The 55,754-nt window shown below is 57.5% G+C and carries 58 protein-coding genes and 3 tRNA genes (2 of these 61 running past the window's edge); 21 read left to right on the top strand and 40 right to left on the bottom strand.

Annotated elements, in window-relative coordinates; all coding sequences use genetic code 11:
* Positions 1-220 carry the 3' portion of a hypothetical protein gene (locus NITLEN_RS17710; protein ID WP_121990973.1) on the top strand. Its footprint begins 467 nt before the window's first position, so the window shows 220 of its 687 coding nt (coding positions 468-687); its start codon lies beyond the left edge, outside the window; it ends in the stop codon at positions 218-220.
* A gap of 111 nt (positions 221-331) precedes the next feature.
* Here NITLEN_RS17710 and NITLEN_RS17705 read toward each other — a convergent pair whose 3' ends face one another.
* Entirely contained in the window at positions 332-1,807 is a 1,476-nt protein-coding gene (locus NITLEN_RS17705; protein ID WP_121990972.1) for a DUF4403 family protein, read from the bottom strand.
* A 316-nt stretch (positions 1,808-2,123) separates the two neighbouring features.
* On the opposite strand from NITLEN_RS17705, the gene NITLEN_RS17700 reads away from it, so the two are divergent.
* Positions 2,124-3,119 (top strand): TonB-dependent receptor, encoded by a 996-nt coding sequence (locus tag NITLEN_RS17700; RefSeq protein ID WP_146216244.1) that lies wholly within the window; start codon positions 2,124-2,126, stop codon positions 3,117-3,119.
* 625 nt (positions 3,120-3,744) lie between these two features.
* Here the strand turns inward: NITLEN_RS17700 and NITLEN_RS17690 are convergent.
* From NITLEN_RS17690 to serS, 6 genes are all read right to left on the bottom strand, one after another.
* A tRNA-Phe gene (locus tag NITLEN_RS17690) sits at positions 3,745-3,820 on the bottom strand.
* A 154-nt stretch (positions 3,821-3,974) separates the two neighbouring features.
* The gene (locus NITLEN_RS18615; protein ID WP_342776550.1) at positions 3,975-4,655 is read right to left on the bottom strand and encodes an FKBP-type peptidyl-prolyl cis-trans isomerase; all 681 of its coding nucleotides are present in this window, start codon (positions 4,653-4,655) and stop codon (positions 3,975-3,977) included.
* A gap of 136 nt (positions 4,656-4,791) precedes the next feature.
* A tRNA-Ser gene (locus NITLEN_RS17680) sits at positions 4,792-4,884 on the bottom strand.
* Positions 4,885-5,388: 504 nt separating this feature from the next.
* Complete coding sequence (locus NITLEN_RS17675; RefSeq protein ID WP_121990969.1) at positions 5,389-5,589, bottom strand: hypothetical protein; 201 nt, start codon at positions 5,587-5,589, stop codon at positions 5,389-5,391.
* A gap of 324 nt (positions 5,590-5,913) precedes the next feature.
* Positions 5,914-6,003: transfer RNA gene (locus tag NITLEN_RS17670), tRNA-Ser, on the bottom strand.
* A gap of 23 nt (positions 6,004-6,026) precedes the next feature.
* Complete coding sequence (gene serS / locus NITLEN_RS17665) at positions 6,027-7,310, bottom strand: serine--tRNA ligase (protein ID WP_121990968.1); 1,284 nt, start codon at positions 7,308-7,310, stop codon at positions 6,027-6,029.
* Positions 7,311-7,450: 140 nt separating this feature from the next.
* On the opposite strand from serS, the gene NITLEN_RS17660 reads away from it, so the two are divergent.
* Complete coding sequence (locus tag NITLEN_RS17660; protein WP_121990967.1) at positions 7,451-8,482, top strand: PA0069 family radical SAM protein; 1,032 nt, start codon at positions 7,451-7,453, stop codon at positions 8,480-8,482.
* Positions 8,479-8,859: a rhodanese-like domain-containing protein gene (locus NITLEN_RS17655; RefSeq protein ID WP_121990966.1), complete on the top strand. Its 381-nt coding sequence runs from the start codon at positions 8,479-8,481 to the stop codon at positions 8,857-8,859. The genes NITLEN_RS17660 and NITLEN_RS17655 overlap by 4 nt, the downstream gene beginning before the upstream one ends.
* A 10-nt stretch (positions 8,860-8,869) precedes the next feature.
* Here NITLEN_RS17655 and NITLEN_RS17650 read toward each other — a convergent pair whose 3' ends face one another.
* From NITLEN_RS17650 to NITLEN_RS17640, 3 genes are all read right to left on the bottom strand, one after another.
* A complete protein-coding gene (locus tag NITLEN_RS17650; protein ID WP_181416978.1) occupies positions 8,870-9,421 on the bottom strand; it encodes an OmpH/Skp family outer membrane protein in 552 nt (183 codons plus the stop codon).
* A 95-nt stretch (positions 9,422-9,516) separates the two neighbouring features.
* A complete protein-coding gene (locus NITLEN_RS17645; RefSeq protein ID WP_181416977.1) occupies positions 9,517-11,091 on the bottom strand; it encodes an HD-GYP domain-containing protein in 1,575 nt (524 codons plus the stop codon).
* Positions 11,084-12,883: a HEAT repeat domain-containing protein gene (locus NITLEN_RS17640; RefSeq protein ID WP_121990963.1), complete on the bottom strand. Its 1,800-nt coding sequence runs from the start codon at positions 12,881-12,883 to the stop codon at positions 11,084-11,086. Before NITLEN_RS17640 ends, NITLEN_RS17645 begins: the two co-directional genes overlap by 8 nt.
* A gap of 129 nt (positions 12,884-13,012) precedes the next feature.
* On the opposite strand from NITLEN_RS17640, the gene NITLEN_RS17635 reads away from it, so the two are divergent.
* Both NITLEN_RS17635 and NITLEN_RS17630 read left to right on the top strand, forming a co-directional pair.
* Complete coding sequence (locus tag NITLEN_RS17635; protein ID WP_146216243.1) at positions 13,013-13,654, top strand: GDSL-type esterase/lipase family protein; 642 nt, start codon at positions 13,013-13,015, stop codon at positions 13,652-13,654.
* A gap of 5 nt (positions 13,655-13,659) precedes the next feature.
* Positions 13,660-13,983: a thioredoxin family protein gene (locus NITLEN_RS17630; RefSeq protein WP_121990961.1), complete on the top strand. Its 324-nt coding sequence runs from the start codon at positions 13,660-13,662 to the stop codon at positions 13,981-13,983.
* A 7-nt stretch (positions 13,984-13,990) separates the two neighbouring features.
* On the opposite strand, the gene zwf is transcribed toward NITLEN_RS17630, so the two are convergent.
* The 5 genes from zwf to ltaE form a co-directional block, all read right to left on the bottom strand.
* A complete protein-coding gene (zwf, locus tag NITLEN_RS17625; RefSeq protein WP_181416976.1) occupies positions 13,991-15,535 on the bottom strand; it encodes a glucose-6-phosphate dehydrogenase in 1,545 nt (514 codons plus the stop codon).
* 28 nt (positions 15,536-15,563) lie between these two features.
* Positions 15,564-16,457, bottom strand: coding sequence for a phosphogluconate dehydrogenase (NAD(+)-dependent, decarboxylating) (gnd, locus tag NITLEN_RS17620; protein WP_121990960.1), 894 nt, complete (start codon positions 16,455-16,457; stop codon positions 15,564-15,566).
* 143 nt (positions 16,458-16,600) lie between these two features.
* The gene (locus NITLEN_RS17615) at positions 16,601-17,386 is read right to left on the bottom strand and encodes a hypothetical protein (protein ID WP_121990959.1); all 786 of its coding nucleotides are present in this window, start codon (positions 17,384-17,386) and stop codon (positions 16,601-16,603) included.
* On the bottom strand, positions 17,386-17,613 hold the full coding sequence (locus tag NITLEN_RS17610; protein WP_121990958.1) for a hypothetical protein: 228 nt from the start codon (positions 17,611-17,613) through the stop codon (positions 17,386-17,388). Before NITLEN_RS17610 ends, NITLEN_RS17615 begins: the two co-directional genes overlap by 1 nt.
* A gap of 69 nt (positions 17,614-17,682) precedes the next feature.
* Positions 17,683-18,711: a low-specificity L-threonine aldolase gene (gene ltaE / locus NITLEN_RS17605; protein WP_121990957.1), complete on the bottom strand. Its 1,029-nt coding sequence runs from the start codon at positions 18,709-18,711 to the stop codon at positions 17,683-17,685.
* Positions 18,712-18,815: 104 nt separating this feature from the next.
* Here ltaE and NITLEN_RS17600 point away from each other — a divergent pair, with 104 nt between their 5' ends.
* The 7 genes from NITLEN_RS17600 to NITLEN_RS17565 all read left to right on the top strand — a co-directional run bounded on the left by NITLEN_RS17600 (position 18,816) and on the right by NITLEN_RS17565 (position 26,484).
* Positions 18,816-20,093 carry an NTP/NDP exchange transporter gene (locus NITLEN_RS17600; RefSeq protein ID WP_181416975.1) on the top strand — a complete coding sequence of 426 codons (1,278 nt, stop codon included), beginning with the start codon at positions 18,816-18,818 and terminating at the stop codon, positions 20,091-20,093.
* A gap of 79 nt (positions 20,094-20,172) precedes the next feature.
* Positions 20,173-21,540 carry a glutamate-5-semialdehyde dehydrogenase gene (locus tag NITLEN_RS17595; RefSeq protein WP_121990955.1) on the top strand — a complete coding sequence of 456 codons (1,368 nt, stop codon included), beginning with the start codon at positions 20,173-20,175 and terminating at the stop codon, positions 21,538-21,540.
* Positions 21,541-21,697: 157 nt separating this feature from the next.
* Entirely contained in the window at positions 21,698-22,885 is a 1,188-nt protein-coding gene (locus NITLEN_RS17590) for a class I SAM-dependent methyltransferase (protein WP_121990954.1), read from the top strand.
* A gap of 109 nt (positions 22,886-22,994) precedes the next feature.
* Positions 22,995-24,353 carry a DUF3422 family protein gene (locus NITLEN_RS17585; RefSeq protein ID WP_121990953.1) on the top strand — a complete coding sequence of 453 codons (1,359 nt, stop codon included), beginning with the start codon at positions 22,995-22,997 and terminating at the stop codon, positions 24,351-24,353.
* Positions 24,354-24,625: 272 nt separating this feature from the next.
* Positions 24,626-24,877 carry a CsbD family protein gene (locus tag NITLEN_RS17580; protein ID WP_121990952.1) on the top strand — a complete coding sequence of 84 codons (252 nt, stop codon included), beginning with the start codon at positions 24,626-24,628 and terminating at the stop codon, positions 24,875-24,877.
* Positions 24,878-24,944: 67 nt separating this feature from the next.
* Entirely contained in the window at positions 24,945-25,289 is a 345-nt protein-coding gene (locus tag NITLEN_RS17575; RefSeq protein ID WP_121990951.1) for a hypothetical protein, read from the top strand.
* Between the two features lie 403 nt (positions 25,290-25,692).
* Positions 25,693-26,484, top strand: a complete 792-nt coding sequence (locus tag NITLEN_RS17565) for an SAM-dependent methyltransferase (protein ID WP_121990949.1) — start codon at positions 25,693-25,695, stop codon at positions 26,482-26,484.
* Between the two features lie 35 nt (positions 26,485-26,519).
* Here NITLEN_RS17565 and NITLEN_RS17560 read toward each other — a convergent pair whose 3' ends face one another.
* From NITLEN_RS17560 to NITLEN_RS17530, 9 genes are all read right to left on the bottom strand, one after another.
* Entirely contained in the window at positions 26,520-27,377 is an 858-nt protein-coding gene (locus NITLEN_RS17560) for an acyl-CoA desaturase (protein ID WP_121990948.1), read from the bottom strand.
* Between the two features lie 65 nt (positions 27,378-27,442).
* The gene (locus tag NITLEN_RS17555) at positions 27,443-27,760 is read right to left on the bottom strand and encodes an RNA recognition motif domain-containing protein (protein ID WP_121990947.1); all 318 of its coding nucleotides are present in this window, start codon (positions 27,758-27,760) and stop codon (positions 27,443-27,445) included.
* Positions 27,761-28,052: 292 nt separating this feature from the next.
* A complete protein-coding gene (locus NITLEN_RS17550) occupies positions 28,053-28,307 on the bottom strand; it encodes a hypothetical protein (RefSeq protein ID WP_146216242.1) in 255 nt (84 codons plus the stop codon).
* A 53-nt stretch (positions 28,308-28,360) separates the two neighbouring features.
* Entirely contained in the window at positions 28,361-28,702 is a 342-nt protein-coding gene (locus tag NITLEN_RS17545; RefSeq protein ID WP_121990945.1) for a hypothetical protein, read from the bottom strand.
* Between the two features lie 245 nt (positions 28,703-28,947).
* Positions 28,948-29,112: a hypothetical protein gene (locus tag NITLEN_RS18275; protein ID WP_181416974.1), complete on the bottom strand. Its 165-nt coding sequence runs from the start codon at positions 29,110-29,112 to the stop codon at positions 28,948-28,950.
* A gap of 53 nt (positions 29,113-29,165) precedes the next feature.
* Entirely contained in the window at positions 29,166-29,459 is a 294-nt protein-coding gene (locus NITLEN_RS17540; protein WP_121990944.1) for a hypothetical protein, read from the bottom strand.
* A 245-nt stretch (positions 29,460-29,704) separates the two neighbouring features.
* Complete coding sequence (locus tag NITLEN_RS18610) at positions 29,705-29,833, bottom strand: hypothetical protein (RefSeq protein ID WP_281267850.1); 129 nt, start codon at positions 29,831-29,833, stop codon at positions 29,705-29,707.
* A gap of 38 nt (positions 29,834-29,871) precedes the next feature.
* Positions 29,872-30,153 carry a hypothetical protein gene (locus NITLEN_RS17535; RefSeq protein ID WP_121990943.1) on the bottom strand — a complete coding sequence of 94 codons (282 nt, stop codon included), beginning with the start codon at positions 30,151-30,153 and terminating at the stop codon, positions 29,872-29,874.
* 302 nt (positions 30,154-30,455) lie between these two features.
* On the bottom strand, positions 30,456-31,367 hold the full coding sequence (locus tag NITLEN_RS17530) for an acyl-CoA desaturase (protein ID WP_245924567.1): 912 nt from the start codon (positions 31,365-31,367) through the stop codon (positions 30,456-30,458).
* A 284-nt stretch (positions 31,368-31,651) separates the two neighbouring features.
* On the opposite strand from NITLEN_RS17530, the gene NITLEN_RS17525 reads away from it, so the two are divergent.
* Positions 31,652-32,929, top strand: a complete 1,278-nt coding sequence (locus NITLEN_RS17525; protein WP_245924565.1) for a DEAD/DEAH box helicase — start codon at positions 31,652-31,654, stop codon at positions 32,927-32,929.
* Between the two features lie 16 nt (positions 32,930-32,945).
* Positions 32,946-33,326: a hypothetical protein gene (locus tag NITLEN_RS17520; protein WP_245924564.1), complete on the top strand. Its 381-nt coding sequence runs from the start codon at positions 32,946-32,948 to the stop codon at positions 33,324-33,326.
* Between the two features lie 43 nt (positions 33,327-33,369).
* Here NITLEN_RS17520 and NITLEN_RS18270 read toward each other — a convergent pair whose 3' ends face one another.
* The 3 genes from NITLEN_RS18270 to NITLEN_RS17505 all read right to left on the bottom strand — a co-directional run bounded on the left by NITLEN_RS18270 (position 33,370) and on the right by NITLEN_RS17505 (position 35,817).
* Entirely contained in the window at positions 33,370-33,534 is a 165-nt protein-coding gene (locus tag NITLEN_RS18270; protein WP_181416973.1) for a hypothetical protein, read from the bottom strand.
* 235 nt (positions 33,535-33,769) lie between these two features.
* Positions 33,770-34,486, bottom strand: a complete 717-nt coding sequence (locus tag NITLEN_RS17510; RefSeq protein ID WP_121990941.1) for an OmpA family protein — start codon at positions 34,484-34,486, stop codon at positions 33,770-33,772.
* 41 nt (positions 34,487-34,527) lie between these two features.
* Positions 34,528-35,817, bottom strand: a complete 1,290-nt coding sequence (locus NITLEN_RS17505) for a hypothetical protein (RefSeq protein ID WP_146216241.1) — start codon at positions 35,815-35,817, stop codon at positions 34,528-34,530.
* Positions 35,818-36,066: 249 nt separating this feature from the next.
* Between NITLEN_RS17505 and NITLEN_RS17500 the strand changes: the two genes are divergently transcribed.
* Together NITLEN_RS17500 and NITLEN_RS17495 are read left to right on the top strand one after the other, a co-directional pair.
* Positions 36,067-36,447 carry a PilZ domain-containing protein gene (locus NITLEN_RS17500; RefSeq protein WP_121990939.1) on the top strand — a complete coding sequence of 127 codons (381 nt, stop codon included), beginning with the start codon at positions 36,067-36,069 and terminating at the stop codon, positions 36,445-36,447.
* Positions 36,448-36,459: 12 nt separating this feature from the next.
* The gene (locus NITLEN_RS17495; RefSeq protein ID WP_281267849.1) at positions 36,460-36,879 is read left to right on the top strand and encodes a PilZ domain-containing protein; all 420 of its coding nucleotides are present in this window, start codon (positions 36,460-36,462) and stop codon (positions 36,877-36,879) included.
* Positions 36,880-36,956: 77 nt separating this feature from the next.
* Here NITLEN_RS17495 and NITLEN_RS17490 read toward each other — a convergent pair whose 3' ends face one another.
* The 7 genes from NITLEN_RS17490 to NITLEN_RS17460 all read right to left on the bottom strand — a co-directional run bounded on the left by NITLEN_RS17490 (position 36,957) and on the right by NITLEN_RS17460 (position 46,887).
* The gene (locus tag NITLEN_RS17490; protein ID WP_181416972.1) at positions 36,957-38,165 is read right to left on the bottom strand and encodes a murein transglycosylase domain-containing protein; all 1,209 of its coding nucleotides are present in this window, start codon (positions 38,163-38,165) and stop codon (positions 36,957-36,959) included.
* 141 nt (positions 38,166-38,306) lie between these two features.
* Positions 38,307-40,637, bottom strand: a complete 2,331-nt coding sequence (locus NITLEN_RS17485; protein ID WP_121990936.1) for a GspE/PulE family protein — start codon at positions 40,635-40,637, stop codon at positions 38,307-38,309.
* A gap of 185 nt (positions 40,638-40,822) precedes the next feature.
* Positions 40,823-42,547, bottom strand: coding sequence for a proline--tRNA ligase (locus tag NITLEN_RS17480; RefSeq protein WP_121990935.1), 1,725 nt, complete (start codon positions 42,545-42,547; stop codon positions 40,823-40,825).
* A gap of 6 nt (positions 42,548-42,553) precedes the next feature.
* Positions 42,554-43,945 carry an RIP metalloprotease RseP gene (gene rseP, locus NITLEN_RS17475; RefSeq protein ID WP_121990934.1) on the bottom strand — a complete coding sequence of 464 codons (1,392 nt, stop codon included), beginning with the start codon at positions 43,943-43,945 and terminating at the stop codon, positions 42,554-42,556.
* 81 nt (positions 43,946-44,026) lie between these two features.
* Positions 44,027-45,187, bottom strand: coding sequence for a 1-deoxy-D-xylulose-5-phosphate reductoisomerase (locus NITLEN_RS17470; protein WP_121990933.1), 1,161 nt, complete (start codon positions 45,185-45,187; stop codon positions 44,027-44,029).
* Positions 45,188-45,198: 11 nt separating this feature from the next.
* The gene (locus NITLEN_RS17465; protein ID WP_121990932.1) at positions 45,199-46,092 is read right to left on the bottom strand and encodes a phosphatidate cytidylyltransferase; all 894 of its coding nucleotides are present in this window, start codon (positions 46,090-46,092) and stop codon (positions 45,199-45,201) included.
* A 6-nt stretch (positions 46,093-46,098) separates the two neighbouring features.
* Positions 46,099-46,887 (bottom strand): undecaprenyl pyrophosphate synthase, encoded by a 789-nt coding sequence (locus NITLEN_RS17460; RefSeq protein ID WP_121990931.1) that lies wholly within the window; start codon positions 46,885-46,887, stop codon positions 46,099-46,101.
* A gap of 198 nt (positions 46,888-47,085) precedes the next feature.
* On the opposite strand from NITLEN_RS17460, the gene tldD reads away from it, so the two are divergent.
* Genes tldD through NITLEN_RS17440 form a run of 4 tightly spaced genes read left to right on the top strand, consistent with a single transcriptional unit; the run spans position 47,086 to position 50,985 of the window.
* Entirely contained in the window at positions 47,086-48,516 is a 1,431-nt protein-coding gene (gene tldD / locus NITLEN_RS17455) for a metalloprotease TldD (RefSeq protein ID WP_121990930.1), read from the top strand.
* A gap of 1 nt (position 48,517) precedes the next feature.
* A complete protein-coding gene (locus NITLEN_RS17450) occupies positions 48,518-49,885 on the top strand; it encodes a TldD/PmbA family protein (RefSeq protein WP_121990929.1) in 1,368 nt (455 codons plus the stop codon).
* A gap of 22 nt (positions 49,886-49,907) precedes the next feature.
* Positions 49,908-50,465, top strand: coding sequence for a YbhB/YbcL family Raf kinase inhibitor-like protein (locus NITLEN_RS17445; RefSeq protein ID WP_121990928.1), 558 nt, complete (start codon positions 49,908-49,910; stop codon positions 50,463-50,465).
* A 52-nt stretch (positions 50,466-50,517) separates the two neighbouring features.
* The gene (locus NITLEN_RS17440) at positions 50,518-50,985 is read left to right on the top strand and encodes a hypothetical protein (RefSeq protein WP_121990927.1); all 468 of its coding nucleotides are present in this window, start codon (positions 50,518-50,520) and stop codon (positions 50,983-50,985) included.
* A 44-nt stretch (positions 50,986-51,029) separates the two neighbouring features.
* Here the strand turns inward: NITLEN_RS17440 and NITLEN_RS17435 are convergent, their stop codons facing one another.
* From NITLEN_RS17435 to NITLEN_RS17415, 6 genes are all read right to left on the bottom strand, one after another.
* Complete coding sequence (locus NITLEN_RS17435; RefSeq protein WP_121990926.1) at positions 51,030-51,680, bottom strand: uracil-DNA glycosylase; 651 nt, start codon at positions 51,678-51,680, stop codon at positions 51,030-51,032.
* A gap of 116 nt (positions 51,681-51,796) precedes the next feature.
* Positions 51,797-52,111, bottom strand: a complete 315-nt coding sequence (locus NITLEN_RS17950) for a hypothetical protein (protein WP_146216240.1) — start codon at positions 52,109-52,111, stop codon at positions 51,797-51,799.
* Between the two features lie 33 nt (positions 52,112-52,144).
* Positions 52,145-53,449, bottom strand: coding sequence for an FAD-dependent oxidoreductase (locus tag NITLEN_RS17430; protein ID WP_121990925.1), 1,305 nt, complete (start codon positions 53,447-53,449; stop codon positions 52,145-52,147).
* A complete protein-coding gene (gene hpnD / locus NITLEN_RS17425) occupies positions 53,446-54,306 on the bottom strand; it encodes a presqualene diphosphate synthase HpnD (protein ID WP_121990924.1) in 861 nt (286 codons plus the stop codon). Before hpnD ends, NITLEN_RS17430 begins: the two co-directional genes overlap by 4 nt.
* A complete protein-coding gene (locus NITLEN_RS17420; protein WP_121990923.1) occupies positions 54,303-55,238 on the bottom strand; it encodes a cobalamin-binding protein in 936 nt (311 codons plus the stop codon). The genes hpnD and NITLEN_RS17420 overlap by 4 nt, the downstream gene beginning before the upstream one ends.
* 13 nt (positions 55,239-55,251) lie before the next feature.
* A protein-coding gene (locus tag NITLEN_RS17415; RefSeq protein ID WP_121990922.1) for an HAD family hydrolase crosses the window boundary here: on the bottom strand, positions 55,252-55,754 show its 3' portion. It continues 196 nt past the right edge of the window; the window shows 503 of its 699 coding nt (coding positions 197-699); its start codon lies off the right edge, out of view — the gene reads right to left on this strand; its stop codon occupies positions 55,252-55,254.

Raw genomic sequence — 55,754 nt, 5'->3', positions numbered from 1 at the left:
TGGTTACCATCTCCTCAAGACCAGGATCAGCACGCTCCGATTGTGGCTCAGGGTGTGGGATGCGCAGGCCGGAGAGTTTCTCTGGGAGGGCGCAGGAGAGATGACCGTTGCCACTGAACTTCTCAATGAAAGCACGAGCGTTTCTCTTCACGAGGTGGCCAGGAAGCTCTGGAAACAGATGATTGAGCAAGATTTACTGGGTGGAAAGACCGGCTCCTGATCGTTTTCGAAAGAGACCGATCTTTGATGCAAGCCGGCGGGCTGCAACCGGTTCTTCGTGGCTACCGATTGGAAGACGGCGCGCTCACATTCGGGCTGATGGGCCGGCCGATCATTGAATGGTCAGATTGAGTGTGCCATCCAGGACGAACTGCACTTCTATCCCGCCTGGGACGGGGTAGATGCCGCGAGGATCCAACCTCGTCACGGTGCCTTCAAGCCAAATGCCTGGAGCCAGTTCACGGTTCATCTGTCGCTGAATCAGTGAGCGGAGCCCCGCCATGCGGCCTGCCACGTCAATCTTCATGTTAGGCAGTATTTTCTCCAGGATGATATTGTGTGCGGCGAGATTGGTGAATCGTGCTAGCAGGTTGGACGTATCTATCGTGAAATTAAACTCACTCAGTTCCAGGGTCTGCCCGTCTGGAGTGAGAGAGGGTTTGCCCTGAAGATAGAGCGTGCCATTCACTCCTCCGGTCACCGTAACCTCGATGATGAGGTTGTTGCCGCTCCCGTAGGTCCGGATGCCGGTAATCGTGATTCTGGAACCGACCAGCGGAATAATTTCCTGGCCCACGATCTCCTCCGCCAGCCGTGCACTTAACTCCTCGTAGGGAACGAGCATCGGCATGGCCAGATGAAAGCCTTCCGGCGCGGCGGCTCCGATGTGGAGGGGGGGCAGGGGATTGTTGTCGACCTGCGGCTTGGGACCTACGACGATCATCGGATCAAAGCCCAGGCTGATGGTGGTGTGGATCGATTGGTCGCCATCCAGGGTTAATAGACCGGGCCGTGGGTTTTGAGGATGGTACATCAGCCAGGTGCCGGATCTGAGTTCCATCGGCTCCTGAAGTTTCTCCCAGACGATCTGGGCTCGTTTTTTCGCCTCGACTTGCGTGAGGAAGGCCTGATCGATGGCTGAGGCCAGAGACGGCAGCCGTTGAGTGATCCACTCGTCGACCAACTCGGTCACATCAAGGTCGATCGGCTTCAAGCTGCAGGGTTCTCCGAATTGCGGGCGGCCAAACTGTGTGGTGGTGGAGATGAGCCAGTCCTCGCTCCATCGAACGTCCGACGCGGCATCCAGTTTCATGTGCAGATTTGCGTTCTCTCCATACCCGCATTCTGCGATCCTCGCGCGTCCGTTCGGATCTTTCAGCCGCACTCGAACACGATATTGCGCATCGGGAAATTCGGTAATGAGCCGACCGCCTGTTATTTTGAAACGTACCGGCCCTCTCCAGAGATAGTATTGATAGTCGAAGGGAACCCCGTTGAGCTGCCGCTTTCCCAAGATCCATTCCTGCTCATGCTCATGGTGGACGGCAATCGATGATTCCACCGCCTCCCTCATTTCCCGGAGGGTCTTCCCGACTTTCAGATTGACGACGGAGGGCTCGAGTGTCGGGGGTGGGGGCGGCGGCAAGAGCACATCGGTCGGTTTCGGAATGATGATATCGGAGCTGGCCTGGAGCAGGGGCGAGCTCACCAACCAGGTCAGCAGGAAAACAGCTGGAATTCCGGCCCATAACATGCCGCCGACTGTACGAACCAGGTAAGTCTTTGCCTGTGATCGATGCTGCATCATTCCCCCCTCTCAATCATGGCGGTTCGGCCGCAGGGTACTGCCGTGTGCCCGGTTTAGGCAGGACGCGTATCTGTGCGGAATGATTTACGTGAGCGATGATACGCGACAGCGTATCCCATGTATATGCCGCGGCTACGGGATGATGCCGGGACGTTCCTCACGATGGGCCCGGCTGCATAACGCATCTTCGAGAAGTGGGACGTGCGATTTCTGGGAGTAAAGGCTTGCGGGTCCTTTCTCTCTTGACGCGTTGCAGATCTTCTCTCTATTCTCCGGCACTCATCATTCCTTGTTCGATGGGGCAAAGGGGGAGTGTTTGCGACTCAGACTATTGGGGGCAGCCACCGTGTTGGTGTTGTCGGCGGTTTGTCCGGCGATGGCGGAGTGGTCCGTAACCACGGGCGGTAATCTGTTCTACACCGACGATGCTGCGCTGTTTTCAGCCACGCGCCGTTTGAATATACACGGCGATCCCACGCAGCCTGCGTTGGACACGGCACTAACAGGCAAGGGGTCGGATATGGTGTTCGACCCGGACTTCCGCGTGACCAAATCCTTCACCTCTTCCTTAGGACGGAGCGATCTTTCCGTCAAGGGACAGGGGTTCATTTATGCCGTCAATCCGCGATTCAATCAAGCCAGTGTCGGTCTGGAGATGCTTCAGGCTTTTTCGCCGGATACGAAAGTCCGGCTTCGCTACTACACCATGCCGGATATGTTGCTTGGGGACAATGAGGAGCGGCGTAGCGGGACATTGTCTCTGAAGGAGGAGCGTCTGACCTCACACATCGGATCCGTCCGGTTGGAGCAGCGTCTTTCCGAGGACTGGGAAGTCCGGATCCTGGGCCGCGTCGGAGCGCGCCTCTACAACGACGCGTTCGCGCAACGGGATACGACGTTCTGGACGGTCGGCCCCCACGTAGTCTGGCGTCTCGTGGAAGGCGTGAAGGTGTTACTTGGTTACCACTTCGAGCGCGGCCTCGCCGAAGGCAGAAAACAGCCACAGTTTAAGGATGACGTGTCGTATATCAACCACTATGCGACCGCGGGGGTGGAAGCGGAGTTGACGGAACGTCTTTCTTTTGAGACGGGGGTTCACTTTGAACGGAACAATTGGACGAGCGGCATTGCGGGGGATAAACGAAATGGCGGGCACGAGAGCGTCTTTCAGGGTGAGGTGACGTTTCTCTACCGGTTGACGGAACAGACGGGGTTAACGCTCGGTTTTCAGCGATCGCACCGCCGTCAGAGTTTCGAGCAGGAGATCGCCCATAACACCAATGTGAATGTGGGAGCCAATTATCGGTTCTGAGATCGGGTACGAGTCTCCTGCATCAGCACGGGGTTTCATCCGGGTAGGACGTCATTGGTTTTCAGCGAGGCCGTCTATGCGTCAGCTGGAATCCCGGTCTGAGGATCTGATTTTTTCGCTAGCCTATGGGGATCCGTGGTTTCGCGTTCAACGGGCGATCGGCCTCATTCCCTCCGAGGGACCAGGTATTGTCCGGCGGTCTCTCGTGCTTGCGTTGGTCATGTGGCTTCCGATTGCCATCTGGGTCCTGATCTGGCGGCGCGCATTTCCCAGAGAGAGCGAATCGCCCGTGCTTCGACACGTCAGGGTCTACGTGGGCTGTCTTGTCTCCATTCCTTTGTTTGTCGTCGTTGACATAGCGGGCCATCTTCTTCCTCAGCGGCTCATGGCGTATTTCGTCAGCTGCAATCTGGTTGACGCAATGCCATGTCGGCTATGGCGTCGTTCAGGCACTAAAAGGGGAGCCCATTCCTGGATCAGCCAGGCTCTATATTCACAACTGGGATAGTCGATTGAGAGATGAGGTGATGCGGCTGGAGAGCTTTACTCAGGCTGTGCTGAGCGGTGAAAAAGTTGTTGAGGTGCCACCTTCTCTATGGAGAACGATCTCTACGTCTGCGGAATGTGGTGCCGAGGGACAGAATCGAACTGTCGACACCAGCCTTTTCAGGGCTGTGCTCTACCAACTGAGCTACCTCGGCATGGCACGGGGACTCACTTCCGGAAAGTGGTGGACGATACCGCAGAAGCCGTGATTGGGTCAAGGCCAATTGAATGTATCGTGCAATCTTTTCGCAAAGATGAAGAGGCGGGGACACATCGTCTGTGTCACCGCCCCTGGGGAACTGTCAGCCGTTATTTCGCGGCGACGATTTCGAGTAATTCCACTTCAAAGACGAGCGTGGCACCGGGCTTGATGGCGGGTGGTGAGCCACGGTCTCCGTAGGCCAGATTCGCCGGGCATACCAGGCGGCTCTTGCCGCCGACCTTGATTTGTTGCACGCCTTCAGTCCAGCACTTGATCACTTGGCTCAAGGGAAATGTGGCTGGCTCACCGCGTTTCACGGAACTGTCGAAGACGGTGCCATCGAGCAGTGTGCCATGATAATGCACCTTGACGGTGTCAGTTGGTTTTGGCGTAGCACCGGTTCCAGGCTTGATAGGGGTGATGACGATTCCGGATTCCGTCTTTGTGGAGCCTTTTTCGGCTGCAGCTTTCGTGAGATAGGCTGTGCCGGCTTTCTTCTCCGCGTCCGCGACCACGGCCGCCCGGGCTTGCTGGAGCTGCTGGATTTTTGGGCCGAATGTTTGGAGGTCCGCCTTCGGCGTGCGCTTCAACGCGCCATCGGTGAGGCCGGACTTGACGAAATCCAATTCCGATTCGGACAGCGCGAAGGTGCCAAGCGATTGGCTGATTGCCAGTCCGAGGGCATACAACGTTTTTTGGTCGTCATTGGTCGGCTCTCCCGATGCGGCAAACGCCGATGGGCTGGCCAAGAGGGCAATGGCTGCGGCAATTACTGCGAACATGCGCATGAGTCATCCTTTCTTGATGGTGGCGATGAGAACCGTCGATTGATCTTACCTTACGATATGAAGGTGCTTCGCACAACTGGAAAGAATTGAGCGAGGGGTGCTGTGCCGATGGGTTCGGTCGACGACCGGCGTTGGATGGCGGAGAGGGAGGGATTTGAACCCTCGGTAAGGATATTCTCCCTACGACGGTTTAGCAAACCGTTGCCTTCGGCCACTCGGCCACCTCTCCACGACCAGTTGCATAGGGGTCTGTCCGCAGGCGGGCAGAGTCGTCAGCGCAGTTACGTCGCTCACGAGCGGGCTGATATTACCTCAGCCGGTGCAAGAGGTACAAGTGAAAGGTCTTTGTTGCCTGGTTAAAAGTTTAGCCAGGTCATGCGGCGTTCCTGGTGTCCCATTGAAGGCTTTGGATGTGACGTCTGGATCTGGCGAGAAGTGTGAAGGCTGTCGAGTAGAGGTGTCGCACCAGGGGAGTGGTTTTAGCTGAGTGTATGGGGACCGTGGCGATGGCAGGTGCCGCTCCATTCTGTGCGAGGGATGTCGACTCATCTGAGATAGAGGAGAGAGAGGCTGTGTAGCGAAGCTCGATGGTGCTTGGCCGAACGACTCCGCTCAGCGCAAGCAAGTGCAGGGCTTTTTTCTTTTGAGCGCGTGTTTGCCGGTAGTGAGTCCATCGTGTCAATGGCATGGATCTATTCTCCTGTGGTCGTAAGCTGCGGTGATGTCCAGTGTCCTACATCCAAAGTACTTTGCCGAAATCTTTATCGAGCCCTCTGGGGTGATGGCACTGGGTACATCGCGCAAAGAGTGTCCCGTCTTCCGGAGTCAGCGATGAGCGAAGGATGATTTGGTAGGTGTGTCCTCCGCAGGACGCGCAGGCTTTTCCTCGGATCTCTCGGCGAATGGCTCCGACCTTGCCGACTTGTTTCTGCATGTGCTCCCTCCTTGTCTCGGACATTCCTCATGTCGTATCCGCTGCGCACAGGTGATGTCAGGATAGGCGAGACTGTGTGGACTGGAAATACCGTAGAGGTAGGAGTGCACTAACCGAAAGTGGGAGGACCTTCTAGGAAGCTGTTGTGCAAAATTACGTGGCGCAGCAGGTCGAAAGTTTGTAGATATATTAGTAGCTTAAGACGTGAGTGTGAATGGTATAGGTGTGATTTTTGGCGGGGTGAGTATTGCCATCATGGGCTGAATGGATGGAGTGCAAGGGAGATCTGAATGGAGGTGAGGTTGTGACTATCTGAGAGATTTATGGCGGAGGGGGCGAGATTTGAACTCGCGGATAGGTTGCCCCATCTCCAGTTTTCAAGACTGGCACGTTCGGCCGCTCCGTCACCCCTCCGAGCCGTAAGAAGATATGTGGCACTACTTTCTGATGCAGTCAAGCCCTCCCATATAGGGGCGGAGCGGTGCGGGGACGACAATGCTCCCATCCGCTTGCTGGTAGTTCTCCAAAATCGCGAGCAGCGTTCGGCCCACGGCGAGGCCCGATCCGTTCAAGGTATGGACGAACTCTGTCTTGGAGTCCTTCTTCGCGCCTTTTGTGCGGTACCGGATGTTGGCGCGACGGGCCTGAAATGCCTCAAAGTTGCTACAGGAGGAGATTTCACGGAAGTGCTGTTGCGAGGGGAGCCAGACTTCGATGTCGTACGTTTTGGTGGCTGAAAACCCCATATCTCCGGCGCAGAGCGTCATGACGCGATAGGGTAATCCTAATCCCTGCAAGATGCTCTCTGCGTGACCGGTGAGGCGTTCGAGTTCGGCCTGTGACTGGTCAGGGGGGCAAAATGAGACGAGTTCGACTTTATTGAACTGATGGAGCCTGATCAAGCCGCGGGTATCTTTCCCATAAGACCCGGCTTCGCGGCGGAAGCAAGGCGTATAGGCGGTATAGCGGATCGGCAATATTTCTTCGTCCAGCAATTCATCTCGGTGGAGATTTGTAAGCGGCACTTCGGCTGTAGGAATCAGGAAATAATCTTCGTCCTTCAGACGGAACAGATCCTCTTCAAACTTAGGCAGTTGGCCTGTGCCGGTCATGGTTGCGCGATTGACCAGCAGGGGAGGAAGCACTTCCCGGTATCCGTACTGCGTCGTATGGCGGTCCAGCATGTAGTTGATAAGCGCGCGTTCCAACTGGGCTCCGGCCCCGGTCATCACGACAAAACGGGCGCCGGCGAGCTTGGATGCCCGATCGAAATCGAGAATGCCTAAGGCTTCACCGAGTTCCCAATGGGGTTTCGCCGGAAAGTCGAAGGAGGGATGGGTGCCCCATTGACGGATTTCGACATTATCCGAGGCATCGTGTCCCGGGGGGACTGATTCATGCGGCACATTCGGAATGCGCAAATTCAGATCGGTAAGGGACTCTTCTACGCCGCGCAGCGTGCCTTCAATCTCACGAATGCGATCCCCAACCTGCTTCATGGCGGCCACCGCGCTGTCTGCCGGTTCCTTGGCCCGTTTCAACCGGGCGACCTCGTCAGAGCCTTTTTTGAGATCATTGCGGAGCAGTTCCACCTGCATGGTCAGATTGCGACGCTCCTCGATCAGCTGCTTCATGGTGTCCCAAGGGACATCGGTCCCCCGGCGGCCGAGGCGTTCGCGGATTGAGTCGAGATGGTCCCGCAGTTGACGTAAATCGTACACGTGGTACTCCTCAGAAAGTTTGAGGAATCTAGCATCGGGGTTAGGTAGAGTCAACGAAACGCGTGCTACCGGGTGAGAGGTCGCCGTCGGGTGAATTTACGTCGATTGACAATCGCCATTCGTGTCGCCACGATGATGTGATGCGCACGGTATCGAATCCTCCCAATCCATTTGAATCGTCCCATCGCGAATTGCTGGAGCCTGCTTCCACGGCAAGAGTGGAGATCTTTCACGATGCGAGCCGGGAAATTCTGAGTCGCAATGACAGCCCTGATCTGCCCTTTCGCTGGAGTGTCAATCCCTATCGTGGCTGTTTCCATGGCTGTGCCTATTGCTATGCGCGTCCGTCACACGAGTATTGGGGGTTCGGAGCCGGAACCGATTTCGAGTCCAAACTGGTGGTGAAGGAGGATGCGGCGGCTTTGTTGCGTCAGGCCTTTGAGCGTCGATCCTGGAAGGGGGAGCTGGTCGTATTTTCCGGGAATACCGATTGCTATCAACCGCTGGAAGCCTCATACGGGCTGACGCGTGCCTGTTTAGAAGTCTGTGCGGACTATCGGAATCCGGTGGGAATCATTACGAAGGGTGCATTGGTGCTCCGTGATTTGGACGTGTTAACAAGGCTGCGTCAGAAAGCCTGGACACGGGTCTACTTCAGCATTCCGTTTGCCGATGATGCCGTGGCCAGAAAGATGGAGCCGCAGGCGCCGTCGGTCGGCAAACGATTTGAAATCATGAAGGCTCTCGCTGAGGCGGGGATCTCGACTGGTATTTCGATTGCTCCGGTCATTCCTGGACTCAACGATGAGGCGATTCCTGAGTTGTTGGAGCGGGCGCGGGCTGCCGGCGCATGTGCGGCGACGTTCAGCTTGTTAAGGCTCTCCGGTAGCGTTGAGCCCGTTTTTTTGGAACGAATCAAAGAAGCATTCCCGGATCGGGTCGCGAAAATCACTAATCGACTTCGTGAGGTACGAGGGGGCCGGCTCTCCGAATCAGCGTTCTTTGATCGGCACCATGGAACGGGAACCTATTGGCAGATGATCGAGCAGTTATTCGAGATGACTAGGCGTCGGGCCGGTTTTGCCTGCGATCGGGAGGACGCGATTCCCGATACTTTCAGGCGGCCTAGCGGAGCGCAGACCACATTGTTTGACCAGGAGGAGGAAGGATGAAGCACAATCCAGGGTTTCTGAACCTCGTGAACCAGGCCAAAGCGCGCGTCAAGGAATGTACGGTGGCCGATGTGCGGAACCGCCTGGCACGCGGCGAAAGGTTTCACTTCATCGACGTACGGGAAGACTATGAGTTTGCGAAGGATCACGCCAAAGGGGCGTCTCATGTGGGCAAGGGAGTGATCGAGCGCGATATCGAAACGATGATTCCTGAGAAACAGACCCCGATTGTGTTGTATTGCGGAGGCGGATTTCGCTCGGTCCTGGCGGCGGATGCGCTGCAACAGATGGGGTATACGAACGTGATTTCGATGGATGGGGGTATTACGGCGTGGAGAGAGGCCGGCTATCCGCTTGAGGCAGGACAGCCGGCCTAGTCCGTGAGCGCTACTTATTCGTGCGGTCGAATTCTTTGATGACCTGGTCCGTCAGTTCAACCGTGTCTTTATTATAGATCACGATTTTCACTGTCTGTTCGCTCCCGCGGTCGACCACAATGGAGAAGCCTCCCTTCTCGGCCACGGTTTGTGTGGCTGAGGCGATGCGCTTCATATAGTCGTCGACGAGCTCTTTCTGCTTGCCCTGAAGCTCCTGATTAAATTCCTGCGCGCGCTTTTGATAGTCTTGGATTCTTGCCCGGAACTGCGTTTCTTTGTCTTTCTTCTCTGCCTCGCTCAACTTGGCGAGCTGGTCCTTGAGCTGCTTTTCGTAGTTCCGCAATTCTTCTTCATCGCGAGAGAGCAGCTTCTGCCTCGTGCTGACGTATTCCTTGAGTCCTTCGAGGGCTTTCTTGCCGGCTTTCGACTTCTCCAAGACCATCTGCGGGTCGACCACGCCCATCTTGAAGGCGTCGGCAGCCTGCACGGTCGTCGAGAGCGAGCCCAGCAGCAGAGAGAAGAAGGCGGAAGCAACAAGCGTCTGGACGACGGGGATGCGCATATGAACACTCCTTAGGCTAAGCATGAAACGGATGTGTGGGTAAGCGTCTGTCAGAATAACGAGGCGCTGAGGGCCTGTCAAGACAGCGCGGGGGGCTAGACGAAATAGCGGCTGGTGTCGAATTGATGTTCCGTATTGTCGATGAGGCGCACGATGCTGTGCCGGTAGTCGCCGGAGATATCTTTGACGGTGAGGTCCAATTCCGGACCGCTATCCATCAGGTTCCCTTCGGGATCGGCAATCACTTTCACCAGCGGTCGTTCGGCATCGGCTCGCTCGACCGCAGGTCTGAGGACAACGGCCAGCTCGTCGGTATTCAGCATGACGAGGCTGCCAATGGGTACGATGCCGACGCAGTTCACGAACAGCTTCAAGAGCGTTGCGTCAAAACTTTTCCCGGATTTGCCGAACATGATGTTCAGCACCTTGGAAGGTGACATCGGTTCTCGCCGGTAGACGCGTGAGGAGGTCATCGCATCGTAGCAGTCGGCAATCATCAGGATGCGGCCGGTGAGCGACAGTTTCCAGGGTGTTTTTAACTTGGGATAGCCGGAGTAATCGAGATTCATGTGATGTTCGAACGAGGCGGCGGCCATGCGGGCTGGGAGGTTGGTAATTCCGCGCAACTCCGCGAGGCTCAGCACGCCTTCAGTCGGATGATTCCGCATCGCGACCCATTCTTCGTCGGAAAACTCGCCGGGCTTATTCAGCACTTCAAGGGGGATCGTCGATTTGCCCATATCGTGAAACAGCGCGGCCAGTCCGAGATCCGCCAGTGCAACCTTGGGATAGCCGGTGCGGTTGGCCAAGGCAATGGAGAGCAGGGAGACGTTAACCGAGTGATTGTGGGTGTATTGATCGTGGCACCGCAGGGTGGTCAATCCCAAGAGAGTCGCCTCGTCCTGCATCATCAGGTCCACGATGTTCTGGATCGCTCGCTTGGCCTGCTTGAAATTGACTGTGCCGCCATCGCGCACAGATTTCTCGAGCCCTCCAACGGCGCTGGCAGCTTTGGCGTAGGCATTCTTGGACTGGATCTTATGTTGGACCTTCGTATCCGTGCTGGTTTCTCCAGGCTTCCCCGAGTCAGATCCGGCACTCAAATCCTCGTGGAGCTCCAGCTCGCGAGGGTCCTCCAAGTCGATGCCGTTGACGTCGCGCGTTTTCAGTTCTTGCCGGAAGTCGTCCACGGATTTTGTGGCGGGATCCATGCTGACGAAGAGGTAGGCGAATTCTCGAAGGTCTTTCGAGGTCACGACGGATCCGAATGTCAGGCCGCCAATTTTCCACTTGTTCAGTGAGTCGATGATGCTGCCGATGACCGCCATCTGTTGGGCGTTGACCTTCAGATGACTTTCGCCGAGGAACAGGAAATCGTTTTGCAACCGTAAGGTGACGGGCTGATCGTGGGCCAGCGTCTGAATCAGCGTCAGCATGGTCTCAACCGGCTTATCCAGCGCGGCGTTAGCTCGGCCGTGAATCTTTGAGGTTTTGATGAGCGTGTTGAGTTGAGTAATCAGCTGGAAGCCCAGCATCACGAGTTGCTGATCGAGAATGTCGCCGGCCTCGGAGCCGTGGCCGATTTTTTGCGACAGGGATTTCTCGTGAGTCAGCAGCGGCTGCGTCTGGTCGTCTTTAGCGGTGGGCTGAGCGAGCTTGAAATCACTCACGGGCGTCCTCATGTAGCGCGGGTGGAGGCGTGCTGGTCTTGGACTGCTTCTGCAGTTGTGTGAGCGCCATGGTGCAGGCCTGGCGGACCGCGGCGCTTCCCTTGTTCTTGCCGAGCTCTAACGTCGCGATCGCGGCAGGGGTCGCCAGTTTTCCCAGGGCTTCTGCCGCCAGGACGGCGCATTCTTCTTTTTTCTTTCTGTTGGTCCAGGCCCATTCCATGAAGAGACTTTCCCAGTAGGGAATGGCGGCATCTCCGCAGGTGGCGCGGATCGCTTGATACAGTCCGCGTTTTTCGCTCAACGAGCGTTCCAGAAATGTGTCGCCGGAGAGCATCGGGGTCCACTGCGGAAACGGAGCGGTATAGCGTCCGGTAGCCAACAGCTTCAATGCGGCGATACGGACGGAGTCTTCGGTATCGGACAGGCAGAGAATGAGCCGAGCGCCATTGCCGGTGGGCGTGAGGAGCCCGAATACTCGAATCGCTTCCTTGCGGACCTGCGCATCCGGATAGCGCACGAGCTTTTCAACCGCTTCGGCGAAGACCGGATTATTCCACTTGGCGACGATGGCGAGCAGGTTTCTGACATACACCGGTCGTCGGTCGGTGAGGCCGCGAATCAACGGCTCGGGATGGTCTTGGGCTAAGGTGTGGAGCGTTTCCGCCACAATCGCCTGGTGGGTCGGGTGTTCGAGATTCGCCATCAGTGAGCAGAGGAGAGAGACGGCATCCGGTCCCATCAAGAGGAGTACGGTAGAGAGGCCTTCGGTGTCGGGGTTCGGAGTCCGGTTCAGATATGCCTCGATAGCTTTGATGTGTTCCGGTTTGCCGAGGCCGGTCAGGAGGGTGGCCAGCTGCTGCTTATGATCTTCGGCAATATCCGGACGAACGGCCTCTGTTTCGTGGAGGATGCTGAGGACGGATTCAAGCACGGCCCATTTCCCCGCGTGAAACAGCGCCGTAATGACGTGGCTCCAGAGGGAGAAGAGTTTTGTCAGCAGGGCCGGCGATTGCTCCGATGCCAGAATCGCGGTGAGGACATCGAGAATGTAGGTCGTACTGTCCTGCTGGCTCTCCATCTCGATTTCTTTGGCGAGCGCCACCAGCTCTTCCTCCGTGACCTCATAGCCGACCAAGCCGGACTGGAATCGCGCTTTTTGCTGGGCCGCGGTCTGGGTGTCACTGCTCTCAGATTGTGCGTGGTGCTTCTTGCGTTCTTGATCGAGCAGTTCCCGGAGGGTTGAATCTGACGTTGTAAGAGGGTTTAGCTTGAGGAAGGCGTCCGATCCTCCGGATGCTTTGGCAATTTCTTCTGCCGTAACCAGCGTCAGCGCCGGCATGTTTTTTTGCCAGAGGCGAGTCACGATGTCGTCGTCGTTCTCCTGGTCCTGGCTTGCCCAGAGGGCCTCGAGGAAAAATGACAGATCTTCCTGAGTCAAATCTTGATGCAGCACGAGTTCGCGAATGCCGTCGGCGTAGAGCTTGAACGCGAGGTTTTCACTGCCTCCCTCTTTCTCGGCCTGATAAACGACTTCGTCTTTACAGAGCAGCTCGGCGCGGGTGACGAGAAACGTGAGTTTGGCGTAGGTGCTGAGGTGGCTGGAAAGTTCCTCAAAGAGCTGTTGGGAGAATTTCATCGCCACCGGATTGGTGGCCCCATAGGTGCGATTGGATTTGGCAGTCTTATCGAGAAGCTTCAGGACGCGCTTGACTGAGGCGATTTCAGGATCTTCAGTTCCCTTCGCCGCTACCGCCGCTGCCATCATCTCTTGTGCGGTCTTGAGATCAGACATAGTGATACACCTATCGGGAGGTCGAAAATTCGTCAAGGGAATGAGTATTCTTGACTAGCTGAACTCACGAAGGCTGATGTGAGCATCGGGCTTGTCAGCTCCCCAGACGGTCGGTACAATCGCGGCATCATGCATTCACGATCGCCTGTTCACATCGTCTGTTTCGGCGACAGCCTGACCGCTGGGTTTCAGTCGCCGACCAGAGAGAATCCTCAAGGGAGTTCCACCCCCTATGGCGAATCACTTCAAGAGAGCGTCGGATCGGCCGGCCGGGTTTCCATCAGCGGTATCTGCGGGGAGCTCACCGGGGAAATGGTCCTGCGATTCCGAAAGGATGTCCTCGCGCATGAACCCCGCTTTGTCGTGATCCTGGGAGGCACCAATGATCTAGGGTGGAACGGGCCGACGCATGAAATCATGCGTAATCTGGTGAAGATGTACGAGCAGACGCTGGCTGCCGGAGTCGTGCCGGTGCCTGTGACGGTGCCGTCTTTACGAGTCGAGGATGCAGGCAACAGCCGGGAAGGGATGGCGTGGGTGGCTGAGCATCTAGCGCGGCGGTTTGAGCTGAACGGTCTGATTCTCGACTATGCTCGAACGAAACATCTCACCGCCGTCGATCTCTTTGCAGCCACCGCTGAACCCGAGACCAACTTGTTGGCCCGTGAGTATTCCAACGACGGATTGCACCTCACCACAGCGGGCTATCGCCTCTTTGCCGATCTGGTCTATCGGCAAGTTCTCCAACCTGTCTTGTCGAAGTCATCGTAGCTCCGATGTCATCACGCCTCCAACCGGTGACCGACGTGGATTTCGACAGGATTGTCGAACGCGCCACGGTTCCGGTGCTCATCGAGTTTTGGAAGCCGGGATGCGGCCATTGCAAAAGTCTGATGCACGAACTGGAGCAGGTGCAGGGGGAACTCGGAGCGGAGGTCCTCGTCCTGACTATGAATGTCGATGAGAATTTCCAGATTCCGGCTGAGTTGGAGATCTTCTCGCTCCCGGCCTTGGCGCTGTACCGGGACGGTTCCTTCGAGCGATTCATCGGCGGGCTGGGGAGGAAGGAAGAAATCCTGAGACAGCTTCAGCTTGGTTGAGAAGGGGCTACAACGTCCGCCAGGACCGGCCGTCGTTTTGAATGAGGCGGTCGGCTTCGACCGGACCCCATGTGCCGGCTTGATATTCAGGAAGCCACCGTTGACCGGACTGCTGCCAGCCTTCGAGGATCTGGGTGATCCAGGCCCAGGAGGCTTCGACCGCATCGCGGCGCATGAAGCGTGACGCATCGCCTACCATCACGTCCAAGAGCAAGCGCTCGTAGGCTTCCGGCGACGGCCTGCCGAACACTTCTCCATATTTGAAATTCATTTCGACTGGGTGGGTTTGTGCCCTGGTACCCGGCACTCGCGAGACAATTCTGAGCGACAAGCCTTCTTCCGGCTGGATGCGGAGCGTCAGCACGTTCGGGGCTTGTGGTGATTGGCCGTTGGCATTGAAGAGAATTTGCGGAATGTCCTTGAACTGCACCGCGATTTCACTCGCGCGGAGCGGCAGCGCTTTCCCGGTGCGCAGATAAAACGGCACGCCGGACCAGCGCCAGTTTTCGACGAAGCATTTCACGGCGACATAGGTCTCCGTGGTGGACGTGGGGTCCACGCCTTTTTCTCGTCGATAGCCCGGCATGGGTTCGCCGTGGGCGGTCCCTTCGGTGTATTGCGCGCGCACCGTAAATTTTTCGACATCCTTGCCGATGATCGGGCGCAAGCAGCGGAGCACTTCCATCTTGGCGTTGCGGACGACATCCGGGTCGAGCGAGTAAGGCGGCTCCATCGCCACCAGGCAGAGCAGCTGGAGCATGTGATTCTGGACCATGTCGCGCAATGCGCCGGCCTCTTCATAGTAGGACGATCGGCTGCCGACCCCTTCCGCTTCACTGACCGTAATCTGTACATGGTCGATGTACTTGTGGTTCCAGATGGGCTCGAAAATGCTGTTGGCAAACCGCACGACCATCAGATTTTGGACGGTTTCTTTGCCCAGGTAATGATCGATCCGGAAGATCTGCGACTCGTCGAACACGCGTCCGGTGACGGTGTTGATCGCCTGGGCCGATGTCAAATCTCGCCCAACCGGTTTCTCCACAATGATCCTGGCATAGGGCGCGTGCCCGTTGTCTTTGATTGCCACGCCGGAACTGGAGAGTCCTTCGCATACCGGCGTGAAGGAGCTGGGAGGGATGCTGAGATAGAAAATGCGGTTGCCCGGCAACTGAAATGTGCGCTCGAGTTCCTCGGCGCGGGCTTTCAGCCGCACGTAGGTAGTCGGATCGTCATTCTCTCCGGCCATGTAGAAGAGATGATTGGCAAAGGCATTCCACGTTTCGTCGATCAACGCTTGGCGGGAATGTTTCACTACACCGTCCCGCAAGGTCGCGCGGAATTCTTCGTCGCTCATCGGTCTCCGTCCGAGACCCAACACGACGTAGTTTGACGGCATCAATCCGTCCAGCAGCAGGTTGTAGAGTGCCGGGATCAACCGGCGCTTGGCGAGGTCGCCCGATCCGCCGAAGATCACCAACGTCGTCGGCTCAACCGGAACCGAGGCTTCCTGCGCCGGGCTGATTTCTATGCGGTCATTCGATAAGGCCATGGTGTGTTCGTTCCGGTAAAGCGCATGGTTATCGGCGGACGGCATGCCCGCCGAACGCGTTGCGGAGTGCGGCGAGCATTTTCTCCGCGAAGGACTGGTCCTGTCTGGATCGGAAGCGCGTGAAGAGGGCCGTGGTGAGCGTAGGAACCGGCACATCTTTTTCAATGGCATCCGCGATCATCCAGCGGCCTTCGCCGGAATCCTGCACGAAACCTTTGAGCTTGTCGAGCTTGGGGTCGTCCTTCAAAGCATCCACCGCCAGTTCCAGCAGCCATGAACGGACCACGCTGCCGTGCATCCAGAGGTCGGCTACGCGGCCAAGATCCAGATTGTACTCACTCTTAGACATCAATTCGAACCCTTCGGCGTAGCCCTGCATCATGCTGTACTCGATGCCGTTATGCACCATTTTTACATAGTGCCCGGCGCCGTGTCCGCCCACATGGGCCCAGCCGTTTTCCGGTGCGAGCGTCGTGAAAATCGGCGTAAGCCGTTTGACCGGAGCATCTTCTCCGCCGATCATGAGGCAGTAGCCGACTTTGAGCCCCCAAATCCCGCCGCTGGTGCCGGCGTCAATGTAGTGGAGTTGCTTCTTCTTGAGATCGGCGGCCCGGCGAACGTCATCGTGAAAACGGGTATTGCCGCCGTCGACAATCGTGTCACCCGGCTGCAGCAGCGCGGCCACGGCTTGCACGGTTTCTTCGGTCGGTGCGCCGGAGGGTACCATGACCCAGACGGTGCGAGGAGCAGCCAGTTTGCCGATCATGTCGGCAAGGGATGATGCTGCAACGCAGCCTTGTCCCTCGGCCTGCTTGACCAGGTCTGCCGAGCGATCGAAGGCGACCACGCGGTGGTTGTCCCGCCGCAACCGGGTGACCATGTTCATGCCCATTTTACCGAGTCCGATAAATCCCAGTTCCATAACGACTCCTTGGCATCCGTCCTGAAAACGGAGGTAAACGGTGAATCGATGAATAACGGGAACGAGAGGGAATCGTTCCCCTGTTGGGTGACCGTGTGATGTTGTCCAACCGCTGAGAATCCTGCTTCGATGATGCGAGAAGCCTAATCGATTCGTGCCGGATTTGGAACATCCTTAAAGAGTAGATCGGCAAATTGCCGTCCAAAGTTGAGTCGGTCCGCAAAATTCGCGGTGAGGAGAAATCTGGCCGCCAGTTCCGCCAACGCTGGTTCGCGGGAGGACATGAAGCGGTGGATGTCGACCGGAGCGGTCAGCCAGAAGCCTCGGATCCGGAAAAATGCCATGGTGGCTTCTTCGAAGAAGAGCGTCAGGAGATAGTGGGCCAAGGCCGGCTTCTCACTCACATCTTGCGCTTTGCCTAATAAGTGGAGGCACTCGGCTTTCAATCGAATCTGTTCGTTCATCGAGGCCGGAGTCGGGCCTTGTCGGAATCGCTGGTTGGCCTTTTCAATCACCTTGGCGCTGATTCCGTCATGATCGAAGAGCAATCGGGCCTTCCGCAGCAACGACGGCAGGCGAGTGGAGTAGGCCAGTTCGTCTTCGATCAGCTTGTGGCCGAAGTAACGAATATCCACGAGCCGCTCGCCGGCCCGCAAAATTTCGTGGCCTTCACGGTCGCCTTTGACGAGGGCAATGAGGTCGATGTCGCTATGGGGAGTGAGGGCGCGTCGCGCACCGGATCCCACCATGAGAATCCCGACCAGGTCGCCTCCCCGGCGGCCTCGGATATGTTTGAGGGCCATCTCGACGCTGTCGTCGAATCCCGGCGGTTCGGGAATTGGTGGTTGCTCGGGCGGTTCTGGGACGTCAAGAAGCTCGGCATTCAGTTCTTCCCTGGTCGGGACCGGGGTAGCGAGGGGACTGTCCATTATGCTCCAGGGACCTGTTGGATGTGTTGCGGCAAGGCGCTAAGCCATTGTTCAAAGGGCTGCTCGGCGTCGACGATGATTTCCAGTTTTCCGTTTTGTAGCCGGCGCACGAGTCCCGGGACCTCCGGGGAGAGCGGGATCTCGACCCATTCCCGGTTGAGCCCGAGCGCGTCGGTGACATCGAGAATGCGGCTGATCTGTTGGAACGACACTACCTGGAGGGTCATTGTGGCTCCTGTTGATCAATGGGGCGCATTGTATGTGTCGTTGAAAGGAGGTGTCAACGGACATGGAGGTCAGTTGAGGACTCGGGCAAAGGCCTCAGTGGCTTCATCGATCTGTTTTGCCGAGATATTCAAATGAGTGACGGCGCGGAAGCTGCGGCCTCCGATTGCGTGGATGAGCACGCCGTGGTCTTTGAGTTGGCTCACGAGGTCAGCCGGAGTCAGGCGAGGATCAGGGACATCGAAGATCACAATATTGGTTTCGACATGTTGCGGCGCGATGCGCACGGCCGGGATCTGTTGCAGCGCCCGCGCCAGTTTCTTGGCATGGTCGTGATCGGTTTTAAGACGGGCGACGTGGTGTTCGAGGGCATAGATGCCGGCGGCCGCGAGGATGCCGGATTGGCGCATGGCCCCGCCGTACATGCGGCGGAAGCGGCGCGCGCGTTCGATCAGTTGGGTGTCGCTGGAGACCAACAGAGAACCGGCCGGCGCACCGAGCCCTTTGGAGAGGCAGAAGGACACTGTTTCGAAATGCTGCGCATAGGTGGAGGCCGGCAAGGTGGTGGCGGCGACGGCATTGAACAGCCGGGCGCCGTCGAGGTGCATCGGAATTTTGTGTTTCGAGGCGATGGCGCGAATTTTCTCAATGGTGGACAGCGAATAGATGGTGCCGCCGCCGCTGTTGTGCGTATTCTCGATGCAGATCAGTCCGGTCGGGATGCTGTACGGGTCTTTGGGTCTGATGGCCGCTTCGACCTGTTCAGCCGTCATGATCCCGCGATCGCCGACGACCCAGTGCAGTTGGACTCCCGCGAGGGCGCCGGCGGCGCCCTGTTCATAGCGCACGATGTGGGCCTTGCTCTCGACGATGACTTCCTGCCCCGGTTGAGTGTGCGCACGGATCGCTAACTGGTTGCCCATGGTGCCGGAAGGCACGAACAATGCGGCGCGTTTGCCGAGTAAAGCGGCGGCCATCTCCTGTAGTCGATTGACGGTCGGGTCTTCTCCATAGACATCGTCTCCCACTTCGGCGCGCGCCATGGCTTTGCGCATAGCATCGGTGGGTTGAGTCACGGTGTCGCTGCGGAGATCGATCATGAAGCCTCCTATGGAAGATGATGGCGCCCATTCTAGCAAATTTTTTCTCTTGCGGGAGAGTGGAGGGGTGGGGCACTGTCTGCGCACCAAATCGGAAGGATGTTGTGACACAGGGATGGATCTGGAAATGGGTGAAGGTCGCGTCGGAGGAGCGAGTGCCGCTGCTCTGGTCGTTCGTCTATTTTTTCTGCCTGCTCTGCGGCTACTACATGCTGAGGCCGGTGCGCGATGAAATGGCCATTGAAGGCGGTGTGCAACATTTGCCTTGGATGATGACTGGGACGTTTCTCACGCTCCTCATCGCCACGCCTCTGTTTGGGTGGCTGTCGGCGCGACTCCCGCGTGCGCGACTGATGCTATCGGTCTATGTCTTTTTCATCAGTCATCTACTGCTGTTTTTTGCGGCCATGACGGCGCAGTGGCATCTGGAATGGGTTGCCCGGGCGTTCTTTATCTGGCTCTCGGTGTTCAACCTGTTTGTGGTCTCCGTGTTTTGGAGTTTCATGGCCGACGTGTTTTCTCCTGCGCAGGGCGTGCGGCTATTCGGTGTGATTGCCGCGGGTGGGAGTTTGGGTGCGATCGCAGGCCCCTTGGCGACGACGGGGATCACCTACCTGTGGCCTATTCCTGTCTTGATGCTGGTCTCGGCGGGCTGGCTGGCGCTCTGCGGGGTCTGTATCGCTCGACTGGACCGGTGGGCAGCAGCCCACACAACTCGGGGGAAGATCGAGGGCGACATGCCGCTGGGCGGCAGTATGTGGGCGGGGATTCGTGCGGTCGCGGCTTCTCCCTATCTCCTGGGCATCTGTGCGTATCTCTTTCTTCTCACGATGTCGGCGACGGTCCTCTATATGGAGCAGACTGCTTTGGTGGGGCGTGAGATTCCGACGCCTGAAGCCAGGACTCGTCTGTTTGCCGGGATGGACCTGATCGTGAATGTCCTGACCTTCGTGACGCAGGTCTTGGTCACCAATCGGTTGGTACTCCGGTTTGGGTTGGGGGCCGCCCTGCTTGTGCTTCCGGTCGTCACGGCCGTTGGCTTTGCTGCCATTGTGGTCAATCCCGTACTGCCGGTCTTTCTGTCGCTCACGGTTGCGCGGCGGGTGGGAGAATACGCCATTGCCAAGCCGGCGCGTGAGGTGCTGTTTACGGTGTTGAACCGAGAGGATAAGTACAAGGCCAAGAATTTCATCGATACCGCCGTATCGCGCGGCGGCGATGCCTCAACCGGTTGGCTGGTGTCCGGGGGCAAGGCCTTGGGGGCGACAACCGGTATCATGGCCGGAGTGCTTGTACCGATGATGCTGCTCTGGGGCTGGATCGGGTGGAGACTGGGTCGACAGGAATCTGCGTTGCAGCGCGGAGTGCCGACTCTGCGGTAGACGGTCGTCTTTACTCCCTAAAAAATCGCATGTTATAGTCGCACGCTTGCGCGACGGTTCATTTCTCACGGGGGGTCACATGCCGGAAGTTCCCGTTAAGATGTACATCGATAAGTTGTTGAAATCATGCCGCGATGTGCAGCGTCCATTGGCGTTGCTTTCGGGCCCCGTGAAGGATCGCGCGCTGCGGGCTATGGCGGATCGGTTGCAAGCGGATGAGGAGCAGATTTTCGCGGCGAACGTGTTGGATGTCGATGCCGTGGGGAAGACGCTGCTTGGAGAAGGGTTGCGGGGAGAGCGGGTGAAGGAAGCGGTCACGCGCGTGCGGATGATGCCGGATGATGTGAAGGAGCTGGCCGAACGCCTTCGTCTCATCGCTGATTTGCCGGATCCGGTCGGCGCGGTGACCAAGCGATGGGAGCGGCCTGATGGGTTGCAAGTCAGCCGAGTCCGCGTGCCCCTCGGGGTGGTCGGCGTGATTTCAGAAATGAAGCCGTTGATTACCGTGGAGTCCTTGGCCCTCTGCCTCAAGTCCGGGAACGTGTGTGTCTTTCGTCCGGCGTTCGAATGGAACCGGACGCATCAGGCCATTGAATCGCGCATGCGTGAAGAGGCGGAGCGCGCGGGTATTCCCGCCGGCGCCTGGTTATTGGTCGATCGGCCTGAGAAGGAAGTGGCGCTGGAAATCATGCGTGCCGGGAAGAGCGTGGATGCGATTGTGCCCCGTGGCGGTCCCGGCCTTCGGAAAGCCATGCATGAGCAGGCCAAGATGCCGATTCTCTGCTACGACTACGGGATCAGCCATGCCTATGTCGATGCGGATGTGGATATTCCAATTGCGCAAAACGTCGTCATCAATTCGAAAATTCAGCATGCGACGTCCACCAATTCCATCGATACCCTGTTGGTGCAGCAGGGTATGGCGCGGCCATTCTTGGCGGCGCTCATTCGCCGTCTGCTTGAAGAATATAAGATTCAGGTGATCGGCTGTCCGAAAACCGTGGCGCTCATGGGGCAAATGGCGATGACCGGACACGAAGCGGTCACTCCGGCCACCGACGAAGACTGGGACCGGCAGTTTCAGTCACCGGTCTTGGCGATCAAGATGGTGGCGGGGCTCGATGAGGCGCTGGCGCACATTGCCGCCCATGGGCCTTGTCTGACGGCGGTGATTGCCACGTCTGACTATAATTCCGCGATGCGTTTTTCACGAGAGGTGGATGCGACGGCTGTGATGGTCAATGCCTCCACGCGACTTAACTCAGGCGACGGGTATGGCATGGGTCCGGACATCGGACTCAATCTGTCCCGCGTACAGGCCAAAGGACCGATCGGACTCGAACAGCTGACGAACGAGAAGTATGTGGCATTCGGCGGCGGGCAGTTGCGCCATCCGCATCCGGTGCCGGATACGTATGAAGACGCCATCATGCTGAAGCGCGCTTGATCGCCTGCTGAAAACGCGCTCCAGCTTTGTTCTCAGTCGCTCGATCCACTCGACGTACCCAAGGATGTACGCCTCGTGGCTCTCCCTCCTTGCGGCCTCACTGGAACACGTTTTGATCAGGCGTTGAGGATGTCGACGCATCCCCTGCAAGAGATCCATGAACAGTTCAGTCTCGCTCGATCAACTTCATGCCCACCTAGCCCAATGGGGCCTTCGATCGTTTTCGTCTGATGCGGACTATTTCGCCTGGCAACGCGCGACGCTGTCGGCGGAGGATCTGAATCGGCTCACTGCGCAGGTCGAGCGGAAGCGCAGCGGCGCTCGTCAGGACGAAATGGCTTTCTACGATCTGACGGCGGAACCGCATATTCTTCCCGTCCTTTACAGCCAACGCTACGAGTATTTCATGGAGATCGGCAGCCGGGTGCTGTCTCGAATCGCTCCGGCTGGGACGGTGTTGGATTTTGGGTGCGGGGTGGGGATTCTCACCACGTTCTATGCGAGGCATTCTCCGGAGACACAGTTTGTGGGGATCGATCGGTCGCCCAGATCGATTGCCGTGGCGCAATCGAAAGCCACTGAGTTGGGGCTAACTAATGTGCGCTTTGAGTGCCTCGATGTAGACGTCGAGGTGCTTCGCGGATCGTATGATCGGATCATTGCGACCCATGCGCTGGTTCAAGCTGAGCAAGATCCTGGAATACCGAGTCGTGACTGGACGACCTTCGAACGGGCGCGGGATGAATCGCAGCAGGCCGCGTTTGAGCAGCGGATCGGCATCGATGTGCGGTTAGACCAACTTAGCGAGATGCTGAGTCCTGGCGGATGGATGGTCATCTTCGAGAAAACCCGCCAACTCGCCCGACGCGTGCCGTTTCAACGGGCGCTGGCGCGACGGGGCCTGCAAGTGATCGAGCTTCCTGAACTGATTCGGTATCGGCTTGTCGAGGAAGTTTCCGACGACGGGCCCTTCTATGTGATGCAACAGGGGAGTGCCGGTCCTCTCGCATGGGACGAAGAGCCCGAACCTGACGCAGGCGTGCCGTTCAATCGAACGATGCTTCGATCAGTCCCACATGATCCGCAAGATCCGGACATACCGCTGTACGAAAATCATTGGCCGTCTGCACAGCGAGTGTGGGAATCGCTTGCGGATCGTCTGGTACAGCAGGAAGAGACTCGCCGGGAGTCCGATGGCCGGCAGCTACATGTCGAGCTCGGATCGGCCGAAGGCCTGGTCTACCTCTACTGTGCCAACACGTTCGATCAGCGGCAGTTGATCGTGGTTGAACCAAACCGCAGGGCAGAACTCGCTTCGTATTACGGAGAGATTCTTTCTTCGTGAGTGCAGCCGCAGGCTGATGGCTTGGCGGCGGCATCGTGGACGGCCTCGTGTCGCCGGTTGGCGAATGTGATAGGGATTGCGCTAAAATGCCGACCTTCAAGGAGGGTGCATGGAACAGCCGGACATCGATCAGTCCTCTCACGAAGACCTTATCCATCAGCTACATGAGCGTCCGCAGATTCCGTTGACGGAATGGCTGCGGGTGCCGGCCCATGTGCACTACAAGGCGTTTCGGATGGCCGATCCTCCGACGCAGCGCCCGGCGAGCCGCGAAGAGTTTCGCCGTCTGGTGGAATCGTTTCAGATGGCGCCGAACCATACGGTGTTGCGGGAGACGTTCGGGTATGCGGTCAAGGTGGCAGGGAACGGGGATCGCTTGATCGTCGTCTGGCAGGCGCATACGGAATATTACAGTTATCAATTGTGGCATCTGCCGGGAGCGCCCGGCAGTCAAGTGACGTTCGGACCGTTGACCTTTCCGAACTATCAGTTTCCGATTACTCCGCTGGGGACAGAGGTCTGCCGATTGGATATTGTGCTGCGCGCCGAGGTGATTCCATCGCGTGACGAGTTACATCAGATGCTGCCGGGGCCGGTCACCTATGGCAGCCGGATGTTCGACGACGAGACCATGGTGGTGACCAGTTTTACGCCCGACGAATACCGACGGGAGCGGTATTTGGTCAATGTCGGATCTCCGCGGATCGATGTGTCGCACATCAAGAATATTGTGGATGCGGTGGTGCGAATCGAAACCTACTATCATCTGCTGCTGATGCAGAAGCCGTTGTTTTCAGCTGCAATCGATTCGGTCTACAAGTTCGAGCAAGTTCATCTGAAACAGCGGGAGATCATCACTGGGCATATCAGTCATGCCGATGCGCTGGCGTTGCAGCGATGGTTGAATAGTTTGACGCAGGATCTGTTGAAGGCCAACCGGCTGGCCGGGAAGCTCCATTTCGAATTGTCGGCGGCGGTGCCATACGACAAGATTGTGCATGCCACACTCGCGTCCATGGTCGAGCGGCCGTTTGCTCCGTATCGGCCGCTCTCCGATTACGTCCTGAGCGGCGTGACTGGCGTGGCGGACGGGTATCAGCAGTTGTTGAAGCGGATCGAGACGCTGAGTAGCGGGTTTGAGGGAATGATCGCCATTATCCGGACCCGTGTCGATTTGATGCTGGAGTCTCAGAATCTGGCGTTGCTGATGAGCGTGGACAAGACGACGAAGAGTCAGGCGATCCTGCAACATACCGTCGAAGGGCTATCGGTGATTGTGATCGCGTACTATCTTAGCGGGCTTGCCGGGTATATTTTTAAAGGTCTCCATGAAATGGGATGGATGCATAATCCAAATGTGGCATCTGCCGTGTTTGTCCCCATCGCCATCGGGCTGGCCTTTCTCATCACGACGCTGAGCCGGAAGTATCTGCATAAGAAGCTCCAGACTGAGAAGCCTCATGCCTAAACGGTCTGGCCAAAGGGTTTTGTCACGCGGCATCTGGCCATTGACTCTGCCTCTGTGGCCCTGTAGGGTGCAGGTGACGTAGCGAGCCCCGTCGACTGTCCCATCTCTCGCGCCTCCTTCCTGATTACGTTTCTGCGCGTCTGATTCTCCGGTCTCCGCCGCTTTTACGCCGGTAGTTCCGTCTCGAATGACCTTATGCGGTCGCGCATTACGCTCGTCGTCTGTTTTCCGCAGACGCCGTGGTTGACTATTCACATACCAAGGGGGACCCGATGAATCAGGAGCAGTTCGGACAATTTTGGTTACAGCTGAAGAAGCCGCTCAAGACCACGTGGGGCAAGATCACAGAGGAAGACCTCGTCGAGATCGCGGGCGATGTGGCCAAGTTCGGCAGCGTACTCCAGAAGCGGTATGGGGAAGTGCAGAAAGAAGAAGTCAGCACGTGGGCGAATCGCCGCTATTCGACATGGACCGGTAACTATATCGGCTATAAGGATCCTGAGCCGAAGAGCGCCAGCTCGTAGGTCTGGGAGCCTCTTTTGTGAGGCGCTGGTTCAGTCGTCTGAGTCCTTTCACGCGGGGGTGAGTGCCATGAAAAAAATCGTGATCAATACGAGCTATGAAAGTTTCTGCGTGAGTCATAAAGCCTTTGTGCGGTTGCGTGAATTGGGGCAGGCGGAGGCGCTGAAAGAGTTCGATCCAGGAGTGTATTGGCCGAATGCAGCGGCGGTGCGGGAACCCAGTTTAAATCAGTGTGGGATGATGATTCCGCGGGATGATCAGCATCTCGTGCGGGTCGTTGAAGAGCTGGCCTCTGAAGCGAACGGTCATTGCGCTGACCTCAAAGTGGTGTCTATCCCGGACGATGTGAAATGGGAAATTAACATGGTGGACGGTACCGAACGAGTCAGCGAAGTGCATCGTACCTGGTGCTAAGCGGCACGGCGGGGCAGCCGAGGGATATGCGTGCGGCATGAACCTGAATGAAATGTGAGATCGAGGAATGATGAAAGACGACGCTCTGAAATCGGTGCCGGCACCGCATGCGCCTCTTGTCTCGAGCCCGCAAGAGTTGACCTGCACGGAAGGGCAACTCGAGGATCTTCTTGCTGAGGGAGAAACCACGGAGTCGGAAGCAGACCGTGACGAGGCCGACGGATCTATCGAGCAAATTACAACGAACGCTGCAAAGCGGAAGTCCCCGCCAGGTCCTCAGTCCAACAAAAAGTAGGCGTTATAAACGCATCGGTGGTGCCGTCAGGAGCGGAAACGGCTGCATTGACAGGGTGTTGTTCGGCCGGTAGCCTGCATCTGCATCAGATTGTCTCGAGAATATATTGTGACATCCCGCTGGCGTCTTCCTCAGCACGATTACTGGTCCACTCCATTTGCCGAGTCGCTGTTACGCCATCTTGATTTGAGGCCCGGTGCCACGGTGCTCGATGTGGCGGGTGGGCACGGCATTCCTGCATTCTACGTGGCTGAGCAGGTTGGTCCTGGCGGACAGGTGCTGAGCCTCGATGTGAGTGCCGGACAGGTGGCTCGTGCCCGTGCAATTCAGGGTTCGCATCTTCCCTGGCTGCGATTTGAATGTATCGACATGCGTGCGTTGCCGGCGGATCTTCCCGGCTATGATCGCATCACCGGCAATCTGTCCGTCATGTTTTTTCGTCCGAACCGCTTCGACGTCATCCAAGGATTAGCGGATCACCTAAATCCAGGCGGCCAGATGGTTCTGACCTTTCCATCTCTCGGCACCTTCGATTCCCTATGGCGCCGGGTCGATCAAGAGATGGCGACGTGGGGGCTACTCGCGGAGCGTCGGCGTCTCGACGCCTATATCGCGGAGCGGCCTTCTGCGGAGGAGGGGAGGGAATGGCTCAATAGAGCCGGCCTCCATCGCATTGAGGCGGCGGAGTATCCCTTGGAGGTCGCAACCGGCCCTGGGCAAGCGCTCTTGCATCATCCGTTGTTGCGAGGCGGATTTCTCGACGACGTATTTGAATGTTTTGATGATCAACGAGTAGCCGAACGCGTCATGACGCAGGTATCGGAAGATCTTGACGGCGTGCTGCCATTGATCGCGCAGCGGTGTGTGCTTACCGGTTGGAAGCCGGTTTCTGGGACGTGATGGAGGCGATGAATGGCCGCCGTCTGTTGTGACGGCTAACGCGCGGAAGGGGCTGCGGTCCTGAGCGAGGAGGCAAGGCCTAATTTTGACAATGTGAAGATCAGCCACTTTGACGGATCGAAGTTGTACCATCGGGGGCCGTTGCGGTAATCGTTTTGATGCGTGTGGTGGTAGTTGTGATAACCCTCGCCGAACGTCAGTAACGACACCAGCCAACTATCGCGACTGGAATCTTCCTGACTGTGCGGCTGGCGTCCCCAGAGGTGACAGACTGAATTGATGCAAAAGGTTGAGTTGAGCACGGCAAAGGCGCGGCCGACGCCCGCGAGGAGAAAGCATCCCAGCCCGCCCATCCAGCCATTGTAGAGAAAACCCACTGCAAACGTGAGTCCCAGGCCTGAGAGCACGATCATCCAGTAGTGACGATGTTGCCACATGACAACCGAGTCTTGGCGTAAGCGGGACGCGTATTTGTCGTTGGCATTCGTGTCTTTGTAGAACAACCATCCGCAGTGGCTATACCAGAATCCCCTGGTTGCATTGTAGGGGTCAGCATCCTGGTCACAGGCGGCATGGTGACGGATATGGTCGGCCGCCCACTTCAGGGCAGAGTTTTCCAGGGCCCATCCGCCGGCTACTAAGAGCACGGCTTTCACCCAATTCCGGCATTCAAAGCTGCGGTGTGAGAGCAGTCGATGGTAACCCACCGTGATTCCCAGCCCGGTAACCACATAGAGCACGCCGAACAATGTCCAATCGACCCAGCTGTATCCGTAGAAATAGCCAAAGGCCGGCACGCCGATGATTGCGACAGCCGTGACAAGAGCGAAGAGCGTCGTCGTCAGATAGTTAGGGATGGCCGGTTGAGTGATTGGTGACGGGGGAATGGGCATGCGGGGTGTCCAGGTGTGGATGCAAGGAGGAGTGCAATGACGCGCTCCTCCTTGCATGGACTGATCTAGAACCGGCCGCGCTTCTCGCCGCCGCCGAAACGACCGCCGCCGCCGCCACCGCCGCCCGTGCGCGGTTCTTGTGGCTTGGCTTCATTGACCGTCAACGGGCGTCCATCCATCTGTGAGCCGTTCAATGCCGTGATGGCTGCTTTGGCTTCTTCTGGGGTGGACATTTCGACGAAGCCGAAGCCTCGTGATTGTCCCGTAAACTTGTCCGCAATCACGCGCGCAGATTCGACTGTGCCGTGCGCGGCGAACAAGGTGGTGAGCTGTGATTCAGTTGCCGCATAGGGCAACCCGCCGACATAAAGTTTTGAACCCATGGGGGTTCCTCCTTCCGGAAAGTGACATTGTCTGGGACGCGAGAACGACTTCCCGAGGGGAAGGAGAGGGCCGAAGACGCTATTCAATGAGGCGGCTTAGGTCAGGCTTCCAATCAGAATCTCGGTGAGAACAACATCGGTGATGGGCCGTTCGATCAGTATATTCCACACGAGGCCCGCCGCATGGAACAGTGAGACACTAACACACCGCTATTGAAATAGCCACTGATCCTGCGAGAGAGGATTGAACGCTCGGCCGGTGAATGCAACGGCGGGATCATGGTGCCTGTGCTTAGGCTTTCCTCCACGGTGGATTGGTTTCACGCGCCGCACGGGAGGTATCAATGGCTTTCTTGGCTAAGGAAAAGGCTGCGGTCTTGGCATCCCATTCGGATTTATATTTCCCCATTGGGGCGTCGTCTGAGGTGCCCATGGTGGACTCGAGAAGTCCGGGAATCACGAAGCGGCATCGCCAGGTTCCATTGGGCTGTTGTTCGGGCAAGAGAAGGATCTTCTTGCCTTGCGAGTAGCAGGTCTCAGCCATCATGCTCTCCTCTGGGTGGGGCCCGACGCCCATGTGCAATGTGTTCGAATCTGGGACTACGCGGATTTGACGAATCGGTCTGCGCTCAGGATGCTGTGCAAGCGCTCCGTGACAGAACGTCGATACGGTTCTTTCTGGCGGACCATGATGACCAGGTTTTCATGATCGAGGAGAATATTCAGATCGTCTTGAGTGACGAGTTGTCGAGTCGAGGTTCCGATATTTATCCGGTACTGGGTTCTCCCGTCCGGGTTCCGCATTCCGCCGGAAACCATCTCAGTTAACCCGTCAATCACTCCTTCGTGTCCTTCGAGGCGGTGTTTGACCCTGGTGCCATCAGGGATGCGGACCCAATCTGATGCGAGGGGGCGAGCCTGCGGGGTGGGTTTCTGTGTCATACAGGGGTCTCCTTTGCGGACGCGGACTGTGGCGACCACGAGTCCGCCGATGAATGGGTGATACTCAGAGTTCCGGACGGAAGCACGATAATGACTGCCGAACCGATTCCGTGGGACGGAATGAGTGGGGGCGCTGACGAAACAGATCGGAAGCTTCTACTGTAGGGAGTTTGTCACGTTGCTGCCGGGATAGCGAACTTTCATTTGGTTCCCGCCGCTCCCCACTATGGGAAGCGGCGCTGGCATTAGGAGAGAGGTGTTGCCTTAGTGCTGTTGGGCAGCATTGAGGCCTTGAGGTCTTCGATTGCCTTGGCCACGTCTGTTTCAGTCGATCCGAAACGATCTCCCATCACCTTGATCGCTTGTTTCATCGCGATGGTCATCTTCGTAATCTGTTCTGCTGGTGTCATGCCGAATCTCCTAGGTTAATGTCAGCTACATTCCAATTCACTGCACTCAAAAGCTATTGAACCACCGCTGAGGGGGGGCCTGCCCAAATAAGATAGGGAGGTTTTTTCAGCGCGTCTGCGCGAGGAAAATGTCGAATGGCGTAGTCGTAGGCGTGGGCTTGTGCGCTCTGACAGGTCGGCGCTGACAGGTGATTGGAGATGACTTGAAAGTCCGCCTGATCATCCTGCCCGATCTTAGCGGTGTACAGTGCGCAGGAAAATTCTCCGTCCCGCGAGCATTGGGTGCTGATGACCAGGTGCGATCCGTCAGGAAACGTCATGAGGAGGTCAAGATTCGTTCGGCCCATAGGTCCTCCTATTGGTGGTGCGGCTCGACATCAGGCGGTGTGGGAGGCATGGGAGTGACGTAGAGCCGGAGGCATCGACCGTCTAGGATTACGCTTTCGCGGGCGACCGTACCATATTGGTTGCACAAGTCGCGTAGTCCGTTATCCGACACCGAGGCAGTCAGTCTCCCCACGCATACGACACGCTTTCCCACAATGTCCCCTGCGCAATTCTTTTGAAGCACTGAGGCCGTATCCTCAGGAGGCTAATATTGATCTCGCGGTTCAAAATAGGCGTAGATGAGCACTCCTGCCACGCTTGCCATATACAACAGCGTAGCCGCTCCAAGGGGATTCTGCGTCAGCCAGTGCATGAGATGTTGCATCGGGATCATGATGGTTCTTCTGGGCCTTTCGATCCGTCGATAAGCCGTTATTCGGTTGCGCCGCGACGTCTCGGATGGCTCTCTGCCGGACGGTTATTTCTTCCCTGCGATTTACTTTCTTGCGCCGTCACTCGCGATCGTGTGGCCGGCCCGAATCCTGAACTGGCCAATGAGGACACTTCTCGGCGTATGGTTTCGATGGAAGAGGACTGTTCGGTCAGCTTCGGGTCGGTGAGCCCCAGGAGTTGCCACCGAATTTTCGGTTTCAATACGGCGCGGTTTTTCTTCTTGCCGGTCTTGCGACCTTTCCACACGGTCGAGATTTTCATGGCGTGCTCCTTGTGCTGGGCTACGGGACTGTTCTCAGGGTCATACAGCGTCACGGCGCCGGTTCTGCGATTAGTGTCGGCGCTTCCTCGTCGGAGACAGCGAGACTGTCCCTCTGGAGAGAGGGGCGTAAGAGCGGTCAGATTACAGGAACGATCGCGCAGAGACGGGAGTGAGTGAGGGGAGTGAAGCGCGCAACGGGAAAATGGAGCTCGTTCGGATTGTCACCTTAACACGTGGTCTGGCCTGAGTCAAACGGTGTGGTGGGGAAAGATTGTGCCCGCTGTATATACGGGTGATGATACTAGGACTGCCGTGATGGGCTGTTTCCAGCCGCCGATGCCGTTCGGAGCCCGCTGGCGAGTCCGAGCATGGATAGCCCATAAATAAGCCATTTTGAGGGGTCGAAGTCATACCATCTAGGCCCGTTGCGATAGTCACTTGGATACATGTGATGGTAGTTGTGGTATCCCTCTCCGAACGTAATCAACGAGACGAACCAGCTGTCGCGGCTGGAATCCTTTGTTCCGTGGGGTTGACTCCCCCAGATGTGACAAATGGAATTGATGCAAAAGGTGGAGTTCAAGACAGCAAAGGTTCTGCCTACGCCGGCGAGCAGAAAACAGCCGATGCCGCCGACCCATCCGTCTGCTATGAAGCCGATCGCAAATGGGAGTGCCAGGCCGCCCAGTACGATGAGTGCATAGTATTTATGTTGCCAGATGGCTACTGGGTCCTGCGCGACACGGGAGGCATACTGCACGTCATCATATTTCCGTTCTGCGAAAAGCCATCCACAATGGCTATGCCAGAACCCCAGCTTTGCGTTGTAGGGATCGCCTTCCTGATCGCATTGGGCGTGGTGGCGAAGGTGGTCTGCGGTCCACTTGATGGCACTGTTTTGTAACGCCCATGCGCCTGCGATGAGCAGTGCGCCTTTCACCCAGTTGGGGCAATCGAAACTGCGGTGCGACATGAGGCGATGGTAGCCGACGGTGATTCCAAGGCCGCTGATGAGGTAGAGGATGCCGAACAGCGTCCAGTCCAGCCAGGAGTAATCGTAGAAATAGGCATAGGTTGGGATCGCGAGGAGAGCTCCCACCACGATGGAGAGAAAGAGGACGACGGTCCAGCCGACATGGTAGCGGCGGGCCAGGCGTAGTGCAGGTATATCCGTCGTCACCGGTTGTTTCCCGATAGAGTCAGCATTCATCATGGCCTACGATAGCATAGATGAGGCACGATGGCGAACCGCTTGTGTCGCTCAGCGATGCGGCAGGGGTGATGCCGGTTAGGGGCAAGAAGTTGACGCCTGAGGAGGCATGTTGTATGGTGTGGCTACATTGATCTCGCAGTAGTCCGGCGAATCTTTGTTCACACCATAACGGACTTCGCGATCGCATCGCGACCAGGTCCAGTTTGGAGCTGCATCATTCAGGTGCTCTCTCCCCTCGGTTCTCTGATCCCGTCATAATGCGATCAAACTGAAAGGATAGTGTAGTGGATACGTTTGTTCACGAGAGTTTTCAAGGTCTCGGCTTGTCTGAGGCGATGTTACAGGATCTTGTTAAGGCTGGGTATACGGCGCCAACCCCGATTCAGATGCAAGCGATTCCGCCTGCGCTTGCCGGGCGAGATGTGATTGGGTGTGCGCAGACAGGCACGGGTAAAACCGCGGCATTCGCCATTCCGATGATTGAACGGCTGGCAGCGCTGCCCAAAGGGCAGCCGCAGGCATTGGTGTTGGCACCTACCAGAGAATTGGCGCTGCAGATTCTTGCCACGATCGACAAGCTCGGGCGTGGGCGGCGCATTTCCGCCACCGTGATCATGGGCGGCGCTGATATGCAGGCGCAGGTTCGCGGGCTTCGGCAACAGCCGGACATTCTGGTCGCGACTCCCGGTCGATTGCTCGACCATATGTGGAACGGTACGATCAATCTGGCCCCGATCAAGATGTTGGTGTTGGACGAGGCTGACCGCATGTTGGACATGGGGTTTGCCCCGCAAATCAACCAGATCCTTGATGCGTTGCCGGTTGAACGGCAGACGTTGTTGTTCTCGGCCACATTGCCTGCCGACCTCACCAGGTTGGTGCAGGTCAGTGTCCATAATGCGGTGCGCGTCATGGTCAGTCCGTCAGCCACCACGGCCGATGGCGTGACCCAGGCGTTGCATCACACGACTCACGATAGTAAAGCGTCCTTGTTGGTGTCACTCCTCGGGCAAGAGCAGGAAACAGTGCTGGTCTTCACTCGCACCAAACATCGTGCGGACAAGCTGGGTCGGGTGTTGGGGCAAGAGGGGCATAAAGTGGCCGTGCTCCACGGTGACCGGAGTCTCTCCCAGCGCCGTGCGGCCCTCGATGGATTTAAGCGTGGCACGTTCCGCATTTTAGTTGCGACAGATATTGCGGCGCGAGGGATTGATGTGGCGAATATCGGCCATGTCATCAACTTTGATTTGCCGAATTGCCCGGAAGATTATGTACACCGCATCGGACGCACCGCGCGCATGAAAACGACCGGGCGAGCCACAAGCTTTGTCACGTCGGAGGATGGGCTGCAGTTGCGGGCGATCGAACAGTTGTTGGGGCATGCCGTACCGGTTGCAGCGGGGAGTGCAAGGCCATCGCTGGATCCGCGCGGGCAGGGGCGGCCAGCTCAGCGACAGGGGCGGCCGGCTCAAGGGCGTCCGTCAGGGTTTCGCGAACGCCGGCCGATGAGCCATGGAACGCACAGACCGGCCCAGCCGACTCAAGGTACCCCAGGAAACTAGCGCAGAGAGTGTGTGAATGGATCGCTCGTTGATCAATCTACTATTGGAAGGGAACGTCATGCCTGAGACGCAAAGCCTCCCGGTCAAGCCCAGCGCACCGTGGGTCAGAATTCCTGATGGAACCAAGGTGCGGTTGCGGACGGACAATCAGGAGGGTGTCATTGATGGGCTTACTGAACTCGTTACGGGAGCCGGCCGGAATCCTGACGGCCGCACGCAGTATCGCGTCAATCTCGGGGATCAAGCGAGAACGCTGGTTGTTGAGGATGACCTGCTGGTGTTAGTGGATGCGGAGGGCTTGGCGCTGATTCTTAAACAGAAAGTGGAGTTCCGTCGACTGGTGACTTTGCGGTTACGGGGAGCACTTGGCGACGATCGGTTTGTCCGTCCTGCCTAAGGAGAGGCGCGGGCCGTCTAAACGGCCCGCGCATGCTCCCGTGTTAATACAAGGGCGGCTGCGGCCCCCACTGTAATCCTTCCAAATCCGGATCTTCTCCTGCCTGAATTGACGTGCGATCGTCTTTTTCACCTTTCCGCTGCGCACGTTTCTCTTCCTTTTCTTTCCGCTTCGTTTGAAGGGATTTCTCACGGTCTCGTTTCGCCATCGTTGTTTTTCCTGCGCGTGCGATAGTGTCCTCCTTGGTCGTCTTGTCAGTGAGATAGGCTGGCATCGGCTGTGGATAGACGCGCAGCCGACTCTATGCGGGCCACCTATCTCACTCACGCAAACCGACATCTTGATAGGGTACGGCGTGAGGGAGAGCGATGTAACTGCCTCTCGGAGATCGACATGTACCGTACCACGATGGGGAGACCCAGTCAAAGCGGCATCTCGGTCGATTAGGATGTGTGTGGGAGCGTGTGTGGCGTGGGCGCGGACCGGAGGCGAAGTTTGAAAATCACGCGTCGGCTCTTCTCCCGATCTACTCCGGTCGCAGGATGCGCAATGAGATCTTGCCGGCCTCGGCCGCTCGCCGATGTCAGCCGCTGGAAGCACGGTGAAGCGGTTGGCTCCGCACGGTCGATGACTTCGAGGCCTTTGGTCATCACGCGGAAGGAACGTTCCTGGCTCAACCGCAAGTTCATCGCGTCGTCGCCGCGATCATCAGTATGGCCCTCGATCACGACTGAGTCGATATGTGACTCAAGCGGTCCGCAGACAAGGACCGCATAGCGGGGCATCATGTCGGTGAGGAATCGATCGGCCTGGGGAGTCAAGGTGCTCTTCCCGGAATCGAAGTTGAGCAGGTCTTCGGGGATGACGATTCGCATGAGCAGTGGATCCTGCGGGTCGTTGTCCACGGAGAGTCCGAATTGTGCGAAGTGTTCGTAGAGTAACGTTTGAATGTTGCTTGCGAGCGGCGTCGCAGGATCGGAGGCGGTCGCCTGGGGCGGCGGCGTTGGTGCGTCGGTTGGACTCTCCTGAGCTGCTTGTGGTGCGAGTGATGCCGCAAGGAGTAGGACGAAAATAATGGCGAGAGAAGTCATCAAGTCCATGAGCCCGTTGGTCGTGGTGTGGGAAATCGTTGAATGGGAGCCGGGGTTATTCTGATACATGTGGAATGTCTTCTCAGTGGGTTAGGACGGCAGGGGCCATCTTATCGTGGGCCGCGGGATTGATGAGTTCTACTAGGCGCGCTGATTGAACGCGGCGCAAGTAGGTGTGTTGAAGTGCGGAGTCGCTGCAGCCATCCTTGGGGTTGGCGAAGAGGCGTCCCTGTTCTGGCATGGGGTGCCTGAGCGATTCTGGCGGTCAAGTCATCCACCAGGTGACCGACTTCTTGGGGTGACGGGAAGCGCTGAGCTGGTGGCGGCTCCACTCGGTGAGGGATATTCGCCAATGCGAGTGTGAGTTGCTGGATGAGTGGAGCGAATGATTGGGCGATGGCGTCGGTCGGATAGGTAGCCGGTGGTGTGTTCTCGGCCTGGAGATGTGAGCGAATTTCTTGTGTCAGTGCATCCACCGATTTTGTCATGGCCTTCAAGGGCTGGACGAGGGCATCAGCCGCCGGCTGTGCATAGGGAATGGGGGGGGGATATTTTACTCCCTGTTCCAGTGAAGAAGGTCGGCGAAGTGTTCCCGTCATGCCTTCAAGAATCTGTTCAAGCGTTTTTCTTGGAAATAGGTCATCGATCAAGTGGATGCATTGCTGATGGGCTGAGAATAGGCGAAACATGAGCGGTTTTTCTATCAGGGTAAAGGCCGTTGCGCAGACGAGCCCGACGATCGAGGTCAGAAATTTTCCGGCGAGACCGTTGATGAGTCCCTGAATGCCGGCAATGCCGTGACCATCGGCGTGGAGTTTACTGAGTCCCACCAATAGCGCGATAAACGTGAGCAGGAGGCCGATCCCTGTCAGGAGAGACGGCACTTGTTGATACCATGCCAGGTTCAGCTTTCCTCGAAAGATCGTTTCAAGTGAAAAGAGCTCCTGGGCGGAACGGGAGCTAAATATGCGAGGTTCGATATACCAGGCAACCTGTTCCGTCACGAGCGTCTTCCGATATTGCTTCCAGGAAGGGGATAGCCAGGGTTCTCGCTGAAATGTCGCGTTGATGAGTTGAAAGTCCTTCCCGTCTCGTCGGTCTAAGGGTGGAGGGGAGTCTTGCGCCCTACCTTTCACGACTCCCGGAGGGGGGAACGTCAAGCCGTCCTGATCGAGTTGCAGGCGCTCTTGGGCCAGTGTATGCAAGCAGCGCGTCACACGTGCAAACGGTTGCGCGGTTTGTGTCGATAGTTGATACAGCCGAGTGATCTGCCAGAGAAAAAATATCGTCAGGCCCGCAGAGCCGTACCAGCTGATGAGGGGAGCGGAGAGCGCACCCCAGGGGGCAACGTCCTGAGTCAGCAGTTGAATGGCATGTTGGATGACCATGGGCGACATCATGTCCAACTTTCGTGCCACTGTGGCGTGTCGGAGATGCCCGCCGATTCGTGTAATTATCGATGGGTGCGCGACAGGCTAAGCACATTGTTCCCTCAAGGGGAACAATGTGCCGGGTTCGCGTCCATTCGGGTCCGCTGTTCTATGGCATTCACAGGAAATGGTATCGCAGGGACTTGTTGGATGGTGACTTTCAAAAAAGTATTTGTAGGGAGAAGCGAGTGAGATACAGTCGGGTGAGAGGTTTCGATTATGTCGGCGAGCACATCACGCGCTTCGATGCTGAACAAGTTTCGTCGGCACCCTCGAGTGCGTATTCCCACCCCCATTGCCTGTGAGCTTGCCTGGCATGATGAGCAGCGTTGGTTTGGAAAGTCGGTTCACGGTCCGGGCGTCGTGTACGATCTCTCATTGCGGGGGATGCGGGTCAGCACAGAAGCTCCGATCAAGCCGGGCGATCAGGTGTCGTTGCTGATTCGGTTGCCGCGGCAAGCGGCACCTGCAGAAATCGCTGTGGCCACGGTTCGCTGGGCGAAAGATCAAATCTACGGACTGGCTTTTCAGCGGTTGTCGAGTACCTCCCATGGACGACTTCGACGGTACATGACGGTGTTTTCAAAAGGGATCAGATAAGCGAGGTCTGCCTTGTCGAATTCCCGTGTCTCTACAAACGAGCCCTCCTCGCGGCGGCGCACACCGCGCATGCGTGTTTCAGCTCCATTCCCTTGTTCCTATGCTTTGGTTGGACTGAAGAGATGGGCGACGGTCAATCGGGGCGGTCTGGGCGTGGTGTGCGATCTCTCAGTCGCAGGTGCCAGAATGCTAAGCGAGACAGCCTTGGCTCCCGGTGATGAGATTGCGATCAGCCTGCGATTGCCGCACCAGCGGGTGTCGACGTTTATCGATCGGGCCACGGTTCGTTGGGTAAAGGATTCTGTATTCGGGGTCGAGTTCTCTTTACTGTCACCGATCGCGGTCACGCGGTTAGGTAAGTGCGTCATCCGTGGAATACACCCTTCGCCGCCGCTTTCGGCAACCGACACATCCGCACAGCCGCTTCGCTAGGATTCGATTGTAACCCATAAGCATCGTATGGAGGATCGCGCTCCTTCGAGCGCTGCGCGGGCGTAGCCACGCGCTGTTTACTTGACCCCGTCTCCAGGTGTGACGATAAATTGCTTGCGAAAGCCGACCACTTTGGCGAGATAGTCGCGGGTTTCTTGATAGGGTAGGTTCGCTCGCAGCCGGTCATAGACGGCAGGAGGTTGCAGCGAGTTGATTTGGTTGATGGCCGTGGTTTGATCCGGAGCAAATGCTTTGAATACGTTGCGCGGACCGGTGTTATAGGCTGAAATCACGCAGTATTCTCTGGCCACCTGGTTCTCAATGCGCTCCAGCAGACTATAGGACAGCACGTTGAGATAGGCACTGCCAAGCTCGATATTGTTCTCAGGGTCGAAGAGATATTCTCGCGAGGGGATAGTGTCCTTGCCTTTGGCTTTCTTGTAGGCATCGCGCCCCCCGCTGCTGGGGACGAGCTGCATGAGCCCGAAGGCGGGCGCGGAGCTGACGGCGAAAGGGTTGAAATTACTTTCCGTGCGAATGACCGCGAAGATCAAACTGGGACTGATTTTGAACTGTTCTGCATACCGGGTGACGGCGCTGCGGTATTTTTCCGCCTGCCTGTTCGAAAAGTTGGCGACCATCTTAATTTCAGCGAGCAGGGCCTGTTTGGCTACGCCGTTCTGATCGACCGCTCGCGGCTTGGCGTGGTTGTCGACCGTAAACGTCGCAAAGGCTTCCGCTTGGGCCGGAGTCTTGATCGCTCGCCCCTCCTGGTCCACAACCAGGCCTAGGAGGTAGGGCGGCTTGTCGCTGGTAAGCGTGACAGCTTTGTCGGAAAAAAGATCGACGGATCGAGGATCATCAGGGGTCAGGAGTGTGGTGACGAGGGCATTTTTCAAGCTGTCTTTGGGAGCCTTGTCGTCCAGTGTTTCAATCACGATCATCCCGCTATCAAAATCGACGACCGCTCGGCTCATATAGTTCTGGGTGTACTTGACGTATTTCTTCTGCTCCGGAACCTGTACTTCTTTCTCTCCCCATGTTTGGCGGACCCGACCGGTCAAGGCGGCCATGATGGTTTCGAAGTCGCGCTGCAAAGTTCGTATATCGCGCAGGACGGATTCAGGGTCGCGCTGATAGGCGTCGGTGTGTTCCTTGAGGACTTGTTTGGGATCTTTGCCTCCGGCAATGCTGACGACGGTTTTTCCCGTTTGGCTTCCGAGGACGCGTTCGGCACTTGTCAGGACGTGATCGGCGGTCTCACAGCCCGAAGCTGAAAGAAGCATGGGTAAAACGAGAAGCCTCGATAGCGATGCATAGGGATTCATGGCGCTAGTGTACCTGTTTTTATCGGAGACAGAAAGTGGGGGAAGGGATTGCGGAGCCGCGTGTGTAGCCACGCGACTCCGCATGAGGAGGCGGTCACGCTACTTGATGGCGACGGCTTTGACTTCTTTGTACGACGTTTGACCGAGCAATACTTTTTGGATACCGTCCTGAACGAGGGTCGTCATACCTTCATCCATTGCACGGTGCAACATGTCTTCAGTGCGGGCCTTTTGTTGGACCATCCGCTTAATGTTGTCTGATCCAAGCAGGAGCTCATGGAGGGCCACGCGTCCTTTATAGCCGGTACGATTACAGACTTCGCAGCCTTTCCCGCGTGAAAGACGGAATGACGCGTCTTGTTTAATGCCCAGTTTATCCCAGCGATCGGCGCCGTAGCCCTGGCGAAGCTCTTCATATTCTTCGGGCGTGCCCGCATACTGCTCCTTGCAATCTTTGCAGATACGACGCGCCAACCGTTGGGCGAGCACCCCGAGCATGGCATCGGCGAAGCTGAAGGGGTCGCAGCCCATGTCTAGGAGGCGGGTCACCGTTTCCACTGCGCTATTGGTGTGCAAGGTACTGAGGACCAAGTGCCCGGTGAGCGAGGCTTCGATGCCGGTATCGGCCGTTTCTTTATCGCGCATTTCTCCGACCATGATCACATCTGGATCGGCGCGGAGGAAGGCGCGCATGGCGTTGGCAAAGGTGAAGCCGATCTTGGGCTGGACTTGGACCTGGCGCAGGCCATATTGGGTGATTTCGACGGGGTCTTCCGCGGTCCAGATCTTAATGTCCGGAGTATTGATGTTGCCCAGCACGGAATGGAGTGTGGTGGTTTTTCCTGATCCGGTCGGTCCGACACAGAGAATGATACCGTAGGGCTTTTCCGAAATATCTTTAATGCCTTTGAGATTGCGATCCGAGAACCCCATTTTGTCGAGCGGCAAGGGTTCGCTGGCGGCCAAGATACGCATGACGACATCTTCGTTATAGCCGGATGTCGGAATGGTGGCGACGCGGAGTTCAATCTCTTTGGTTTCCGTGAGCTTGAACTTGATTTTCCCGTCCTGCGGCTTGCGGCGTTCGGCGATATCCAGGCTGGCCATGATTTTCAAACGGGACACGATGGCGCGTCGATAGCTCTGGGGAATTTTCATGTACTCGAAGCAATCGCCGTCGACACGGAACCGGACGAGTGTCTCGCGTTTTTCCCCGTAAGGCTCGATGTGAATATCCGAGGCGTTTTGCCGGAAGGCGTCGGCGATAATCTGGTTGGCAAGACGAACGATGGCGCTGTCGTTTTCATCGAGGCCACCCCCTGCCGAGGCTTCTTCAAGCGCTTCGGCTTGGGATTCGGTGACCAGTTCCCCTAGAATGTCAGAGACGTTTTCGTCGAGTTTGCGGCCCCCGCTGCTTCCTCCTACATCGGTATGTCCGGTGGCAGAGGCCAGAAATTGGATGATGTCTCTCCGCAGGCTGACCGCGAAACGGATGTTTAATCCGGGGAACGTTCGTTTGATGTCCTGAACTCGGTCAAGGTCGCCGGGATCATCCGTCAAAATTTCGATGGCGGTGCGATCGCGTTTCAACGGCATCCAATGATTTTTTCTCAGATAGTCGACGTTCAGATTCTTGAGTAGTTCGATATCGACCAGAGTGCGATCGCTGAACTCGATATACGGACACTTGTAGAATTGAGCGAAGGACTTGCCGATATCTAGTTTCGGTACCTTATACTTTTCAATCAAGAGGCTTTCGAGATCGCTGGCGCCTTTGCGGGCTTCGGCGAGAACGTTTTCCATGTCGTTCTGCGTAATTTTTCCGCTGCCAATGAGGTGGTCGAACTTTGTGGGGTTTTTCTTTGTGGACTTCCGCAAGTTGAAAAAGGCAATGCCAAGAGCCTTGGCGATTTCGGCGACCGACTCTTCGTCTTTTCTGGTAAAGCGGCTGCCGCTCTTCTTATTCAGCAGCTGGAGGACGCCCATGAGATATTTGTTGTCGGCGACGATCGGATAGGTCAAGACCTGTTTGGTTTTAAAGCCGGTGTTTTTGTCATAGGACGTGTCATGAAGCAGGGCCGGGTGGATGCCTTGCAGCTCGGCCATGTTGTAGGCATCGGCGATATTGACTGGGCGGAGATATTTTGCGCAGAAACCCGCGAGGCTTTGCTCCGAGATGGGAATGCGGACTTCTTGGACGCCATCGACTTGAAGGGCTTTGGAAAAAATTTCTTTCTTATCTGAGTCGAAGGCAAAGAGGGTCAGGTCCTCGGCGTCGAACAGGCTGAGGATATCTTTGTGCAGATCGAGGAGGATTTGGTCGAGATCGCTGGCCGCGTTGATTTGAGCGGTGATCTTCTTGACGTGTTCTGCGAACTCACCTTTATGTTGCAGTTCCTGGAGATTGTTGGGCATCGGCTTGGACTGCATTCCTGATTCCTTCTTCGCTCAGCTCGAATTCCGATGTAGGCGAGATGTGCCGGCACTTGCGTGCGGCGAGTGCCGGTTGTGACGCGGCGTCTCTCTAAAGAGTGAGTGTAGACCAATCGAATGGGAAGGCAAGGAAAAGGCAAGTTTGTAAGGCGCGAATCAGGGCGCCGTCGAAGACGTTCGCATCAGTGAGAAGGCGAGGCCGCGTCGACGTGAGGGATAGCGCTACGGAGATGCTGAATGAGTTCAGCCGGAGTCACTCGCGTTTTGATACCAGTGCGTCGGACTTTGACTTCAACGACGCCGTCGGCGAGCCCTTTGTCTCCGACGACGACTTGGAATGGAGCACCGATGAGGTCGGCGTCGTTGAATTTGACTCCGGCCCGATCATCGCGGTCATCCCAGAGCACGTCAAATCCCGCTGCCTGTAGTTCGGCATAGAGACGGACGGTCATTTCATTGGTTTTGTCCGATTGGCTGACGGGAATGAGGTGGATGTGAAACGGGGCAATCGGGTAAGGCCAAATAATTCCGCGTTCGTCGTGGTTTTGCTCAACAGAGGCTGCCGCGGACCGTCCGACCCCGATGCCATAGCAACCCATGACGGCAAGGCACTCTTTCCCTTGCGCATCCAGGAATGTCGCGTTCATCGCCTGGCTATATTTTGTGCCGAGCATAAAGACGTGACCGACTTCGATTCCTTTGGTGGCTTTCAGGATGCCGTCTTTTTTCGGTGAGGGATCGCCGGCCTGGGCATTCCGAAGATCGAGGGTCTGGTCGGCGGAAAAGTCACGGCCCCAATTGGCATCGACGAAGTGGATGTCGAGCTGATTCCCACCGACCACCACATTCTTGAGTGCGGGGATAGCCTGATCCGCCAATATTCTGATTCCCTTGAGACCGACCGGTCCGGCAAATCCGACCGGCGCCCTGGTGGCTTTCTCAACCGTTGCCGGTCCTGCCAGTTCGATTTCAGGAACTCCCAATGCTTTCTTGAGCTTGATCTCGTTGACAGTATGGTCGCCGCGAACGAGCACTGCCACGGTCTCTTTGCCGGTCGAGTATACGAGCGTTTTCACAAGCCGGTGAGCCGGAATTTTTAGAAAGGCAGTCACCTCTTCGATGCTGCGGCAATTCGGTGTTGAAACGGTGCGGAGGGGCAACGCGGCATCGCTCTCGATGCTTTCAGGAGGCAAAACGTCGGCGCGTTCGACATTGGCGGCGAACGTGCCGCTGTCGGTATAGACCACGGTCTCTTCGCCGGTTTCCGCAAGGACCATGAACTCATGCGAGGAGTTCCCTCCGATGAGTCCGGTGTCCGCTTCGACGGCTCTAAACGTGAGGCCGCATCGGGTAAAGATCCGGTGGTAGGCGTCGTACATCTTTTGATAGTTTTCGCGTGCGCCGGCCTCATCGCGGTCGAAGCTGTACGCGTCTTTCATCAGGAACTCGCGGCCTCGCATCAGGCCAAAGCGCGGGCGGATCTCGTCGCGAAACTTCGTTTGAATCTGATAGAAGTTCAGCGGGAGCTGCCGATAGGATTTCACTTCTCGCCGGAATAGGTCTGTGATGATTTCTTCATGCGTGGGGCCCAGGCAGAAATCCCGTTCATGCCGGTCTTTGAAGCGCAACAGTTCTTTCCCGTAGAAGTCCCACCGGCCGGTTTCCTTCCAGAGCTCCGCAGGCGAGGCCATGGGCATCAGGAGTTCCTGCGCCCCAGCGCGGTTCATTTCGTCGCGAATGATCTGTTCCACCTTCCGGATGACCCGCAGGCCAAGGGGGAGATAGGTGTAGATGCCGGACGCGACTTTTCGAATCAAGCCGGCGCGCAGCATAAGACGATGGCTGACTGTTTCAGCCTCACCGGGGGCTTCCCGTAACGTAGGGATCAGAAGTTGCGATGTTTTCATAGGGTGTTAACGAAGGAAGATACGTTCGAGGTCATTCCAAAAGGCGAAGATCATCACGCCAACCAATAAGACCAGCCCGGCTTGCTGGGCAATCTCCCGCTGCCGGTCGCCGAGCGGTTTCCGCAGAATGCCTTCAATGAGGAAAAAGAGCAAGTGTCCTCCGTCCAGAATCGGAATCGGAAGCAAATTCAGCACGCCGAGATTGATGCTCAGAATGGCAATCAGGAAAATGACACTGGAGGCGCCTTGCGAAGCAGCCTCTCCTGAAATATTCGCGATCGTCAACGGGCCGCCGATATTTTTACTCGAAATGTCCCCGACGACCATTTTATAGAGTCCGATGGCAGTGAGCTCGGTCCATCCCCAGGTGGCGTCAAGCCCTTGGTAGATGGCCTGGAGCGGATTGTCCGAATGCATGAGCGACCGGCCGGGTCCTGAGATCCCGATCTTTCCGATCTCGACGGCCTGGCCGTTGACGGTCGCTTTCTCTGAGCTTGGGGTGACGACTAATGGGATGCGCTGGCCGTTGCGCAGCACATCGACGTGCAGCGATTTGCTTGGGCTATCCCGCACAATCGCCGTCATCTGAAGCCAGGTGTAGATCGTTTGGCCTTCAATGCCAATGACTCGATCTCCGGCCTGGAATCCCGCCGTGGAAGCCGGGAGGCCGTGCATCACGGAGGTGACCAGGGGAGGGGTCTCTTCGACGCCGATCGTATACAGCGGCTCATCGGGCGAGGCCTGCTGGCCTTGTAGGGGAACCGGGATAACAGAGAGCGGCTTTACTTGTGTCCCGCGTTTAATCTCCAGGGAAATGGCTTCCCCTTTGCTATGAGCCACTGCATCCAGTAATTCCGTCCTCGTGGAAATCTCTTTCCCGTTTACCTTGGTAATGTGGTCGCCGATTTCCATGCCAGCCGAGGATGCCGGAGAGCCTGGTACGAGTGCCTCAATGTCCGGGCTGAGGTCGCGGAAGGTCGGGACGAACAAGGGCGATCCCGTGGAGAGCCATCCGGCGAAAATGAGATAGGCCAGAATGAAGTTAAACCCCGGTCCGGCTGCCACGATCAACACTTTCCCCCATAACCCCTGATGGGCGAACGATCGCCGGCGGTCTTCCGGCGTGGAAGCTTCCGTTTCGTCTTCGCCGAACAGTTTGACGTATCCACCTAATGGAATGGCGGAGAGCAAATATTCGGTTTCGCCGACCTGGCGACCGAAAATCTTCGGGCCGAACCCGAGGGAGAATTTCAGGACTTTCACGCCCACCCAGCGGGCCGCCAAAAAATGTCCCAGCTCGTGGAATGCGACGAGGACGCCGAGTACGATCAAGAACCACCAGGCTTTTTGCATCAAGACCCAGAGGGTATCGGGGGACCAGGTGAATGCGAACATCATGGGTGTGCTCAATATCTAGAGGTGAAAGTGTAACGCCAGCATCAACTTAACACTCATTGCCCAATTTTCAAAACGATGTTTCTAACGGGGGAGCGCATGGACTAGGGACTCCGCTTTTTCTCTGGCCCACCGATCGGCCTCCAGCGCGTCCTCCAGAGAGGACACGGCTTTGGGCGTATGGGCGTCCATCGTTTGGCGGATGACTTCGGCGATTTCGATAAAACGGATGCCGCCGTTCAAAAAGGCATCGACGGCAATTTCGTTGGCGGCGTTCATCGTGGCCGGCATCGTGCCTCCGGTCCGGAGGGATTCATATCCCAAATTGAGGCACGGGAATCGGTCATGGTCCGGCTTGCAGAAACTGAGTGTGCCGATGGCCGTCAAATCCAGCGACGGCAGGTCGAGCGGCAGCCGTTCGGGGTACCGCATGGCATAGGAGATCGGCGTCCGCATGTCCGGCAATCCCAATTGGGCGATCATGGAGCGGTCTTCATATTCGACGAGCGAGTGAATAATGCTTTCCCGATGCACCATCACCTCGATGCGGGATTCAGGAATATCAAACAACCAGCGGGCTTCGACGACCTCGAGGCCTTTGTTCATCAGCGTGGCTGAGTCGATAGTAATCTTGGAGCCCATTTTCCAGTTGGGGTGCTTGAGCGCGCGCTCGGGCGTGACGTGTTGCAACTCCTCCTTCGCCACGGTCCAGAGCGCTCCGCCGGACGCCGTGAGGATCAATCGCCGGACATCTTCCAGGCGATGGCCTTCCAGTGATTGAAAGATCGCGCTGTGTTCGCTGTCGACCGGGAAGATTCGGACGCCATGTTTATGGGCTTCTTCCTGCATGAGTTTGCCTGCCATGACCATCGGTTCTTTATTGGCCAGGGCAATATGTTTTCCTGAACGGATCGCCGTGAGGGTGGGCACGAGTCCGGCGGCTCCGACAATGGCGGAGATCACCAGTTCGGCTTCCGGCAGAGACGCCACTTGAGCGATGCCGGCTTCACCGGACACAATCTCAACAGGCAGGCCTGTGCAACGCTGTCGCAAGGTCACCGCGGCAGCTTCCTGTGATACGGCGACCACTCGCGGGGTGAACGCGCGGATCTGTTCTTCCAGTTTGTCGATATTGTTACCGGCGGTGAGTCCGGCAACGCGAAACTCACCGGGGAATCGCTGAACGATATCGAGGGTGTTCGTGCCGATCGAACCTGTGGAGCCCAAGATGATGATGGTTTTCATAGCGTCTCCTGCTAAGGGAGCGGCGAAAAGCCGCAGACTAATGTCACATAGTAGTAGAAGGTGGGGGCGGTGAACAAGAGACTATCTAAACGGTCGAGCATGCCTCCGTGACCGGGAAGAATTCCCCCAGAGTCCTTCACCCCGACCCCGCGCTTTATCGCTGATTCGCACAAGTCTCCCACAAGGCCTGTGCCGGTCATCAGAAAGCCCAGCGCCAACGCGTGAAGCATGGTCAATTGCGGAACCAGCCAGACCTGCGTCAGGAGGGCGACTGCCATGGCCAGGGCCAATCCTCCCGCCAGTCCCTCAATGGATTTCTTGGGGCTGATCGACGGGGCCAGGGGATGGCGTCCCCAGAGGGTCCCTGCGTAGTAGGCGCCGATGTCGCTGGCCCAAGTGACCACCGCAATAAAGACGATCAGCCATTCGCCGGATGGGAGGGCGCGTGTCGAAACCAGCGTGCTGAGTGTGAGTCCGATATAGAGCGGCCCGAATAGCGCAATGGCCGCGTCATGGAAGCGGGACGTGAGGCTATTCGAGGATCCGAGCATCGCCAGCAACACGCCGGCGAGACCCGGTAGCAGTATCGTGTCTATTGGAAGCGCCCAGTGGGGGCGGACGATCAAAAGCGTCGTGAGTCCGAGCGCGAGCCCGGTGAGGGCTGGATTGCGACGATCGCCGAAGCCCATGCGTGTGAGCTCTAGCAGGGCGATGGCTCCGCCTATGACCACCAACAGAGTTAGACCCCAGGGCGGCAGATAGCGAATGATGGCATAGACGATTGGAATGCCGATGAGGGCGGTATAGACGCGCCGGACATCGAAGCGGCGAGTCGGCGTGGGAATCGGCGCAACGGGTGCTGTTGCCCGGTTACCATGCACATCTACTGGGCTGAGGTTGTCCACGTGCGCTTAGGAGGACACAGTGCTCAAGACCCGGCCGAATCGGCGTTCGCGGCGTTGATATTCGATCAACGCGAGCAGAAACTCACGTCGCCGAAAGTCGGGCCAGGGCGTAGAGGTGAAGTAGAGTTCGGTATAGGCCAGTTGCCAGAGGAGGAAGTTACTAATACGGGTCTCGCCGCTGGTTCGAATCAACAGGTCGGGGTCAGGGAGCGGGTGTGTATAGAGATGGCGCGATAGCAGCGTTTCGTCAATCTGGTCAGGCCGGAGTGATCCTGTCTGCGCGTCCTTCAGAATGTCGCGGACGGCGTCGACGATCTCAGTTCGTCCCCCGTAACTGAGTGCCACGGTCAGATGCAGCTTGTTCAGATGCGCGGTTTCCTGCTCGGTTGTCCGGACCCAGCGCCGGGCGCTCTCCGGAAGCGCATCGAGTCGTCCGATGGCGCGGAAACGAACGCCTTGCTCAATGAGGCTGGCTCGCTCGGTGGACAGGTAATGTTCTAGAAGGCCCATCAATGCGGAAATCTCTTGTGTCGGCCGATTCCAATTCTCCTGTGAGAATGCGTAGATGGTCAGGTGTTGAATGCCCAGTTCGAGAGACAGGGTGATCATCTCGCGGACGGAATTGATCCCTTCGCGATGACCGGCAATGCGGGGCAGGCTGCGAAACTCGGCCCAGCGTCCGTTTCCATCCATAATGACGGCGACGTGTTTGGGCAGGAGTTCCTGTTCCAATTTACTCGTCAATTCTTGCTCGGAAAGGTGGTCGAGGCTGGATGAAGAAGGTGTCTGTGGCATGAGAAGTGAGTCGAGGTCCTTTCCGTAAAGACTCAATGGCAGGTGCCCAAAGTCTACTGACGAGGGTAGGCAATGTCAAACGCTATTTAGTAAAAGCCCTTGGTCTGTCAATAGTTAAGATGCGTTGCATTGCGGCTGCGGAAATGAATGGGCTATACTCCTCGCTTGTTCCCATACAGAAACAAAGGGGCGTGATTGATGGCTGATTCTGGGCAGCTCGAAAAGTTCGGCATGACGGATCTGGAAGTGTTCGGTGCCCTCGACCGGCTCAACGTCCGGGATGTGGACTATGCCGATCTCTATTTCGAGTCGCGGGTGTCGGAATCCGTCTCTATGGAAGAGGGCCTCGTCAAGCGGGCTTCGAAAAGTATTTCCCAGGGCGTCGGGGTGCGGGCGACCGCCGGAGAGAAAACCGGATTTGCCTATTCAGACGAGTTGACGAAGAAGGATTTGGAAATTGCCGCGGATACGGCCCGGTATATCGCTAATTCTCCCAAAGGGGATCGCAGTTTGCCCGTGCCGACGCAGCAACGGCCGACGCGGGATCTCTATCCCGTCGAACGGGCGAAGGCTGAGGTGGCGACGGCGGACCGCGTGGCCTTGCTCAATGCGATCGATGCCGAGGCGCGGCGCTACGATCCGCGGATCAAAAATGTACTGGCCTCATTTAATACGGAATATAAAGTGGTGGCCGTGGCGACCTCCGATGGCACGTTGATCGGAGATGTGCAACCGTTGTCCCGGCTTCAAGTTACCTGTATCGCTGAGGAAAACGGCAATCGGCAGGTCGGGTCATTCGGCGGGGGCGGGCGGGTCGGGTTTGAGTTCTATCAAGAAGAAGGCCGGTATTTGGAATATGCCCGGGAGGCGGCTCGCGAGGCGATTTTGAATCTCTCCGCGGTGGATGCGCCGGCAGGGGTCATGCCGGTGGTACTTGGCGGAGGATGGCCGGGCATTTTGCTGCACGAGGCGATCGGCCATGGGCTGGAGTCGGACTTCAACCGGAAGAAGACCTCGGCGTTCTCCAACTTGATCGGCAAGCGCGTGGCCTCCGACGTGTGTACCATCGTAGATGATGGCACGCTTCCGTTTCGTCGCGGTTCGCTCAATATGGATGATGAAGGGACGCCCACGGGACGTACAGTGTTGATCGAGAAGGGGATCCTTCGCGGCTATATCACCGACAAATTGAATGCGCGATTGATGGGCATTCCGTTGACCGGCAATGGCCGGCGGGAAAGCTATCAAAGCATCGTGCTTCCTCGCATGACGAATACCTTCATGCTGGCCGGCGAGTCGGACCCTGCTGACATTCTGAAGTCGGTCAAGCGAGGGCTGTATGCCGTGTCCTTTGGCGGCGGGCAGGTGGATATCACCAGCGGGAAGTTTGTGTTCTCGGCGAGTGAAGCCTATTTGATCGAGGATGGGAAAATCACCAAGCCGGTCAAAGGGGCCACGCTGATCGGCAACGGGCCTGAAATTCTGACGAAGGTGTCGATGGTCGGGCATGATTTGAAGTTGGATAACGGGATCGGTACCTGCGGCAAAGACGGCCAGTCCGTGCCGGTGGGAGTGGGATTGCCGACCTTGAAGATTGATGAAATCACCGTCGGCGGGACGCAACGATAACATGAGCAATTTGCCTCAACAGACCAACGGATATGCGCAATTGGCCGCGGACGTGCTCGCTCGAGCCAAGCAGCGGGGAGCGACGGAGGCCGATATCGTCGTCGCCGACGGAGAAACATTTTCCGTGCAGGTGCGTGTCGGCGTGGTGGATCGCTTAAGCAAGGCTCGCGAGAAGCGGTTGGGGTTGCGGGTGTTTGTCGGGAAACGGTCCGCGACGACCTCGACCTCTGATTTTTCGATCGACTCATTGCATCGGTTGGTCGATGAGACCTGCACACTAGCGAAGGCGGTGGTACCGGATGAGGTGTCGGGGCTGCCCGAGGCGTCGCAGATGGCGACGGATTGGCCGGACCTGGATCTCTACGACAGCACCAAGCTTGGGACCGATCAGCAGATCGACCTGGCGAAGCGGGCGGAGTCGGCGGCCTTGTCGGCGGACCCTCGCATGACCAACTCGGAAGGGGGCGAGTTTGACTCGTCGTCCGGGCGGGTCGTCTTGGCCAATAGCCATGGATTTGTCGGTGAGTATCGCAGCTCGAGTTTTTCTATTTCGGTCTCACCCATCGCCACGGACGCTGCCACCGGCGGGATGCAGCGGGATGCGTGGTATGAAGTGCAGCGCAAGTTCAGCTTGATGGCGTCCCCCGAGTCGATCGGCCAGGAAGCGGCGCGCCGCACCTTACGCCGTCTCGGCGGGCGCAAGGTAGCTACGAAGCGGGTGCCGGTGATTTTTGACCAGGATACCGCCGGCAGTCTCCTCGGCAATCTCTGTAGCGCGATTTCAGGCTACTCGCTCTACAAACGAGCCTCGTTTCTTCTCGATCAACTCGGCAATCGGATCGCGTCAGAGCATTTGACGATCTACGATGACGGACGGATGGAAGGCGGGCTTGGTTCTCGCCCGTTCGACGGCGAGGGATTGGCGACGCGTAAGAATACGATTGTCGAACGAGGTGTGCTGAAAAGCTATTTGCTCGACTCCTATTCCGGTAAGAAGTTGGGGCTGTCATCGACCGGGAATGCGTCGCGGAGTGTGGGGGAGAGTCCATCAGTCGGACCGACGAATTTCTATCTGGTTCCCGGTACGAAGACGCTGCAGGAGATGATCGGGTCGGTCAAGGAGGGGCTGTACGTGACCGAGCTGATCGGGTTTGGAATCAATATGGTGACGGGGGACTACTCCCGTGGTGCCTGCGGCTATTGGATCGAGAATGGAGAGCTGGCGTATCCAGTCGAAGAGATTACGATCGCCGGTAATCTGAAGCAGATGTTTACCGACATTGAAACGGTGGGAAACGATCTGGTGTTTCGGAGCAGGATTGCGAGTCCGAGTCTGAAGTTGGGCGAGTTGATGGTGGCGGGGAATTAGGACGATGAGGAGGGAGCAGACCATGCGATCTTTCGTACGGGGCATGTTGCTGCTGGCAGCACTGGCACTTCCTGAGGCGGGCTTTGCCGCAGAGTTTTCGCTGACGAGTCCGACGATCAAGGATCATAGTACGATCGGCAATGACCATGTGTTTAATGGGTTTGGCTGCGCCGGACAGAATGTCTCGCCGCAACTGCTGTGGGAGCATGCTCCCAAAGATACCAAGAGCTTTGCGCTCACCATGTATGATCCTGACGCGCCGACCGGCAGCGGCTGGTGGCATTGGGTTATTTTCAACATCGCTCCTACCGTGACCTCGCTCCCGGCGGGGGCCGGCAAGTCGGACAGTTCGTCTGCGCCTCAGGGGAGCATTCAAAGCATGACGGATTTCGGCCAGCCCGGGTACGGAGGACCCTGTCCTCCGTCCGGCGACAAGCCCCATCGATACATCTTCACTCTGTATGCGTTGAAGGTCGATCAACTTCCGCTCAAGCCGGAGGCTTCAGGCGCGATGGTCGGCTACTATCTGAAACAAAACGCGCTGGCAAAAACATCGTTTACGGGGATGTACGGTCGGTAAGCAAGAAGGCCTTGCCGGCAAGATCACGACGGTTTGTGTAAAGGGACAACAGATGGCGCTCGATGCTGAATTGGGAAAGAAAATGTTGCAGCTGATCACGTCGCGGTATGACGATCGGCATTGGCGGAAGAAGATCGAGAAGACGTTGAGCTTGCCTCAATCGGGTGTCGCCGATCCGATCCAGCAGCAACTGTTCATGTATCTCAAAATCGGATTGAAGGCGTACAAGTCGCGCCGCGCCGATCCGGATGCCTGGATTATCGGCGGCTATGCGACGAAAGAAGTCATCGACCGCGCGAAATTTCAGCCTCAACTCGTCGGTTCCGATGTGAAGAAAGAGGAGGTCGCGTTTCTGGGCACTGACCCCGGTGACGACGTGACCGAGGGCTGGTGGGATGAGATGCTGGTGCAGTGGTTTGATGTGCCGGAAGAAGAGAAGCCTGCCGAAGGTGAAGAAGAGGGCAAGGCCGATGAGACTGAATCCGCCGCCACGGCGGAGGGGCACTCCTCCAAGGCATAGCTGGTTCTTGCGCCGCACTTGTATTCGTGCCGAGCGGGAAGGAACTAGAACAGGTCCATTTGAGTCGGGTGTGGCGGGTCGATCTGAAGCGTCGGTGCTGCCGGTGACGCAGCCGATGCGGGCTCAGCCGGTTTCGTATTCCGGTCGAGGAATTCCTTCAGCTTTTTAAAATCCGCCTTCAACGTGTCGAGCAGTCCCCCCTGATGCAGGGCCGCCGCCGGGTGCAGTAACGGGAACAGCACAAAGTCTTTCATGTAGAAGGCCTGCGCCTTGACCTTCGTAATGCCGACTTTCCGCTCCAGCAGCGTTTGCGTCGCCCAGTTTCCCAGCGTGCAAACCAACTTCGGACGAATCAGCTGAATCTGCTGCAGCAGAAACGGTTTGCAGGTCTCCACTTCATCCAATTCCGGGTCACGGTTTTCAGGCGGCCGGCACTTGATGACATTGGCGATGTAAATATCATCACGTGAGAGATCGGCCGACTGCAACAGGTCGTTGAGAATCTTTCCCGCCGCGCCGACAAACGGCTCGCCCTTCAGATCTTCATTCGCTCCCGGCGCTTCACCCACGAACATGATACTGGCGCGCGGGTTTCCCACACCGAAGACGACCTGGCTGCGTCCCAGTTTGGCCAGTTTGCAGCGCTGGCAGTTATGCAGAGATTTGGCGAGATCCTGAAGCGGGGTTGTGGTCATGATGGCCTCGGAACTAGTTGGAGGCGGTATCTTAGGAAGGCCGCGGTGTGATGTCAATGCGTCAGAATCGAGCAGCGTGGAGAGGAGGATTATGTGCACTCAGCCCAGGCGTCACCCTACTCCACTCGGTAGCCCTTCGCGGCCAGGCAGGTATCGCGCATTGCGTTGATGGTCGAGAGTCCGTGCAGGGCGCGCGCGTGGTCGGCGGGGTTTTGGGGGCCTGGACTGAATGGGAAAGGAGAACGCTGGTTGTAAAAATGCTGTTCGTTAGCCAGCCGGGATTTGTATTCACACTCCATGTAATCGCGGTCCACGTCGGTCCGGCTATACCAGGAGGGGTGGTCGCCACGGTTATACGGATCCGATGCGCAGCCGAATAGGCCGATCAGTGTGATTCCTGCGGCTAGTATGGATTTGGTGTGAGTGTGCATCAAGGCATACGTACCAGGTGAAAGAAGATGCGGTCAAGACGGGGAGCCTGTGATGGCGGTGACGCACCGACGTGCGCTGACGACGGCACTCTCGCTGGAAGTCGGCCAGCCGGTGTCGGTCCATGCACCGGCGACCAATAGGTTCTGCACGGGGCTTTGCTGAATCGGGCGGAGTATCGTTGCCCCCGATGTGAGCGACAGTGCTGCCCGAGGGCGGCGATGGAGAGCGGTCGCGTGCAGCGGAATCGTCTGGAGAGCGGGGAACAGGCGCTGAAGCTCCTGTTTCGCCAGGTCGATAAGGTCGGCATCTGTTCGTTCGATAAACGGGATATCGCCGGTTACCGACAATTCATAGAGGGCCGTTGACGGATCCGTACGCGACACGGTGACAGACTGAAATCCCTGCCCAGGCAAGAGCACGAGGCGGGGAATACTGGTCGATGCCGATTCTGTCAGATGGACGGATAGGGCGGGGAGATCCGTCAAGTCGCTCAGTTGTGAAAAGTATCCATACCGAGTGAGCAGCCGATCCGGGAGGAGCTTCTGGAGTGCGTGATGCGGTATTCCGGACAGGTACCAGGTCGCGTGCAGAGTGCGTCCGTCGCTCAGGCGGATATGGTCGATACGGTGTTGGCCGAATTGAATGTGGGGAAAGTCTGTTTGTATCTGCACGTGCGCGCCCAGCGCCGACAAGGCCATTTTCAACTGATGATACAGGTTTTGGAGTTGTGCGCTGCTGAGCCTGGTGCAAGAGGATGCGCGCGCATCGGTGAGAAAGGGAGGCGTCAGGGCTCGCGCGCAGGAGGCCGCCGAGAGATCGGTCAGGGCATTGCCTGTAAGGAATCGGATCAGGGGGGACCAGATGTGCTTACGTGCGGATTGGCTTTGACCGATCGATGCCAGCCAGACGTCGGCGGTGCGCTGGTCCAGAGTGGTCGGGGCAGACAGCTCCTGTTCCCAGATGCGTTCGAGATAGGAGAGGAGCTGCCAGCGATCGGTCCAGGACAGACCGCGAAAGCGAACGAGTCCGGCGATCCATTGGAGCGATCCGGGAAGCGCCGGCGGCCTGTAGGAGACGATGCGTCTGTCGGGCGAGAAAAACTCAAGAGGGGTGGCCGGGTTTTTCGGCGCGGGTTCCAATCCTGGAAGAGTGCCGAGCAGAGCGTGCATGTTTCGATGGCAGCCGAGGAGGTGTTCAGATGCCGGGAGATCGTCTGCCCAACTGGGGTGTTCGATGAGCGTCAGGTGATAGCCCTGCCGGGCCAGTTCATAGGCCGCGACCAGGCTTGCGAGCGAGGTGCCGAGGATGACAACGGACTCTGCGGGTGGAGTGGTCACGAGAATCGAGAGCGCAGCCAGATTCCCGCGGCAATCGTCAGGCGATGACTAGTGGTCAGCCGCAGGCGCGGGCCGAATACCTGGTAGTCGGAGGCTTCAATCTTCTTTAGGATTCGGGAGTAGACGCCGCGCATAATTTCCGCGACCGTGAGAGCGCGGCGCTCGTGCGGCGGGAGCGCCATCAGTGCGGCTCGGGCTTTGTCATAGTACTGCCGGGCGCGGGCGGCTTCAAACTGCATCAACTTTTGGAACTCCGGTGAATAGGTCTGTTGCCGCAGGGCCTTTTCTGAATACTTGCAAGCCTTCAGGTCTTCGAGCGGGAGGTAGATGCGGTTCTGCGCGGCGTCGGTGCCCACGTCCCGGAGAATGTTGGTGAGTTGGAAGGCCATGCCGAGATCCACGGCGTAGTCCTGTGCCCGAGCCGAGGTGGCGCCGAAGATGTGCAGGCAGATGAGGCCTACGACGGACGCGACGCGATAGCAATAGGACGAGAGCTCGTCGAAGGTGACGTAGCGGTTATTGTGCAGATCCATCTCCACGCCCTTGATCAATTCTTCAAAATAGACCTTGGGAATCGAGAGCGCTTTCACATGGTGCGCCAGGCTGATGGTGATCGGCCATGTCGGCGTGCCGTGATAGGCGGCATCCAATTCCACGCGCCATCGGGCCAGCTCTTCCTGCGGCTGACTGCCGGGAGCCGGCTCATCCACCGCACTATCGACGGCTTTGCAGAACGCGTATACCGTATACATCGCGCTGCGGCGCGCCTTGGGAAGAAAGAAGAAAGAGTAGTAGAAATTGCTGCCGCTTGTTTTCGTGAGCGCGGTGCAATAGGCCTGAGCTTCATCGACAGTCATGCGCGAGACTCCACGGAGAGCGCAGCGGTCGTCAGACGGACGGCCGCGGCAGGGTTCAAGTGATGCGATGGCCCCGGGTGAAGGATGGCGGCGAGTAACTCCACGCCGTCAACAAGCCGGGGGCCGGGACGGCTAAAATAGGAGTTCGCATCGAGGACATAGGTCTGAGGCCAGCGAGCGAGCTGTGCGGACCATGGTGGATTCGTGTGTTGAAGGCGGCTGAGTTCATCCAGCGTTCGTTGAACGGAATAGCCGCAGGGCATGATGAGCAGGATGTCTGGGTTGGCATCCGTGACTTCCTGCCAGGTGGTTTCACGCGAGGGGTGATCGCGGCGGCCAAGCACATCCTCTCCGCCCGCGAGGGCCACCATTTCAGGCACCCAATGCCCGGCAATATAGAGCGGGTCAAGCCATTCCAGGCAGACCACGCGCGGACGAGTAGGGCGTATGGCGGCGGATACTCGATCGAGCCGGCCGCGTAAGGACTGGAGCAATTGGTGTCCCCGGTCGGGCGCACCCACGGCCTGAGCGATGCGTTCGATGTCGCGCAGCATGTCTTCCATTGACGTCGGATTCAGCGTCACGAGCTGTGGCGCGGAGGGGAGCGCGGTGATGGCCTGTGTCAATTGATCCGGCGTCACGGCGCACACATGACAGAGATCCTGAGTCAAGATGACGTCCGGGCGAGCCGCAAGCAGGCGTTGCTCGTTGAGGCGATAGAGCCGTTGACCGGTACTCACGAGCTGTTTGACCGCTTGATCGATGGCGTCACTTGAGAGGGTGTGCTGATCAAGCATCGGCTCAACGACGGATGGGACGTGCCGGACGGATTCCGGGTAGTCGCACTCGTGGCTGACGGCCACTAATTGATCCGCGAGGTCGAGCGCGGCGACAACCTCTGTGGCGCCGGGGACCAGCGAGCAGATACGCATTACAGTCTGATCCTCATGAGACGGCCGGCCATAGGCGGGTGCGCAGGTCGTCTAGGCCGGTGTCCGCCAGGCTGTGGGTGATGGCATGGGCTTCATGCAAATCTTGCGTCGTGTGGGTATTGGCGACAGCCAGCACTTTCATGCCGGCGGATTTCGCCGATCGGATGCCGGGCAGCGAATCTTCGATGACCAGGCACGATGCCGCGTCCAATCCGAGATCCGGGTGCAGGCGAGTTAACCCTGCGAGCGCATATTGAAAGGGTTGCGGATCGGGCTTGCCGCGGCTGACATCTTCCGCGCTGGTGATATGAAGGAAGGCTTTTCTCAGGCCGGCTTGTTCGAGAATGAGTTCGATTTCAGGACGGAGGGCGCCGGAGGCGATTGCCAAGGGATAGCGGGCGGCGGCCTGTTCGACGAACTCCCGCACACCGGGGAAAATGACGAGATGATCACGGACCGACGCGAGATAGGCGACGGCTTTTTTCGTCATCAGATCGTGGAGGATTGCGGGAGTGA

The organism is Nitrospira lenta, from assembly GCF_900403705.1.
Lineage (GTDB): Bacteria > Nitrospirota > Nitrospiria > Nitrospirales > Nitrospiraceae > Nitrospira_D > Nitrospira_D lenta.
The sequence above is the reverse complement of the archived record's forward strand: the minus strand, read 5'-3'. Positions and strand labels throughout refer to the sequence as shown.

Coding starts and splice junctions, on each gene's coding strand:
- NITLEN_RS17705 (WP_121990972.1), bottom strand. CDS start 1,807: ATGATGCAGCATCGATCACAGGCAAAGACTTACCTGGTTCGTACAGTC.
- NITLEN_RS18615 (WP_342776550.1), bottom strand. CDS start 4,655: ATGCGCATGTTCGCAGTAATTGCCGCAGCCATTGCCCTCTTGGCCAGC.
- NITLEN_RS17675 (WP_121990969.1), bottom strand. CDS start 5,589: ATGCAGAAACAAGTCGGCAAGGTCGGAGCCATTCGCCGAGAGATCCGA.
- NITLEN_RS17660 (WP_121990967.1), top strand. CDS start 7,451: ATGCGCACGGTATCGAATCCTCCCAATCCATTTGAATCGTCCCATCGC.
- NITLEN_RS17655 (WP_121990966.1), top strand. CDS start 8,479: ATGAAGCACAATCCAGGGTTTCTGAACCTCGTGAACCAGGCCAAAGCG.
- NITLEN_RS17650 (WP_181416978.1), bottom strand. CDS start 9,421: ATGCGCATCCCCGTCGTCCAGACGCTTGTTGCTTCCGCCTTCTTCTCT.
- NITLEN_RS17640 (WP_121990963.1), bottom strand. CDS start 12,883: ATGTCTGATCTCAAGACCGCACAAGAGATGATGGCAGCGGCGGTAGCG.
- NITLEN_RS17635 (WP_146216243.1), top strand. CDS start 13,013: ATGCATTCACGATCGCCTGTTCACATCGTCTGTTTCGGCGACAGCCTG.
- NITLEN_RS17630 (WP_121990961.1), top strand. CDS start 13,660: ATGTCATCACGCCTCCAACCGGTGACCGACGTGGATTTCGACAGGATT.
- zwf (WP_181416976.1), bottom strand. CDS start 15,535: ATGGCCTTATCGAATGACCGCATAGAAATCAGCCCGGCGCAGGAAGCC.
- gnd (WP_121990960.1), bottom strand. CDS start 16,457: ATGGAACTGGGATTTATCGGACTCGGTAAAATGGGCATGAACATGGTC.
- NITLEN_RS17615 (WP_121990959.1), bottom strand. CDS start 17,386: ATGGACAGTCCCCTCGCTACCCCGGTCCCGACCAGGGAAGAACTGAAT.
- NITLEN_RS17610 (WP_121990958.1), bottom strand. CDS start 17,613: ATGACCCTCCAGGTAGTGTCGTTCCAACAGATCAGCCGCATTCTCGAT.
- ltaE (WP_121990957.1), bottom strand. CDS start 18,711: ATGATCGATCTCCGCAGCGACACCGTGACTCAACCCACCGATGCTATG.
- NITLEN_RS17595 (WP_121990955.1), top strand. CDS start 20,173: ATGCCGGAAGTTCCCGTTAAGATGTACATCGATAAGTTGTTGAAATCA.
- NITLEN_RS17590 (WP_121990954.1), top strand. CDS start 21,698: ATGAACAGTTCAGTCTCGCTCGATCAACTTCATGCCCACCTAGCCCAA.
- NITLEN_RS17585 (WP_121990953.1), top strand. CDS start 22,995: ATGGAACAGCCGGACATCGATCAGTCCTCTCACGAAGACCTTATCCAT.
- NITLEN_RS17580 (WP_121990952.1), top strand. CDS start 24,626: ATGAATCAGGAGCAGTTCGGACAATTTTGGTTACAGCTGAAGAAGCCG.
- NITLEN_RS17575 (WP_121990951.1), top strand. CDS start 24,945: ATGAAAAAAATCGTGATCAATACGAGCTATGAAAGTTTCTGCGTGAGT.
- NITLEN_RS17560 (WP_121990948.1), bottom strand. CDS start 27,377: ATGCCCATTCCCCCGTCACCAATCACTCAACCGGCCATCCCTAACTAT.
- NITLEN_RS17555 (WP_121990947.1), bottom strand. CDS start 27,760: ATGGGTTCAAAACTTTATGTCGGCGGGTTGCCCTATGCGGCAACTGAA.
- NITLEN_RS17550 (WP_146216242.1), bottom strand. CDS start 28,307: ATGATGGCTGAGACCTGCTACTCGCAAGGCAAGAAGATCCTTCTCTTG.
- NITLEN_RS17545 (WP_121990945.1), bottom strand. CDS start 28,702: ATGACACAGAAACCCACCCCGCAGGCTCGCCCCCTCGCATCAGATTGG.
- NITLEN_RS18275 (WP_181416974.1), bottom strand. CDS start 29,112: ATGACACCAGCAGAACAGATTACGAAGATGACCATCGCGATGAAACAA.
- NITLEN_RS17540 (WP_121990944.1), bottom strand. CDS start 29,459: ATGGGCCGAACGAATCTTGACCTCCTCATGACGTTTCCTGACGGATCG.
- NITLEN_RS18610 (WP_281267850.1), bottom strand. CDS start 29,833: ATGATCCCGATGCAACATCTCATGCACTGGCTGACGCAGAATCCCCTT.
- NITLEN_RS17535 (WP_121990943.1), bottom strand. CDS start 30,153: ATGAAAATCTCGACCGTGTGGAAAGGTCGCAAGACCGGCAAGAAGAAA.
- NITLEN_RS17530 (WP_245924567.1), bottom strand. CDS start 31,367: ATGATGAATGCTGACTCTATCGGGAAACAACCGGTGACGACGGATATA.
- NITLEN_RS17520 (WP_245924564.1), top strand. CDS start 32,946: ATGGATCGCTCGTTGATCAATCTACTATTGGAAGGGAACGTCATGCCT.
- NITLEN_RS18270 (WP_181416973.1), bottom strand. CDS start 33,534: ATGGCGAAACGAGACCGTGAGAAATCCCTTCAAACGAAGCGGAAAGAA.
- NITLEN_RS17510 (WP_121990941.1), bottom strand. CDS start 34,486: ATGTATCAGAATAACCCCGGCTCCCATTCAACGATTTCCCACACCACG.
- NITLEN_RS17505 (WP_146216241.1), bottom strand. CDS start 35,817: ATGATGTCGCCCATGGTCATCCAACATGCCATTCAACTGCTGACTCAG.
- NITLEN_RS17500 (WP_121990939.1), top strand. CDS start 36,067: ATGTCGGCGAGCACATCACGCGCTTCGATGCTGAACAAGTTTCGTCGG.
- NITLEN_RS17490 (WP_181416972.1), bottom strand. CDS start 38,165: ATGCTTCTTTCAGCTTCGGGCTGTGAGACCGCCGATCACGTCCTGACA.
- NITLEN_RS17485 (WP_121990936.1), bottom strand. CDS start 40,637: ATGCAGTCCAAGCCGATGCCCAACAATCTCCAGGAACTGCAACATAAA.
- NITLEN_RS17480 (WP_121990935.1), bottom strand. CDS start 42,547: ATGAAAACATCGCAACTTCTGATCCCTACGTTACGGGAAGCCCCCGGT.
- rseP (WP_121990934.1), bottom strand. CDS start 43,945: ATGATGTTCGCATTCACCTGGTCCCCCGATACCCTCTGGGTCTTGATG.
- NITLEN_RS17470 (WP_121990933.1), bottom strand. CDS start 45,187: ATGAAAACCATCATCATCTTGGGCTCCACAGGTTCGATCGGCACGAAC.
- NITLEN_RS17460 (WP_121990931.1), bottom strand. CDS start 46,887: ATGCCACAGACACCTTCTTCATCCAGCCTCGACCACCTTTCCGAGCAA.
- tldD (WP_121990930.1), top strand. CDS start 47,086: ATGGCTGATTCTGGGCAGCTCGAAAAGTTCGGCATGACGGATCTGGAA.
- NITLEN_RS17450 (WP_121990929.1), top strand. CDS start 48,518: ATGAGCAATTTGCCTCAACAGACCAACGGATATGCGCAATTGGCCGCG.
- NITLEN_RS17445 (WP_121990928.1), top strand. CDS start 49,908: ATGCGATCTTTCGTACGGGGCATGTTGCTGCTGGCAGCACTGGCACTT.
- NITLEN_RS17440 (WP_121990927.1), top strand. CDS start 50,518: ATGGCGCTCGATGCTGAATTGGGAAAGAAAATGTTGCAGCTGATCACG.
- NITLEN_RS17435 (WP_121990926.1), bottom strand. CDS start 51,680: ATGACCACAACCCCGCTTCAGGATCTCGCCAAATCTCTGCATAACTGC.
- NITLEN_RS17950 (WP_146216240.1), bottom strand. CDS start 52,111: ATGCACACTCACACCAAATCCATACTAGCCGCAGGAATCACACTGATC.
- hpnD (WP_121990924.1), bottom strand. CDS start 54,306: ATGACTGTCGATGAAGCTCAGGCCTATTGCACCGCGCTCACGAAAACA.
- NITLEN_RS17420 (WP_121990923.1), bottom strand. CDS start 55,238: ATGCGTATCTGCTCGCTGGTCCCCGGCGCCACAGAGGTTGTCGCCGCG.